Here is a 57,671-nt window from a genome sequence, read left to right as displayed (position 1 = left end):
GGTGGTAATTTATCACTTTCTAAAACCGACCCTTCATTAACCAAAATGCTTATTGGATTAGGTTGGGATGAACGCGTTACTTCAGGTCAAGCATTTGACTTAGATGCAAGTGCTTTTTTATTAACTCAAAATGGCAAAGTGCGTGGCGACCATGATTTTATCTTTTACAATCAATTAAAATCCACTGATGGTTCGGTTGAACACGCTGGCGACAACCGCACAGGACAAGGTGATGGTGATGACGAAGTGATTAAAGTAGATTTATCACGAGTTTCTCCTGATATTGACAAAATCGCCATCACAGTTACGATTCATGATGCAACAGCCCGTGGACAAAATTTTGGTCAAATTTCCAATGCGTTTATTCGCGTTGTCAATGAGGTAACAGGTGTGGAAGTTGTCCGTTTTGATTTAGCTGAAGATTACTCCGTGGAGACCGCGATGGTTTTTGGTGAAGTGTATCGTCATAATGGCGAATGGAAATTTCGTGCAGTTGGTCAAGGTTATAGTGGAGGTTTGGCAGCAATGTGTCACCAATACGGTATTCAAATCAGCTAACTTGCCGAATTTACATTGTATTATTTTTAAAAAAGTGGTAATTTCATTATCACTTTTTTAATTTCTGTTTTTAGGAATTGTTAATGAAAAATCTAAAACATTTTTATTTTGATATTGTCTTTACAACAGTTGCCTTGATGGCAGCAGCGTATTGGGGATATACGCATGGTGGTGTTACAGCGATATTTTCTGCTCTATTTGTTACGCTAGTTTTAGCATTGATGGAAATATCCTTGTCCTTTGATAACGCAGTGGTTAACGCATCTGTCTTAAAAAACTGGGATAAATTTTGGAAAACTATTTTTTTAACGGTTGGTATGCTTATTGCCGTGTTTGGTATGCGACTGGTATTTCCTATTGTTATAGTATCAGTAACTGCTGATATGGGTATGTATGAAGTGGTACAATTAGCACTCAATAACCCCAAAGAATATTCTGAAAAACTCATCTCTCATCACGCTGAAATTGCTGCTTTTGGGGGTATGTTTTTATTGCTGGTTTTTTTAAATTTTTTATTTGATGATAAAGACATTCATTGGTTTGAATGGCTTGAAAAACGCTTAGTTCGTCTTGGCAAAGTAGATGCTATGAGCGTATTTGTTGCACTCATTACATTGATGATTTCATTAACTTGGGTTGATGATGCCTTAAAATCTGTTGTATTTATGGCAGGGGTTTGGGGTGTTTTGGTTTATATGGGTGTAAACATTTTGTCTAATTTGTTAGAAAGCGATGATGACGAAAAGGAGGTTGATGGCAATGAAGTCGCTGGCGCTGTTGCTAAAGGCGGAATTGCCGGGTTTTTATACCTAGAAGTATTGGATGCATCTTTTAGTTTTGATGGTGTTATTGGGGCATTTGCCATCACCAATGATGTGGTTATCATCATGTTAGGCTTGGCAATTGGGGCAATGTTTGTGCGGTCTATGACCATTTTTTTGGTGGAAAAAGGCACATTGGATGAATTTGTATATCTAGAACATGGTGCTCACTACGCCATTGGTGCATTGGCAATTATCATGTTGCTTTCTATGAAATTTCACATACCTGAAATTGTTACTGGATTGATTGGCATTGCCTTTATTGTTGCATCTGTCATTGCTTCTATTCAATATCGCAAAAATGAGAGCAACAACAATGCTGATACATAACTTAACAAACTATGCATGAATTGGAGAGTTAAATTTGCTATAGTGAACGTGAGTATTTTTTTTATCCATGTTCATTTTTTTGGACATTTTTATTTAAGGATTTTGTTATGGCAATTAGTTTAACCAAAGGCGGTAACGTCAACCTAAGCAAAGAAGCGCCTAGCCTTGCTCAAATGACTGTTGGTTTAGGCTGGAATCCACGTACAACCGATGGTCAAGCATTTGACTTGGATGCGGTAGCATTTTTGGTCAATGAATCAGGTCGAGTTCGTGCTGACAGCGATTTTATCTTTTTTAACAACTTAAAATCTGCTGATGGTTCTGTTGAACATGCTGGCGATAACCGCACTGGCGAAGGCAGTGGCGATGATGAAGTAATTAAAGTAGACTTAACTAGAGTACCTGCTGATGTTGCCAAAGTAGTATTTTGTGCTGTGATTTATGATGGTCAAGCTCGCAACCAAAATTTTGGACAAGTTGGCAATGCTTATATCCGCATCGTAAATGCCCAAGGTGGCACTGAAGTAGCTCGTTATGATTTGTCTGAAGACAGCAGTACCGAAACAGCGATGATTTTTGGGGAACTGTACAGACATAATGGTGAATGGAAATTCCGCGCTGTTGGTCAAGGCTTTGCTGGCGGACTTGGTCCCTTGGCAGGCTCATACGGTGTTGCTGTTTAGTTTTAATGATAAATTTAAATTAAATCACCAAATAGGCAAACATTTTGGGTTTGCCTATTTTTCTAAAAGAATAAGTGTATGCAACTGGTTAAAGGTCAAAAACTTTCATTAAATAGCTTTGGATTTGACAGTCATCTGACGCTCACAGTTTCTCACACGTCAAATAAAATATGCGATGTGTCAGTTTTTGGGCTGAATTCCCAACAACAACTTATCAGTGATGATTATATGACTTTTTATAATCAGCCTGTTACACCATGTAGCTCGGTTCAATTAATCAATCATCATAACGCCCAAACAACATTTGTATTAAATTTATCCACACTACCCAATTGCATTCATACATTGATGTTAACAGCAGTAATTGATGGTGAAGGTGATATTAAAGACTTAACCAACCTTCATGCAACCATAACGACAAATGGAAAAACGCTCACTTTTTATCCCAAAGAACTTGTTGATGAGAAAGCTTTGATGCTACTACAAATCTACCAAAAAGATGGTTGGCGAATTGGGGCTATTGGTCAAGGTTTTTCTGGTGGATTGCAGCGATTGGTAGAACATTTTGGAGCAACTGTTGCTGATGATATCTCTATAAATCCTACACCACTAAAAACCACAACGCCTTTAAAAACTTCCCTTAGTTCTCTTGATTTGAAGAAAAAACTATCTCTAGAAAAAGCCAGAAAAACCAACAATCAAAGTATTATTGATTTGACTAAAAAATCACTCATTACCTTAGAAAAGAAGAATTTGCTGAATGTACAAGCCAAGGTCGCGCTAGTGCTAGACGCATCGGGTTCTATGGCTTGGCAGTACAATAATGGAGATATACAAAAAGTCGTCAATCGTTTGATGCCATTAGCCATTAATTTTGATGATGATGGTAGCTTTGAATGCTGGGCATTTGCTCAACACACAACACGCTTAGATGAGGTAACCCTGCAAAATGTTAATGATTTTGTAAAAACCACCAAAGGCGGTCATCATCTTTGGCAAGTTGGTTCCAGAATCAATGAAGAAATCCCTGCCATACAAGCCGTGATAGATTACTATAAAAAAGAAGTTTTGCCCGTTTATGTATTGTTTATTTCTGATGGTGGCGTAGGCAGCTCACGACAAATGCAAAATATTTTAACTAAAGCATCCAATTTACCAATATTTTGGCAATTTGTTGGCATTGGTGGTTACAATTATGGTGTGTTGGAAAAATTAGATACCATGCAAGGCAGGATTGTAGATAATTGCAACTTTTTTGCTTTAGATAGAATAGACAGCATGCCTGATGAACAATTATATGAAATGCTTTTGACAGAATTTCCAATATGGCTAACACAAATTAAAAATATATTCAATAATCAATCATCTCAATCGCCTTTAAACCAAAATACAAGACAAGGTTTGGGTGGTTTGTTAAGCCGGTTATTTAATCGTTAATTTATTCAATCATTTTATTAACAAAAGGAGAAAATAGTCATGCCAAATTTTTCACTTGTTGGAGGGATTGAGCCTTTCTTGCATTGTCATTTAAGACAGGGTGAATCGATATTTTGTGAAGCCAACGCCATGGTAATGATGGAAGATAACTTGGATTTACAAGGAACACTTCAAGGCGGTATCATGCAAGCCTTAATGCGACGTTTTGCCAATGATGAATCTTTGTTTCAACAACGTATTGAAGCAGTACGTGGCAGTGGTGACTGTTTGCTTGCACCAACACTTGATGGTGATATGATGATTTTAGACGTTGGAGCAGTACAATACACGTTATCCGATGGTGCTTTTGTGGCTGGAACCTCGGGTATGGATTTAAAAGCTAAAATTCAAACCAATCTTGGTGGAGCCATGTTTGGTGATACAGGCGGATTTATGGTGATGCAGACCCAAGGTTCGGGTCAGGTTGTTGTCTCTGGTTTTGGTTCATTGTTTGAACTGCAAGTAGAACGCGGTAAACCCGTTACAATTGACAATGGTCATGTGGTTTGTTGGGATAGTAATCTTGAATACTCATTATCGGCATCCGTCAATCAAAATCGTGGTTTTCTTGGCAATATCATCAATTCTGTCACCAGCGGCGAAGGCATGGTATTAAAATTTTCAGGTCAAGGCAAAGTAGTGCTTTGTTCACGCAATCGCGATAATTACAAAGGTTGGCTAAACAGTATTTTAGGCACCAATTCAGGTGGTCGTAGCAGTAACAGTGGCGGTCTACTTGGTGGGATTTTGTAATTTTTTATTTTTTTATTAATTAAGAGGTTAAAATTATGTCAGTTAATCTGCAAAAAGGTCAAAAAATTTCTCTAGAAAAAGAGGCGGGTACCACACTTAATCAAATCAAAATGGGTTTGGGTTGGGACGTTGCTGGTGCAAAATCTGGCGGTTTTTTAAGTGGTCTATTTGGTGGTGCAGCCAATTCAGCCAGCATTGATTTGGATGCGTCTTGTATCTTATTTGACACCAATAAACAACCTGTTGATGTGGTTTACTTTGGTCAATTAAATTCCAAAGATGGCTCCATCATGCACTCAGGAGATAATCGCACCGGTCAAGGTGATGGTGATGATGAAGTGGTTAGCGTTGATTTATCACGCATTCCTACCAACGTGCAAACATTGGTGTTTACTGTAAATAGTTTTACTGGGCAATCCTTTGCATCGGTTGCCAATGCCTATTGCCGTATTTTAAATGCTCAAGGTGGCAGTGAAATTGCTCGTTATAATTTATCGGCTCAAGGCACGCATACGGCAATGATTATGGCAAAATTATACCGTCATAATGGCGAATGGAAAATGCACGCCATTGGCGAAAATGCCAGCGGTCGCACATTTAATGACCTGATTCCTGCAATTTTACCTTATATTTAATTCCATCCTTTAAAAAAAGCCGTCATTTTTTGGCGGTTTTTTTGTGTTATGATAATTATCCACTTATAGGAGGATGTTATGATTTTACCACTTGGTGGAAATACTGCCTTAAATAATAATCAGCTTGTTGTAAAAATTACCAATGCAAATTTAACATTTGGGCAAACCATCGGTATGGTTTGGTTGGCTACCGACAATCAATATCATGCCAAAATTCAACCCGCTTATTTAGAAACAACGCAAAATTGGGCAAGTTTTCATCAATCAACCTGGAAATTGGATTTAAATAAAGTTTTAAATTACGAAATAACTCGTTTAGAATTAATTGTTTATACATATCACAATCCTAACTTGGCAGTGCCAGCAGCGGAACTTTCATCATTTGATTTAATCATTAATGACACCATCACTCATCAAATTATTATCAACCAAAGACACATCAAAACTGCCATCGTTCTAGAAATTTATCAAAAAAATGGACAATATAAGTGTCGGGCTCGTGGTGAATATTCCAACTTATCTTTGTCTTCTTTAAATAAGTATGTTCAAACAGAATTGAATGAAAATTTTCCAAAAAATCCACAAAACAATGATAACTATGAACAAGAAACTAACAATCTATGGACTGGAACAGCTTTTGCAATAGACAATCATCATTTGTTAACCTGTCATCATGTGATTGCAGGTGCAAATCAAATTTTACTACATCAGCAAGGAAAACCATCACTTCAGGCTTTTGTAGTGATGAGCGACCAAGGCAGTGATACGGCGGTATTAAAAGTTGATATGCCATTAACTGTCAGTTTATCTTTACAAACAGGTCAGAGACCATTGCTTGGTGAATCAATCATTGCGATGGGTTTTCCGCTAGCATCCATTTCCAGCCAACTGCAGGTCAATACAGGCAACATCGCTGGACTTATGGGCATGTATAATGACATTCGTTTTTTGCAGTTTACTGCACCAACACAACCCGGCTCTAGTGGTAGTCCGTTATTATTGGCAAATGGTCAAGTGATTGGTATGGTTACAGCAACGTTGGTGGGCGGGCAAAATATGAATTATGCAGTCAAATATCAACTTTTATCAGCAATATTAAGCAGTTGTGACATAGACAACCAACCAACATTTCATGACAATATCCACACACCCGAGCTGGTCAAACGTCACAAAGATGGTTTATGGCTGGTGGAGTGTTCATAAGCTAACTGGCTTTAAATAAATTAGGAAGAAATTTGTGATGCTAAACAATATAGCAGTCTTGATTGATGGCGATAACGCTTCTAGTAAAAATATTGGTGCAATTTTAAATAAAATCAGCGAATTTGGTACCATCACCTTAAAAAAGATTTATGGTGACTGGAGCCAAACCAATCTATCTGGCTGGCAAGAAGCAATTTTGCAATACGCCATTGACCCCATGCAGCAGTTTGCTTACGTTAAAGGCAAAAACGCCACCGACATTGCACTTGTCATTGAAGCAATGGATTTATTGCATAGCAACAAATACGATGCTTTTTGTTTGGTTTCATCTGATAGTGACTTTACCAGTCTTGCTTTACGAATTCGCAAAAATGACATCAAAGTGTTTGGTTTTGGCAAACAAACGACAGTCAAATCACTGCAAACAGCTTGTGATGAATTTTTTGAGGTAGAAACATTATCCGCCCCAGTCAAAAAGGACACCTCTTCTCAAATAAAATCGGTAGAACCTTATAGTGGTGAAAAATTAAAATCCGATACCAAACTATTAAATGCGTTAAGAAATACTATTAATGATGAAAAATTTACTGAAGATGGCTGGGTTGAATATAGAAATATTGTAGGAAGATTTAGAAGTAAATATCCAGATATTAATATTGAAAGCTATGGTTATTCAAGACTTATTGATTTGATTAGAAAAATTGACATCATTAGTATCAATTATGAAATAGATGGTACTTTTATTAAGCTAAAAAATAAAGAACATCCACATGCCATTCTAAGTACTATTGATAAAAAATCCTCCACAGAAGCATTACAAAATGATAAAGCACTAGTTAATGTCGTTAATACAATTCTTCAAGAAAATACTGAAGCTCAAGATGGCTGGTCTTCTTTGCATTACATTACGGGTAAATTGAGCTGGTATAAACGTTATCATTTAATTAATTTTCAAAAACATGGCTATAAAAAATTTTCCGATCTCATTATCGCTATGGATTTATTTGACATCAAAAAAGAAAACAAACAAATTTATGTCAAAATCAAAAACTTACAACCAAAAAATCCATCACCAGCATCACCAAAAAATCCAGTCAATCACACCACTGTAACATCTAACACGCAAGAACAAAAACATCAGCCCCAAAATTCACAGCTGATTTTGACAGGTAAAATTGACATTCAAATCCATAGCAGCCAAAATATAGACAATGTGCTTTGGCGACTCACCCCCAACAAAAAAGTACGTCATGATGGTGATATTATTTTTTATGGACAAACCCACACTTCAAATGACACAATTGTATTAAATAACACAGATGCTGTTGATGGTTTTTACTGTGATTTGGACAAACAAGATGATGATGTTTCATATCTTTTATTAACAGCCAGTCATGAAAATGCTGCAATTGATACGCCAATCAAAATTATCATCAAACAAAATGGTGAAACGTTTTATGATGATACATACACACCCACACAATCGGCAAATAGCGTCTTATTATTTGTGCTAGCCAAAACCAAAGATGGTTGGAAAATTGGTTTTGAATATCGACCAGTTCCACGTACATTATTACAATTGTGTCAATTTTTTGGCGTAGAAGTAGAATAAATTCAAGAACTCCATTCAATTTTTATCAAAAATAAAATGAAAGTCTGTATAATGTGAAAATTTAACACAGTGAATTAATATGTTTACAGGCATCATTGAAAATACAGGTAAAATCGCTGCCATCACACCCACAGGTGGCGATATTCGTTTGACCATTTACGCACCTGATATGGATTTTAGTGACGTAAAACTTGGCGATTCTATTGCGTCTAATGGGATTTGCTTGACAGTTGTAGCGGTTGATGGAAAAAATTATGCTGTTGATGTTTCACGTGAAACACTAAATAAAACTGCTCTAAAACATTGGCAAATTGGCGATACAGTTAATTTGGAAAAAGCCATGTTGCCAACAACACGTTTTGGCGGACATATTGTTGCAGGTCATGTAGATGGTGTGGGAAAAATCATAAAACTTAGCAAAGATGCACGTTCTATTTATATAGAAATTCAAATCCCTGACAAACTAATGCGCTATACGGCAGACAAAGGCTCCATTACCCTAGATGGCATCAGTTTAACCACAAATGCCATCAAACCCAGCCAAAACCTAGTTTGCTTAAACATCATTCCACACACCGCAAATCTTACCAACATCGCCAGACACTGGCAAATTGGGCATTTAGTCAATGTAGAAGTAGATTTAGTAGCTCGTTATCTAGAGCGCTTAATCTCAAACCAGCATAATTGTTCTAACGTAGATGCTGATTTTTTAGCCCAAAATGGTTTCCATTTATAATGGGTTTATTTGATAGAGAATTTTTTTATGAATGACAAATTAAGAGTAATTTTTGCAGGCACACCCAGTTTCGCCAAAACCGCATTGCAAGCCTTACTAGACAACCAAGAAATGCTCAATATTGAAGTTGTTGCCGTTTATACTCAACCAGACCGTAAGGCAGGACGTGGACAAAAATTAACCTCCTCTGCGGTAAAAGAACTGGCTCTAGCTTATCAAATCCCAGTAGAACAACCAATCAGTTTTAGTTTAAAGCACGAAACAGGTCAGGTTTCACGTGAAACATTAGCAGCTTATCGTCCTGATGTGATGATTGTAGCAGCTTATGGAATTATTTTACCTAAAGGTGTATTAAACATTCCCAGATTAGGCTGCCTAAATATTCATGCTTCGCTACTGCCGCGTTGGCGTGGTGCTGCTCCAATTCAACGTGCAATTTTGGCAGGTGATGACCAAACAGGCATTACTATCATGCAGATGGCGTTGGGACTAGATACAGGCGATATGCTCTATAAAGTTAGCTGCAACATCGATGAAACAGACACCACCGAAAGCCTGCATGATAAGTTAGCAGTTTTGGGCGGCAAGGCAATTGTTGATGTTTTATCTGACTTGCCAACCTATCAAAAAAATGCCACACCCCAAGATGACACACAAGCAAATTACGCTCAAAAAATCACTAGCAACGAAGGGCTAATTGATTGGAATCAGCCAGCGCAAACGATTTTTCGCACAATTCAAGCGTTGAATGCTTATACGTTTTTAAAAGGTGAGCGCGTTAAAATTTTATCTGCCAAACCCATCAAACCAAACCAAACCACCAAAGAGCAGGCGGGAACCATCGCTAGTGTTGGCAAAAATGCATTGCTGGTAGCGTGTGGTAAAAGTACAGATGGCACACAACATCTAATCAATATTACCACCATGCAGTGGGCGGGGGCAAAAGCAGTAACCGCATTAGAAATCGCCAATGGAAATAAGGTCAATGACGGCGATGTGTTCAATGGCAATTGTGGTGATGGTCATGACTGATTTTACAAAAAATTCAAACTCAAAAAAACTTTCTACACGAGCTCAAGTCATTATCGGGTTGGACAATATTCAAAATGGACAGTCTTTATCGGCATTTTTTGATGATTTGTTAAAACAGGTCAGTCCCACAGACAAAGGTTTTGCTCACGAATTAATTCTTGGTACGCTTCGCCAATGGTGGGCTTTGTGCCGTATCAGTGAAAGCTTAGTAGAAAATCCGATTACTGATAACTCGTTATTATCTGGTCTAAATATTGGTTTGTATCAAATTTTATATCTTAATACGCCTGATTATGCCGCTATCAATCAAACTGTTGAAGCTATTAAAGAGTTAAAAAAACCATACGGGGCAAGCCTATTAAATGCGATACTGCGTAAGGTTGCCAAAAATCGCGATAAATATTTTAAAAAAATTAATAAGAATCACAGCCTACCCAATTGGCTTGCCAAACAACTAAAGCAAGATTGGACGCATCAATACCTTGAACTCGGGCAAAGTTTACGCCAAATTGCGCCAATTTTTATTCGCGCTAACACAACCAAAATTGGTCATCATGATTATCAAAAGCTTTTAGACGCACAGAATATTTATCATCAATCCATTCAGACCAACACAGAAGTTTTAAATAAAAAAACCAGCACCAAAACCTTTAAAATTGATGGCAAAAATATTGGTAATTTACCTAATTTTTCTGCTGGATTTACTACCATTCAGGACATCCACGCCCAAATTTCTGGAGATATTTTAGCGCTACTGCAAGATGAATTATCTAATCAACCATTAAACTTACTGGATGCTTGCTGCGCCCCTGCTGGAAAATTAACGCATTGGCTAGAAAAACTTGAAGGCTATCATTATCATTTAACTGCGATTGATAACGATGAAAAACGCCTAAAAAGAGTTTTTGAAAATGTACAGCGTCTGGGTTTTGATAACTTAATCAACAACGAATTAACCATCCAAAGTGCTGATGCAACCACTTATAAAAGCGATCAACCTTTTGATATCATCTTACTGGATGCGCCTTGTAGCACCACAGGTGTGATTCGCCGACATCCAGACATTACACTATTACGCCAAGAAAACGACATCAAAAAAATTGTTCAACTACAAAAAGCAATTTTAGAAAACTTATGGCAAAACGTGGCAAAGGGTGGTTTTTTGTTGTATATTACTTGCTCCATCTTAAAAGCAGAAAATCAAACACAGATTGGTAATTTTTTAAATACACATTCAAATGCCAAAGAAGTAAAAATCAACGCTGATTGGGGTTTTGCTCAAGATATTGGCAGGCAATGTTTACCAACTATTGATGGTGGCGATGGTTTTTATTACGCGCTACTACAAAAAATTTAACCATTATTTCAAAGAAGGTTTTGTATGTATTATGTCAGTACTCGTGGCAACACGCCAAAAATGCAATTTAGTGATGTGTTATTAATGGGACTTGCCCCTGATGGTGGATTAATGTTGCCTGAATATTATCCAAATATTGATGATAAAACACTAACAAAATGGCGCTCTCTTAATTATCAAGAATTGGCTTTTGAGATTATGCAGCTATTTGCTACAGATATTGATAAAGAAAATTTAAAAAAGCTAATTGATAAAACTTACACCAAAGATGTATTTGGCTCGGATGACATTACGCCCGTGGACAAATTATATCATGATATTTATTTATTAAAATTATCCAATGGCCCAACGCTTGCTTTTAAAGACATTGCCATGCAGTTTTTAGGTAATGCTTTTGAATACGTTTTAAATCAAAAAAATCAGCGTCTTACTATTATTGGCGCCACATCAGGCGATACAGGTTCTGCCGCTGAATACGCATTAAAAGGCAAGAAGAATATTGAAGTTTTTATGATGTCGCCTTATGGAAAAATGAGCGAATTTCAGCGCGCTCAAATGTACAGCCTAGATGATAAAAACATTCACAATATCGCTATTAAAGGCATGTTTGATGACTGCCAAGATATTGTTAAAGCCTTGCAAGAAGACCATGAGTTTAAAGCTAAATACAGTTTAGGCACCGTCAATTCCATCAACTGGGGAAGAATTTTAGCGCAAATCGTTTATTATTTTAAAGGCTATTTTGCCAGTACTAAAGATAACAGCCAAAAGGTAAGTTTTTGCGTGCCATCAGGGAATTTTGGTAACGTCTGTGCTGGGCATATTGCCAAAATGATGGGGCTGCCCATTGACAGATTGATTGTTGCAACCAATGAAAATGATGTTTTACATGAATTCTTTGATAAAGCCAGCTATCAGCCACGCCCAAGCAATAAAACTTATGTAACTTCCAGCCCATCAATGGACATCTCCAAAGCGTCTAATTTTGAGCGGTTTATTTATACATTATTAAATAAAGATGGGGAAAAAGTTGCTGAATTATTCACCAAAGTTAAGCAAGGTGAAGGATTTAGATTAGATGAAAAATTGGATGAAATTCGTCAAGACTATGGATTTATTTCTGGCAAGTCCACCCATCAAGACCGCTTAGACACCATCAAAAAAGTCTATCAAGAGACTGGGCGATTGATTGACCCACATACTGCAGATGGTGTAAAAGTCGCTAAAGATGTGCAAAATCAAGATGAGGTTATTGTGGTTGCTGAAACTGCTCTGCCAATTAAATTTGCCAAAACAATTAAAGAAGCAGTTGGCGATGTTGAGCTGCCACGACCAAAACACACCCAAGACTTAGAAACAAAACCACAGTTTGTGATTGTTCTAGATAATGATGCAAAATTGGTTGCCGATGAAATCTGTCGGAAAGTTTACGCCAAATAGCGACAAATGCTTACCTAATATTTATCTTTTTGTTATGCTAAACTAAGTGATAAGTATAAAAGCGATTTTGCTTTTGTTATTGAGCTTATGTCATAACAATGGATATTTACCAATGAATCTAAAACCCATGATAAAGGGACTGATGACTGCGTGTGTACTTGGTACGGCATTGTTGTCAGTTCCTGCTGCTGCTAAAAACAATCCAGCCCCTACCATCAAGGCAGATGCTCCAAATCGTTACACCGTCAAAAAGGGTGATACATTATGGGCAATTTCAGGTCGTTACCTAAAAAACCCGGCACGCTGGCGTGAAATCTGGGCAACCAACAAACAACTAAAAAACCCACATTTGATTTATCCAGGTGATGTGCTTATTATGTGTGTCATTAAAGGAAAAACTTTGGTTGGTGTAGATACTGGTGAAGGCTGCGCTGGTATTGAACGAAACATGCAAGGTGGTACAGGAAAAGTTACCATCAACTCTACTGCCAACAGCATCACCCCCATTCCTTTATCAAACATTCGCCACTGGCTTGACCGTGCGGTTATTGTGAGCCCCTTAGACTTTGAAACCACACCTTATGTTTTGTCTGCCAAACAGGATCATCTTCTTATGGGTGTGGGTGACAAAATTTATGCTCGTGGCCCTGCATTAGCTCTTGGACAGACCTATGGCATTTATCGTCAATCCAGTCCTTATGTTGATATCAGAACAGGTCAAGTAGTTGGATTAGAAGCCATTGAAGTTGCTCGTGGCATTGTAACAGACATCTCAGCCAATGGCATTAACAGCTTAAAGATTACTGAAAATTTTGGTGATGGCATTAAAGAAGGGGATCGGGTATTTTCAGAGGTTGATGCACACATTCCTTCAGTCTTTTATCCAGCACCTGCTGAAGTAACCCGAGGTGGTAGTATTTCACGTATCTTAGGCGATATGGGTAAAATGGCGGGCAAAGACGATGTAGTTGCCATTAATTTAGGTGCAGTACAAGGTGCAAAACCTGGTCAAGTTCTGGATGTATTTCGCAAAGGCAAATTAGTTGCAGACCCAAAAGACAAAAATGCACCTGTGCGCTTACCTAGTGAGAAAGCTGGTTCACTCATGATTTTTAAAGTATTTGACCAAATCAGTTATGCTTATGTTCTAGATACTGAAATACCTTTGGGTGTTGGCGATCAGCTTTTACCACCAACAGACTGGTAATGCATTAAAATAATTGTATAAATAAAATTGCTGGTGTATGCCAGCAATTTTCTTGGTTAATTAAGTTAATTAATAGGTAGGTTTGATAAACTCACCTTGGATGACTTGAGCAAATCTTGGCAACATTTTGCCATCGACTTCAATCATTTGGTTAAACATTACCAAAGGCCTTACCCAAACTCCAAAATCGCCATACAAAGCCCGATAAACCACCAGCCATTCCTCAGTTTCACTATGACGAGCAAGATGAAGCACCTCATATAACCGACCTTTATAATGACGATACAGACCTAATTGTAAAATTGGATTTTCCATCATTTTTTAATTTATCAAATCACAAAACAAATCTAATTCACACTAACTTTAGCGTATGCTTTTTTGCCCGCCTGAATCACCACCGTTTGACCGGCTGATAATACAAAACTGGCATCTACAACGCTTCCATCCACCTTAACCGCTCCACGCGCTAGCATGTCTTTGGCTTGGGCAGAGTTTTTAGCAAGTCCCGCTTGATTTAAAACCTGAGTGATGAACAATTTATCACCCTCTTGAAGCATCAAGGTTACTTCGGGTAAATCCACCGGAAGTTCACCGTCTGCCAAACGATTTCCTGCCGATTTATGAGCGTTTTCAGCCGCTTCTTTACTATGGAAACGTTCAATCAATTCAAGGGCTAAAATACGTTTTAATTCTTGAGGGTTACGCCCTTGCTGCATCTCTTGTAACAACTGTTCAATTTCATCCATTGGCTTAAAACTTAAAAGCTCAAAATAACGCGCAATCAGTGTATCAGGCATGGAGAGAATTTTTTGATACATTACACCAGCAGGTTCATTAATACCAATGTAATTTCCTAAAGATTTACTCATTTTTTGCACGCCATCAAGCCCTTCTAAAATTGGCATAGTAATGCAAATTTGTGGCTCAACATCATAACGTCCCTGCAAAGTACGCCCCATCAGTACGTTAAACGTCTGGTCTGTGCCGCCAAGCTCAACATCGGCTTTCATTGCTACTGAATCATAGCCTTGAACTAAAGGGTATAAAAATTCATGAATAGAGATTGGTGTTTGATTAGCATAACGTTTGGCAAAGTCATCGCGTTCTAACATTCTTGATACAGTGACCTGACTGGCAAGCGCAATCATATCACCTGCATTCATATTACCAAACCAGTCAGAATTAAACATCACGGTAGTTTTGTCTTTATCCAAAATTTTAAATACTTGTTCTGCATAGGTTTGTGCATTTTGCAACACTTGTTCACGAGATAAAGGAGGTCGTGTGTTATTTTTGCCAGATGGGTCGCCAATGGTTGCGGTATAATCGCCAATCAAAAACAGTACATCATGACCCAAATCCTGAAAATGGCGTAATTTATTCAATACCACAGTATGCCCTAAATGTAAATCGGGCGCGGTTGGGTCCATACCAAGTTTAATGCGCAAGGGACGATTTTGTTGCAGCTTTTTAATCAAGTCTTCTTTAGAATAGATGGCTTCAGTACCACGCTCAATCAAAGCAAGCTGTTCATCTATGGATAAAAAATCACTCATAGTCTACCCTTTCAATTATTTATTACTCAATTAGTTACTTACATTATATCATGGCTTTTGAATGCTTTATAACACACACTTGCTCAACCCAACAATTAAGCCTTCTTAACCACAGATGATTTTAATTTCATTGCACCAAATCCATCAATCTTGCAATCAATATCATGGTCGTCTGGTGCATCAAAAATAAGACGAATTGACTTAACTTTTGTACCAACTTTGATGGAACTGCTCGAACCTTTCACTTTTAAATCTTTAATCACAGTAACACTATCACCATCATGAAGTATATTACCCACTGCGTCTTTAATAACCTGAATTTCTTCTTCGGTTTGTGTTGCCCATTCATGAGCGCACATTGGACAAATATACAATTCGCCATCTTGATACGTTAAATTTTCAGCACATTTTGGGCAAGCGGGCAATGACATCATAATCTCCTTTAAAAATTGAGTATTATAGCTGATTGGGATAAAATTTTTCTTGAAAATCCATAAAATTTACCCATAATGGTATAAAAATACAAAAAAGGCAAATTATGACAACGTTTTATGCTATCAATTTAACAGGCAAAGATGCCGCAAAATTTTTACAAGGTCAGCTAACCGTTAATGTCAATAAATTAAATACTACCGCTCAAGCCACAGCAATTTGTAACCTAAAGGGTAGAGTGCAGTTTGGTTTGTGGGTCAAACAACAAACCGATGATAATTTTTTGATAATCACATCGGCTGACTGTTTAACAGATTTAATAGCACATATTAAAAAATATGGTGCTTTTTCCAAAATAACCATCAGTGAACCAAGCGAAATTTATCCTAGCATCATTAATGGATTACCTGATTTTGATGAAAAACCCAGTCAGGGATTTGATGACTGGGCAAAATTAAGCATTCGTTTGGGTAACTACTGGATTACCGCCAAAACCAGTCAATTATTTCAACCCCAAGAGCTGCGACTACACCAAAGAGGTGGGGTAGATTATGATAAAGGTTGTTATTTAGGTCAAGAAATTATTGCACGTTTATATTTTAAAGCCAGTCCAAAAACTTTTTTACATCGTGTATTGTTAAATCAAGCGGCTGATGATGGTGAAAAAATAAACAAAGTACACATTGTTAATCAAGTTAAAATTGATGATGGTTTTGACAGCTTGGTTATCGGCTCGCCTGAAGACGTTGCAAAAATCGGTCAAATTTTACCTTTACCTGATAAGCTGATGGAAGATGTTGCACGTCACTAATACCAATAATTATCACTATAAAAACAAACTCTTACCAAAAAAAATTACTGTGCTTGGAGCAGGCGTTACTGGGGTAACAACTGCTTGGTATCTGACCTGTGCAGGTTTTGATGTAACTGTAATTGACAGAAAATCCGCCGCTGCACTTGAAACTTCATTTGCTAACGGCGGTCAAATTTCAGTTTGTCATGCCACACCGTGGGCAAATCCAGCAACGCCATTAAAAGCATTTAAGTGGTTAGGGCAAAAAGAAGCGCCTCTGCTGTTTCATTTAAGTACCAATTTTGAGCAATGGCAATTTATTTGGCGGTTTTTAGGGCAATGCCGCTCAACTTTAGCAGACAAAAATTTGGTACAAATGGTCAATTTAGGGCTTTATTCGCGTGCTGCCTTAAAAACACTAATCACAGAACTGTCACTAAATTTCTCTCAACGATTGCAAGGTATTTTGCATTTTTACACCAATCAACAAGAATATCAAGCTGCCTTTGGACCCACCAAACGTATGAGTCAATTAGGCTGTTATCGCCAAATCATCACCCCCAAAGAAGCAATCAACTTAGAACCTTCACTAGCAATATTACAAGACAAATTAGTTGGAGCGACCTTTACAAATGATGATTTATCTGGTAACGCACATATTTTTACTCAAGAACTCGCTAAACATTGTCAAAAGGCTGGGGTAACGTTTTTGTTTGATACACACATCAAACAAATCCATCACAAAAACAATCTCATTGACTATTTGTGTCTAGAGCGCGATTGTCACGAATTTATCCATCAAAGCGATGCTTATGTAGTGTGTTTGGCAAGTTTTGGAAAACAGCTGTTAGACCCTATTGGGATATATTTGCCTATTTTTCCAGCAAAAGGATATTCGGCAACTTTTGCAGTCAAAGACACCAGTGGCGTGCCGCAGATTAGTTTGATTGATGATGAATATAAATTGGTCATGAGCCGCTTTACTAATCCAGAAAGTGATGTTTTAAGAGTCGCAGGTACAGCGGAGTTTCATGGTTATGATACCCAACTGACCTTGAGTCGCTGTCAGGCTTTAACCAAACGAACTCAATCCTTATTTGGTGAAGCATTGGATTATCAAACACCCAATTATTGGACGGGACTTCGTCCGATGACACCATCTAATGTGCCTTTGATTGGTCGAGCACACTTTGGTAAAATCCGACATGGCCCAACTGGCAGACTTGTGGATAATTTGTGGTTAAATACAGGGCATGGCACGCTTGGTTTTACACACGCGTGTGGTTCGGCGAAGGCATTAAGTTTATTAATACAAAATCAAAAACCAGATTTTAATTTTCAATTTATTGGCTATTAGTTAAAACTACGCCAAAGGGTGAAATACCATTTTTAAATCGCCACCAAGCTGATGGACCTCAATTAAATCAAAACGTTTTTGCCAAGCCAAACCTTTCAATCCAAACTCAAACATTGGGTAGCTTTTTGTACCCAATAGGCAAGGAGCTTGATACACAATCAACTCATCTACCAAATTTTGAGCAATAAAAGCGCCAGAAAGTTTACTGCCCGCCTCAACTAAAACATCATAACACTGATATTGGGTTGCTAAAATATGTAGCAAGTTGGGTAATTCATCACGCCACAATAGTGTGTTTTTATCAGTAAACACTTGATAATCATCTTGATAATTTAATCGGCCTTGTCTGTCAACCACTACAATTTTTGGTTTAGGAATTTGACAAAGGGGGGTGCCCAGCCCGTTAAAACGCACTGTTAGCGCAGGATTATCGGCAATGATTGTACCTGAACCTGTGATAATTGCACCACTTTTAGCACGCAAATACTGAACATCTTGACGGGATTGAATGCTGGTAATCCATTTAGATTCACCATCTTTCATAGCAGTACGCCCATCAAGGCTAGCGGCTACCTTTAGACGCACATAAGGCATTTTTGTCGCCATTGCCTTTAAAAATCCAGCATTTAAGGCACGAGCTTTATCCTCACACACACCAACAGTAACCTTGATTCCCGATTTTAATAATTTTTGAATGCCTAGTCCTGAAACCTGTGGATTGCTATCTGTGCAAGCTACAACCACCCGAGAAACCTTAGCATCAATCAATGCCTGAGTACAAGGGGGTGTTTTTCCTGTGTGATTACACGGCTCAAGCGTTACATAGACTGTAGCTTCTTGAACATCTTGCTGATTGGATTGAGCGTTATGCAAAGCGGCTGCTTCAGCATGTGCTGTACCCGCTTTTTGATGAAACCCAGACGCTATAATTTGATGATTTTTTACTAACACACAACCAACCGCAGGATTGGGGCGCGTCGTCAGTTCACCTTGCTGCGCTTGTTGCAAGGCTAGGTTCATAAAATAAGCATCTTCGGGCTGGATAGGGCTTAAATCAGCGACGTCAAACTTACTCAGATTCATCAGATTTATCCTTAGAAGCAAAACTGGCTAATTCCGCCTGAAATGCAGCAATGTCTTGAAAATCGCGATAAACACTGGCAAAACGTACATATGCCACATCATCAATTGCCTTTAACTCCGACATTACAATCTCACCTAAACATTTACTAGAAACTTCCCTTTCACCAGTATGACGTAGTTTTTGTTCGATGCGACTAATCATCGCCTCAATATCATCCAAACTAATAGGTCGTTTTTGTAGGGGTAATGCAATGGAACGGCGCAATTTATTTTGATCATAGGGCTCATTACGCCCATTCACTTTGATAATTCTAGGAACAACTGCTTCAACCACTTCAAATGTCGTAAATCGTTCTTGACAAGACACACATAAACGACGACGACGAACTTGGGCGCCATCAGCGGCTAAACGCGAATCTATTACTTTGGTATCTGTAGCATTACAATAAGGGCAATACATGATTTTTTATTAACCATAAAAATATTAACAAATAATAATTAATTATATAATTATTAAATAGAAATTTAAATAAAAAAATATATTAATTTAGTTTAAATTAAATAACAATTAAATATTAATCTGTAAATTTTTTTTAATTAATCATGAATATATTTTTTATTAAAAAAAATTATTTATTTCTTGATTAAATTGGGTCTGCCATGTTATTTAAATTTAATATTATTTACCAATACAAAAACTTGAAAAAATACGCCCTAATAATTCATTACTACTCATTTTTCCTGTAATCTCACCCAACGCTTCTGCAGACAACCGCAAACTTTCTGCCACCAATTCACCTGCATGATAAACGGTCAATTGTTGATGAGCCTCTTGTGCATAAATTTTAGCTCGTTTTAAGGCATCCAAATGACGAGTTCTCGCCAAAAGCGTACCTTCTTGGGGGTAAAAACCAGCCTTTTGGTGCAAAACTTGAATTAAATCTGCAATACCCGAACCCGTTTGACAAGAAATCAAAATTTCGTTCACTAAGGTTTCACGTGGAACATTCATTTTAACTAGCAAATCGGTTTTATTGGCAACAAAGATAAGTTTTTGCTTGAGTTTATCAAAATCACCATAATCACCCTCGCTAAATAGCTCTTTAGCAAGCAGCATCGGGTCTATTTCACCACTTACATCATACACAAGCAGCAAAATATTCGCTTGATTGATGGCGTTTTTTGCTCTATCAATGCCAATTTTTTCTACTTTATCAGCAGTCTGTCTAAGCCCTGCCGTATCAGTCAGATGAATGGTCAGTCCATTTAAAACCAATGTTTCTTGCAATGTGTCACGAGTTGTGCCTGCTACGTCAGTTACAATTGCGCGCTCTGTCCCTGATAAGCAGTTTAAAAGGCTTGATTTACCAGCGTTTGGCTTACCTGCTAACACAACATGGATGCCATCACGCAATAATTGCCCTTGTTTAGCATTGGACAAAATATCATCAATTTCTATCAAAATTGCATTTAGCTTATTCTCAATCACGCCATCAGCTAAAAAATCTACATCTTCTTCATCAGGAAAATCAATTGCTGCTTCAACATAGATGCGCAAATGGGTAACTTTTTCTATCAAATCATTGATTTTATTAGAAAATTTACCAGATAATGAACGAATTGCTCCCAAAGCCTGAGCATCGCTCGTAGCGCTAATGGCATCACTAATAGCTTCAGCTTGCACCAAATCTAATTTATTATTCTCAAAGGCTCTTAATGAAAACTCTCCTGCTTGAGCTTGCTTTGCACCCATTTCAAATGTACGCGCCAGTAAAATGTTTTGCAACACCACACCGCCATGACCCTGAAGTTCCACCACATCCTCACCTGTAAATGAATGTGGCGCTTTAAAGTAAATCACCACCCCTTCATCAATCACGCCATTTTCGCCATAAAAACGGGCAAAATGAGCGTGCCTTGGTTTTAAAGAGGATTTTTGGGTTAATTGACAAGCAATCGAATAAGCGGTTTTTCCTGATAGACGAATAACACCAACGCCACCTTGACCAATAGGGGTGGCGATTGCCGAAATAGTATGTTTTTGATTTGTCATAATTTACCAAACAAAGCTTATATCAACACTTTTTCAGATAAGCAAATTAAAATTAAGCGGTTTTTTGCGCCATTTGCTTTTCTACATGTTTATTAACAATATGCTGATGTGCCATACTAAATAGGTTGTTTACTGTCCAGTATAATACCAAACCTGCTGGGAAAAACAGCATAAACACCGCAAAAATTAATGGCATAATTTTCATCATTTTTGCTTGCATTGGGTCAGCAGGTTGTGGATTGAGCATCTGCTGAATAAACATTGTTGCTCCCATAAAAATTGGTAGGATAAACCAAGGGTCCATTGCAGATAAATCACGAATCCATAAAATCCAAGGGGCATGACGCAGCTCAACACTCTCAACTAACGTCCAATATAATGCCAAAAAAATCGGCATTTGCAGTAAAATTGGTAAACAACCTGCCATTGGATTGACTTTTTCATCACGATAAAGCTGCATCATTGCTTGGCTCATACCCATACGGTCATCGCCAAATTTATCTTTTAATGCTTGAAGTTTTGGAGCAATGGCACGCATTTTTGCCATAGAAACGTAGCTTTTATTGGAAAACCATAATAATGCTAATTTAGTTAGCAAGGTTAATACAATAATAGACCAGCCCCAGTTGCCCAATAGTTTGTGTACACCCTCTAAAACCGCAAATAAAACTTTTGAGATTGGCCATAAAATACCATAATCAACCGTTTGATTAAGCCCAACAGCAACTTTTTCTAATTCTTTTTGTACTTTTGGCCCAGCATAAAGAGTTGCTTCCAAGGTTGCTTGTTTACCAGCTGGCACATCAATTTGTGGGCTATTAAAGCCAATAAAGTAGTCTTGACCGCTGCTGCGGCTGTAGAAGGTTGCTTCAAAATTAGTTGGTGTCCACGCCGAAACAAAATAATGCTGAACAATAGCTACCCAACCATCCTTGCTTACCGCTTTTAATTCACCGCTATCAAAATTTTTAAATTTTAGTTTATTGTATGGACTGTCTGGCGTTCCCCATGCACCACCTAAGTAAGTCGCCATACTCATCATGCCCTTATTTTCATTGCCAGGGTCGCTACTATTATCACGCTTAAGCTGAGTGTATACCTGACCTTGCCAAGCTGTCTGGCTGTTATTATTAATGTTGTAACTTAACAATATCGGGTATTCACCAGATTTAAATGTATAAGTTTTAGTAATAGTAACGCCGTCTTTTTGATAAATCAAAGGTACCTGCAAAACACCATTGGCATTCATTTGGTAGTGATTTTTTGGACTGGTAAAACTTGCTCGCCCTGAAGTAGTATCAATACCGTCGCGCCCAATCAAACCAGATTGTGCCACATAAGTGCGCCCGTTATTATTTTCCAACAAAACCAAAGGCTCTTTACTGCCTAATTTTTCATCATATTGTTTTAGACTGGCATAAACAATATCGCCCCCAATGGGGTTGATTTTGATTTCATAACGATCTGTGTCAACCAAAATCAGTTCATTATTGTTTTCATTAACTACAACTGTACTGTCTTGATTGGCAGTGATCGGTACGTCGCCATGAGATGCTGTTGGCACATCGTTTTTTTCAGATGCAGTAACTACTGATTGAGTTTTAGGAGCATTCACAATGTAATCATTACGCCAAGCCAATATCAATAAATAGGCTGTAATTAATATGGCAATAATGATTAATATCCGAAGTATTTTTTGCATAAATTTTCCTGGGGCTATTTGGCAAATTTAAGTTAAACTGCTTATTCTACTAAAATTTTTATAAAAAACCTAGTATTTCATTAAATGATTGCGATAAGCCCGATAACTGATATGGTCTAAGTAAATTGCATAAATTTTAATATTTGTTTGATAAAAATCATATTTTTTTAAAGGTAATGGTACAAAATCCACTCCATGCCCCCCAAAAGGTTGGCAGCGGCACAATCGCCAAATCAGCAGTTTAATCCCACCCACTCCATGCCAAAGCAGCGCTTGTTTAGCGTACTCAGAGCAAGTTGGATAATAACGACAACGAGCAGGAAGAAGTGGACTGATGATTTTTTGGTAAAACAAAATGCAAGCCAGCCCCAAACGAATGATAACAACTTTCACAAGATTAATTATCTTTATTGGGATAATGTTGAATAATTTTTGAAAATAACTGCGATAATTGATCATGGATATTAATTTTTTTATCGTATTTTTGTTTTACAATAACCACAATATCAATTCCACAAATGCAATATTGGTTCAAACGAAAGTATTCTCTAATTAATCTTTTTAAACGATTTCTATCAGTAGCATTTTTTAATTTTTTTTTGGTAATTGCCATGCCTAACCTGCAATTATCCATTGAATTTTCTTTAATAAAAACCAATAAATTTTCACTATGAATTTTTTTATCGCACGCATCAAAAACTTGTTTGAATTGGTAAGAATTTAGTAAACGTTGATTTTTGGTTAATTTAAAACTCAAGTTATGATTTTGGTGTCTCATGAATTTACCTTTAGACAAAAAAAGCACCCAAAAGGTGCTTTATTTTTATAATCGCTATTATACAGTCAAACGATGACGACCTTTAGCGCGGCGGCGAGCTAAAACTTGACGACCATTTTTAGTAGCCATGCGAGCACGAAAACCGTGAGTACGTTTACGTTTTAAAACACTAGGTTGGAAAGTACGTTTCATAATTCACCTTAAGGATATAATCACATCACCAAACCCTGCAGAAGTTTTTTGTGGTGATAAATTGGATAAATTGTTTGTTAATTTAACTAAAAAATTAGCTAAAGTAATTTAAAGGACAAAATTCTACCTAAAAAATTTGCTTAGGTCAAGGTAAAAATTAAATTATCTTAGCAATTAACTGTAAAAACAAATAAATTAGGTTATCCTAAATTAAAAAATTTGATTTAAAAAATTAATTAATCTAGTAAACAATTATATATTTAGAATGATTTTTTAAAGTTATCCACAAGTTTTTCTTGCCATTATTATTAATTTAATATATTATAATAATAATAAGGGCATCGATTTTCTGTTGATAAGTAGTGTTTTAGTATAAAAATCAATAATTTAAAATGTGGATAACCCTGTGTAAAACTTTGTATAACTTGTGGGTAAGTTAGCTAATATGATTTTCCCCACAGTTTATCCACAAAGTTATCCACATAAATTTGGGTGTATGATGGCAAGCAATATTTCGTTTTTTGATGATGGGCTTTTTGATGAGGGATTGATTGGAACAGATTCATCTTTTGTTGTGGTTCAAAGTCAACCCTTACAATCTTTTGATGCGCTACAGTTGTGGCAGTTTTGTTTGGATGAGCTAAAAAAGGGCATCTCAGACTCGGAGTTTCATCAGTGGTTAAAGCCTCTAAAACCTTCAATTGAAGGACATGTTTTAGTGCTAACAGCAATAAATATGTCATTTATTCGCAAAATCAAAGAACGATTTTTAGATGACATCCAGCAAATTTTGGAAGTTTATACCAAAGGTCAAATTCTTGCAGAATTAAAAACTGAGAAGGTAGCAGAAAAAACCACTAAAAAACGCCCAAGTTTTAAATTAGGTGTTAAAATTGAAGAAAGCAACCCAATTGAAGAACGCTTTACTTTTGAGAATTTTGTTAAGGGCAAGTCCAATGCCTTGGCATATAATGCTTGCCTTGAGCTTTCTAAAAAAATTGGACAAGAAAAGAACAGTAGCATCGATAATCATTTGGTGTTTATTTACGGTTCATCAGGCCTTGGAAAAACACATTTGATGCATGCGGTTGCACATCGTTATCAAAAGGCTGGGCTGCGTTATTGCTATTTTACCAAAGACCAATTTTTTAAGGTAACTATTGATGCCATGCGCGGAGGTGATGGTCGAATTGATGGGTTGATTAAACGAATTTGTCGAGCTGATTTATTGATTGTGGATGATGTTCATTTAATTAATAATAAAAATGGACCTAAGGTTTCGCAGCTTCTGATGACGTTATTTGGCGAGTTTACCAAAGGCGACAAGTGTTTGATTTTGGCTTCAGATAAACCACCAGCTCAAATGGCAAATTTTGATGGTAGATTTTTGTCACGGTTTTCAAGTGGACTAACGGCTGCCATTGAACCGCCTGATATTGAAACACGCATGCAAATTTTACAAAAGAAAGCTTCCATTATGAATATGGATTTGCCCAAAGAGTGCGCGTTGTTTATCGCTCAAAATATCCCGCCAGATGTTCGCCGTTTAGAAGGAGCGTTAAACCAAGTTCAAGCCAATGCTGCCATTATTGGCGATAAAATCGATTTGCGATTAGTGCGCCATGCTCTAAAAGATCGTATTGAAGCCAAAGCCCGTGCAGTGAATGCTGAAAATATCAAAGATGTAGTCGCTGAATACTATGGTATTGCTCAAAAAGATTTGATTGGTAAAAAGCGTACTCGTACGATCGCTCGTCCAAGGCAAATGGCAATGGCATTGATACGTGAATTGACCCAAGATAGTTTTCCTGAAATTGGACAAGCTTTTGGTGGTCGCGACCATACAACAGTGATGCATGCATGTGAAAAAATTTCACAACTGTGCCAAACAGACCCTAATATTCAAAAAGATTATCAATCCTTAATGGCAACATTAGAGTTTGCCTAAATCCAAGCAAACTTATGATACAATAGGCATCTATCACAATTGTTGTGGGTTTGGTTAAGATTAATTAAGGAATATGTGATGAAGTTAGTAATTGACCGCCGTTTACTTATTAAAGCAATGGCTTTGGTAGTCGAGGCAGCTGACAGTCGTCATCGTTTAGCAATTTTGGCAAATTTAAAACTGGTGCTTTTACCTGAGGCATTAACGTTGACTGCTTCAGATTTAGAAGTGCAGCTATCATGCCGTATTGCTTTGCCTGAAGGGGCTTGTGTGCAAACGGGAGAAATTACTTTACCAGCTGAGAAATTTTTTAGTATTTGTCGACTTTTATCCGATGATTTAGTTGATATTGATGTGGATGAAAAACAAAACCGCTGTTATATCAGCAGCGGCAAGGGTAGATATACCTTAAGCGCTTTGCCTGCAAGCGGTTATCCTAGTATTGGCGAGCCAACAGGTGAGAAGTGTGTTAAGGTGGCACTGGATGCGTTTTCTGATGTGTTAAAACACACCCGTTTTGCAATGGCAACCCAAGATGTACGCCATTATTTAACTGGACTTTTGCTTGAAATAGAAGAGCAAAAACTGACCGCTGTTGCAACCGATGGGCATCGTTTGGCAGTGGCGTATCGTACACTAAATGAATCTTATACACCCACCAAAATCATCATTCCTAATAAAGCAGTGAGTGGGCTTGAAAGACTTTTACTTGAATTGACCAAAACTCCTGAAAAAGACGATGTGGTTAATTTGGGTTTGGATGGTGAATTTTTGCAGGTAACCCTAAATTTTGGCGCTCAGATGTCTGTTGATTTGACCGCTAGACTCATTGAAGGTAAATTCCCTGATTATCGCCGTGTTCTTCCTGCCAACAACGATAAAATTGCCGTATTTAGTAAAGATGAGATGGTGAGTGTTTTGCGACGTATCTCAGTATTAAATACCAAGGAATCTCCTGGCGTATCTTTAAGTTTTTCAAACAATGATTTTGCTACCATCAGTTCCAATAATCGTGAACAAGACGAAGCAACTGAAACATTGACAGTTCAATACACAGGCGAGCCTATTGAAATTGCATTTAATGAAAGTTATTTGCGAGCGGTACTTAATGTATTAGAAGGGGATGTTTATTTGCAAATGATTCACCCAAATAGCCCAACTTTAATTTATCAAGCAAGGGATGATAAGAATCATCAATATGTGGTAATGCCAATGCGTGTGTAATCAACCGTAGCTAACTACTTACTTGAGCGCCTCTGGCTAAACCGTGATTTTAATGCCAAAAAATGCTATAATGACGGGCTATTTTTATCAAATTGGATGACGTATGACCGATATTACAACCAATAATAATAACAATAAAGATTTAACCAAAGGCGATTATACCGCTAAAAATGTTCGGGTATTGCGCGGGCTTGAAGCGGTGCGCGTCAGACCAGGTATGTACATTGGTGACACGGATGATGGCACAGGACTTCATCATATGGTATTTGAGGTTGTTGATAATGCTATTGATGAGGCGTTAGCAGGATATTGTGATGAAATTAACATCACCATTCACCAAGATGAATCCGTGTCAGTGATGGATAATGGGCGTGGTATTCCTGTGGACATCCATCCTGAAGAGGGCGTATCGGCTGCCCAAGTTATTATGACGGTGCTGCATGCTGGCGGTAAATTTGATGATAACACGTATAAAGTTTCTGGCGGTTTGCATGGTGTGGGCGTATCAGTTGTCAATGCTTTGTCTTGTAAGTTGATTTTAAATATTTGGCGTGATGGTTATTATTACACTCAGCAGTACGCTGATGGTGAACCTGTCAATTTACTGACTAAAATTGAACCTTCGGATAAAACAGGTACACAAGTGCGTTTTTATCCTAGCAGTGAGATTTTTTCAGGGGTAATTTTTGATTTTGATGTGCTTGCTAAACGTCTGCAAGAGCTGTCCTTTTTAAACTCAGGTGTGCGCATTGTTTTAACTGATGAGCGTACTGATACTACAAAAGTTTATGAACACAAGGGTGGTTTATCTGAATTTGTGCGTTACATCAATCAGGGCAAACAAACTTTGAATGATATTTTTCATTTTAATAGTCAAAGTCAAGACATTGGTGTTGAGGTCGCTTTACAGTGGTCAGATAATTATAATGAAAAAGTATTGTGTTTTACCAACAATATCCCTCAAAAAGATGGCGGTACACATTTATCAGGATTTCGCTCAGCTTTGACACGCTGTTTAAATGCTTATATGGACAGCGAAAACCTCACTAAAAAAGAGAAAGTACAGGTTACTGGCGACGATGCGCGTGAAGGTTTGACTGCAATTATTTCGGTGAAAGTGCCCGACCCTAAATTTTCTAGCCAAACTAAAGAAAAATTGGTTTCTAGTGAAGTAAAATCAGCGGTAGAAACGGCGATGAATCAAAAATTAAGCGATTATTTGCTGGAAAATCCAGCCGCTGCCAAGACCATTGCAGGAAAAATCATTGATGCGGCAAGAGCTCGTGAAGCTGCACGCAAAGCACGAGAAATGACTCGTCGTAAAACCACATTAGATATTGCAGGACTTCCAGGAAAACTTGCTGATTGTCAAGAAAAAGACCCAGCATTATCTGAACTTTATTTGGTTGAAGGCGATTCTGCTGGCGGTAGCGCCAAACAAGGTCGCAATCGTAAAATGCAAGCGATTTTGCCATTAAAAGGTAAAATTCTAAATGTTGAGCGCGCTCGATTTGATAAAATGTTATCATCGGCGGAAGTTGGCACTTTGATTACCGCACTAGGTACAGGTATTGGTAAAGATGAATACAATCCTGATAAACTGCGCTACCATAAAATTATTATTATGACGGATGCGGACGTGGATGGTTCACATATTCGTACACTGCTTTTGACATTTTTCTTTCGTCAAACGCCAGAACTGATTGAGCGTGGTCATATTTATATTGCTCAGCCGCCTTTATATAAAATCAAAAAAGGCAAACAAGAGTTGTATCTAAAAGATGATGAAGCTTTACGTAGTTATCTGTTGTCTTCAACGATTGATGAAAATCAGCTCTTTATCACTAAAGACACTCCAGCAGTTAACGGTCAAGCTTTGGGAAAACTGCTGATTGCCTATAATCAAACACAAAATACAAAATCTCGACTTCGTCAAAAATATCCGGATGCGCTGCTTGACGCTTTAACCTTTGTGCCAAAATTATCATTACAAGACATCAGCTCAAAACAGACAATGATTGATTGGTCAAAAGCACTGCAAGATAAGCTGCATGAGCTTGCCCCAAGTTTGTCAGCAGGTGTAGCTTTGCAAGAGTTTTCTGAAGGACGAGAGTTTTTGCCACAAATTACATTATTTGTGCATCGTTTACCTCAATATTATACATTGGATACTGTATTTATTAATTCTAGTGAATATGCAAACTTATTGCAATTGTCAGCTCAATGGAATACTTTATTGACGGATGAATCATTTTTGCGCCGTGGCGATAAGGATTTTTTGGTAAAAGATTTTCATCACTTATGGGAACAGATGATGAGTGATGCCAGACGCGGGTTATCCATTCAGCGTTACAAAGGGCTTGGCGAGATGAATGCTGACCAACTTTGGGAAACCACTATGGACCCTGAAAATCGTCGTATGCTTAAAATCACTATTGAAGATGCGATTAAAGCTGACCATTTATTTACTTGTTTGATGGGTGATGAAGTGGAGCCAAGACGAGCATTTATTGAAGAAAACGCCTTAAATGCTGACATTGATACCTAAAAATATCTTTAAAAAAAATCAGCATGGATTCTGTTATGCTGATTTTTTTGGCTAATATAGAATTATTCAGGAAAATTAATATAGTTTGGTAGTACAGTCAATGTGAGCCAAACACCATTTTCTGCTTGAAAAAATTCATAACCATCTTGATTCATTTGCTTACTATCAATGCTTAAAACAACAGGTTTGCCACGTCTACCCCCAACTTTTTTGGCAGTACTGATGTCGTGTGATAAATGTACATGATGCCTACTTTGAGCGGTGAGACCTTCTTGGTGAATTGCAGGCAGAAAATCGGCAATCGTACCATGATACAATGTATCTGGCGGTATTTTTTGCACATAATGACGATTAACAGTCTTGTTGGAATGTCCTTGTACTGCTCGAATTTTTTTTCCATCATCGGAAATTTCAAAGCGTTTTTTATCGTTATTTTCTACAACCAATAATAACTGTTCTTTGTCAAATTGATTGTCAGTTTCAGCAGCCTTTTGTAATAATACATCAATGTCAGTCCAGCCTTCAGTGTCTAAGGTAATGCCAATCGTTTCAGGCTTATGACGCAGTAATAAGCTTAAAAATTTGCTTAATTGTCTATTATGCATATGACTCCTTATTGTTTTATGCTTTGTTGCTAATGTCTATTGTGTTTGAACCTAGCATTTACTTTTTTTGGTATTTACTCTGTTTTATAAATCTGTTTACATTCTACGCTTGCGTCTTGGCAAAATTTCAATGGTTTATCTTTAAATGACATCATCATGAATCAATAAAGATAAACCTTAGCTTTTTCATGGGTTTATTTTTTCTATTTCTTAAAAAATAACAACTAATAATGAATGTTATTGATAAGATATTTTAACCAAAAATGGTTTTATACATTTTTTAGCTGTCCAATTTTTTCACCCATGACTACTTTTTTATCGGCAACCATGGACGGATGCCATTGATTGTGAGCGGACTTAGGCAGTAGCACAATTGCAGTTGAGCCTAAATAAAAACGCCCTAATTCATCGCCTTTTTTAAGAAGTAATTCGTGCTTTTGTTCTTGAATGTAGGGTGTGCGATGTAGTCTTCCTGTTGCAACGCACTCAATACCTGCAACAATCATTGCTCCAACTAGAACCACGCTTGCTAAACCAAAATCAGTTTCAAAAATACATACCAAACGCTCATTACGAGCAAATAAATCTGGAATATTTTCGGCAGTATTTTTATTAACTGAAAACAAGCTACCTGGTATATAACGACTTTGAATTAGTTTACCGTCAAATGGCATATGCACCCGATGATAATTACTTGGTGCAAGATAAATTGTGGCAAACTGCCCATCAATAAAGGTTTTGCCAAGCTCAAAATCAGCTAATAATTGACCAGCTGAATAGTTAAATCCTTTGGCCTGCAAAATAGCATCATGATGAATTGTACCAATTTGTGAAATTGTGCCATCAGCGGGGCAGATAATGCTGTTGGGCGTTGAATCAATCGGTCTTTGCCCTGGTTTGAGTTCGCGAGTAAAAAAATCGTTAAAACTGTCATAATCAGTTAAATTTTCTCGCTGATATTCATCTAGTGAAATATCATAGACTTTGGCAAAGGCAGAAATGAGAGATTTTTTGATGTAAGGATTTTGGCTTCTAGCAAGATTGCCTGCTAATTCACTTAATTGTTGTTGAGGTAATAAATTTTGGGCAAGAGAAAATAAATTCATAATTAAATCAATTGGTAAGATAAAATAAAAATGTTATCATACCATTATAACAGATATTATTTCAATATATGGAGCGATGCATAAAAAGCTCTGTACTGCTTTGATTTAAAAGATTGAATAAATATTGATTGTTTGCCTGATGTTTTTTGAAATGATTGAATTTAAGAATGTGAGTAATTTATGAGTATTTTTCAAGAAAAAATTGCTTTTGAAAATAGATTTTCTCAAGAAACCAAACAGCTGATTGTTTTGACTTCAAAAACAACAGGTGGTGCTAGCAAAGCAGGTAAAGAAAAACTTTGGATAGCAAGTCAAAGGGTTATTGCTTACGTTGATGAAAAAACTGGAGAATTTTATCAAAGCCCCGCACGTTTAGAGTGGCAAATCAAAGAGACAAAAAACAAAATATTTGATTTTGGGGGTCATAAAATTTATAAGGTTTTGGTAAGACCAGAATTATCAGATAATAAAACCAGTAATGCGCTGCATTATTTTATGTTGATTGATTTAATAGAGGAAAATAACCATCAATTGTTAAATGATTTTTTAGAACAATACTTAAAACCAGTTAATTTAAATTATCAAGATATTATATTTACTTTAAATAAAGAATATAATGAATTTGAAGCAAATTATCAGTTTTTAGATAAGAAAATATCTATTTATTTGAATTGTGATAATTTTGATAACAATCAAGAAATTAATTTAAATTCATATTTAAAGATATTAGATAATATTTTAAATAATAAGAAAGATTTTGATGATTTATGTAAAAAATTTGCCTGTCAAGAGTTATTAAAAGATGCTCAAAATTGGCAAGAAGATGGTGAAGAAAATGACTTAATCAATGATAATCAATTTATAAAACGAATTTCAATAAACTCCATCTCATTAAGACATAATAGCTTTGAGGTTTTTTATGACGATGATGATATATTTTGGGGTCATGCGATTGTTGTTTATGGTGAAATTTTAGATAATTTTTGTGATATCAATTTTATCAATGCCACGATTCAGGGTTGAAAATGAATATTATTGATGTGTATAAAGGAAATTACCCAAGTTTAGCTGAAGATAAGCTTTTAAAATTAATTGCTATTGATGCTTTTTTACGTAGAATCTCTGATTTTTATGAACCTTTTATGGTAAAAGGTAGCACGATAACCAGATTGTATTTTGATGATTATAAAGCAAGAATCCCTGAAGATATTGATTTTGTGTATTTTGGTCATATAAAAAATACTCAAGATGCGCAAGAAATATTTACATCATGGACAGATAAAGCCACTCAAAAAAAATTAAAAGATGGCATTATATTTAAAAAATTTTCTAAATACAGTAATTGGCAAAATATCGATTATGCAATGAATGAAGATTTTCCAACAGTATTTGGTGTATTGCGGGCAGAAATCAATAATAAAAAAATATTTATTGACATTGAAATATCTTTTAATCTAGAAATTCTTGCCAATCCTATAGAAAATATCTATCCAACACCAAAAGATACAATTTATCTTCCATATACTGCACCATTATCTATTCAAATAGCTTGGAAAATTCACCAGTGCATTATTAATCCACGTTTTAAAGATTTTTATGATTTGGCGTTTTTAGTCAATAAATTAAATCGTTATCCAGATATTGATATTTTATTTAAAACTTTAATCAATGAATGCAGACGCGATAAAATTTCTAAAATGCTAATTAAGAAATTCTTTGATTATCAAATACCAAAGAATTTAGGCGATTTTTATTCAATAGATAAAAAACTTCAAATTGACAAAAACTACCAATGGCACTATGACGAATTATCTGAAAGGTTTGAGCGAGTTTTTGATAATTTTAATGATTTTTGGTTATTTTATCAAAACGCAATGAAAACTTGTCAATTCAATAATTATGTGGAACAATACCTGTTAGATTATTAAATGCAAACGAATCTTATTAATTTGTGTCAAATTGGCAGAAAAATTGCAGTTATTTTATAGGTTAAATAAGGCGTAGATGGAGAATGTATGAGTAGCTTAACCCCTGAACAAGTTGCTTTGCAATTAGAGAGCTTAGAAGGCTGGACGCTTGATGGTTGCAGCTTAAACAAAACCTTTGAGTTTAGTGATTTTGCACAAGCCCTAGCGTTTATGGTGCGTGCGGGCTTTTACTGTGCAGAATTTGAGCATTATCCATATTGGCAAAATAATTATAATATCGTTAGTGTTCGTATTGGCAATCCAGACGATACTGCCATTGAAGGGCGTGATATTCAGCTTGCTAAACGCATTGAGTCTTGTTTGGCTTAAGCAAGTAATGTTTTATATTCACTGTGTTTGTCTATAAAACTTGCAACAAATGAGCAGCTAGCAATTATTTTTTTCTGGTGAATTTGAGCATAATCTAAGGCGTGTTTAACAAGTTTTGAGCCAATTCCTTGTCCGCTTAGTTCACCAGGTACAATTGTGTGCTGAAAATCCAAAACATCATCAGTAACAATCTGATAACTCAGATAAGCCGTACATAAAGCGATGGTAAGTGTAAAACGTTGATTTTGTAAATCGTGTTCAATGATGTTGTTTGAGTCAGCGATGTTCATGGTTTGATTGTATAGTATTTGCAATTGTAGAGATTTTAGCAAAAAAATGCAAATTTTACACTGATAAAAAAATTTTTAAAAAAATACTTGACAGTTTTAAAAAAATCTTTATAATACGCACCATAAACAACGCGGGAATAGCTCAGTTGGTAGAGCACAACCTTGCCAAGGTTGGGGTCGCGAGTTCGAATCTCGTTTCCCGCTCCAAATTATAAAAAGCCACTTTTGATTAAGTGGCTTTTTTGTTATTTTTGTGCCAAAATAAACCAAACTGTTGAATTGGTAATAGGGTTTGGTTATGAAATATACTTATGATACAAAAGGTAATTATCAGCGTGCAGCAAATATTACGCGTAATACCGCAGAAACGCAAATTTCGGTCTATTTAAATATTGATGGCACAGGGGTCGGAGAAATTGATACGGGCGTACCTTTTTTAGATCATATGCTAGAACAAATTACGCGGCATGGGCTGTTTGATTTAACTGTAAAATGCCAGGGCGATACTCATATAGATGATCATCATAGTGTTGAAGATACAGGGATTGCGATTGGTCAAGCGTTAAAGCAAGCGCTGGGTGATAAAAAAGGTATTCGTCGTTATGGGCATTTTTATGCACCACTTGATGAGAGTTTAAGCCGTGTGGTTGTTGATATTTCAGGTCGCCCAAGCCTACATATGAATGTGCCTTTTACTCGAAGTCATGTGGGAAAAATGGACGTGGATTTATTTTCAGAATTTTTTTATGGATTGGTCAATAATGCAGCAATCACTTTACACATTGATAATCTAAAAGGTCAAAACAGTCATCATCAAATAGAAAGTGTTTTTAAGGCATTAGCAAGGGCGCTACGTATGGCGTGCGAATTAGATGTGCGTGCTGGTGATAAATTGCCTTCAACTAAGGAAATGTTGTAATAAAATAACTAAAGGAAAATCAATGAAAACAGTAAAAATTGCTCTGTTAGATTATGGGGTTGGCAATCTTTTCTCAGTAGCAAATGCTTTAAGGGCGGTTGGTGCTGATGTGGTGATTACTCAAAATTTAACAGACATTCAAGCGGCTGATAAAATATTACTTCCTGGTGTGGGTGCAATCAAAGATGCCATGCATCACATGCAAAAAGCTAAAATAGATATCGCCGTTAAAGAAGCTTTGCAAAATAAACCTGTTATGGCAATCTGTGTAGGCATGCAGGCGATGTTCGATTATTCAACTGAAGGCGGTCATGTGGATTGTTTGGGGATAATTTCAGGTAGTGTGCAAAAATTTGATGAAACATGGCTAGAAAACGGTCAACCGATAAAAATCCCCCATGTTGGTTGGAACAAAGTAACTATGGATAGCAATCACCATTTATGGCAAAACTGTAAAAATGAGTATTTTTATTTTACTCACAGCTATTATTGCAAACCAGATATGACCAATCAAGACAATCGTAATTTGATTGTTGCTGATTGTGATTATGGACAGAAATTTTGTGCAAGTGTGATTAAAGAAAACCTTTTTGCTACTCAATTTCATCCTGAAAAAAGCCATAAAGCGGGACTTTGTCTATTAAATAATTTTATTACCTGGAATCCTTAAACATCTAAAAGTTAGCAATAACTGATTTTCATCTTAAAATCAGTTATTGTATAAAATACCAATGTTGTATTTATCTAAATTAAAATAGATAGCGAAGTGGCATGATTGAATTTAAAAAAATTATAATCCTAAAAACTTAAAAAACTCATCATCGCGAAAATCGCCTTCAAAAAGCACACCATCTTCTCTAAAAATTGCAGGCGTTGCCATAATAGCAAGTGCTTGAGCGGTTTTTTGACTTTGTGCCAGGGGGTTGTGAGTGGTTTTACAGTGGGTGTTTTTAATGGTATTAGAATTTTTCATAGCAGAATCTAATAACATTTGACGTTTTTTGTTGTCAGTCTCACACCAAATCTGTCTCATAATTTCAGGCGATTCGTCATAGACAGGATAACCAATCACAAAAACACTAATGCCTTTTTGGTTGTATTTTTTAATGTCTTTATGAAATAACCTACAATAAGGACAATGAACATCTGTTGCAATATAAACAACCGCTTTTTGGTTGTCAGCTGGATAAGCAATCAGTGATTCTTTATCTAAACTTGCCAAAACATGATTATTTTTTGACCATTCAAATTCTGAGTCAATTTCTGAAAATTCACCATTTTTAATGCTGGAAATATCACCATTAATAAAATAACGTCCATCTGCACTGATTAAAAATGGAGTTCCACCTTGTCCTGATACACCCCATAAGATGCCGTGTATATTGGTATGAAAAAACATACTGTCTGCAGTCATGTTTTTTAAGTTTTTGGTGTTGGCAAGCAGTAAATTTTTGTATTCCCCAGTGATAGGTGTACCTGCTGGTTGTTTGGTTTGTAAAGATTTTTGAATCAAAACGGCAGGACTTGGATTGTTTTCAGGATGACCTTGAATCAAATAATCCCCTTTTGGCGTGATTAATAATGGCATTGGACCGTCTTTGATTTCAACCAATAACAAATCACCAATGCCACTTGGACGAATATTTTGAATGGTTGCTTGTAAACCTGCTTGATACAATGTGTTTTGTATGTGATTTTTGGTGTCGTTACTGGTGTTTGCAAAACTTGTTATAGATAACGCAGCACTTAAAACAATGCTAAAAATAAGTTTATTCATAGTGTGTTTGATTAAAATTGTTTGATTTCATCAGTGGTTAAAAAACGGCATTCACCGATTTCAAGCCCATCCAAAGTAATATTGCCAATGCTAGCACGATGTAGTTTCGTTACTTTATTGCCAAAATAAGCCATCATGCGTTTAACCTGATGATATTTGCCCTCGGTTAAAATCAATGTGGCGTGTGTCTGGTCATGAAAACTAAGTTCGGCAGGGCGAGTTTTTTCGCGTTCGCCTTCTAATAAAATGCCTTTGCTAATTTCTTTAATTGCATAAGACTGTGCGTCAATATCCATAGGTTCAGCTAAGGTGATTTCATAATGTTTTGGCTGGTGACGTTTTGGGCTGGTTACTTTGTGTAGCCATTGCCCATCATCTGACAACAATAAAGCCCCAGTAGTATCCACATCCAATCGCCCCGCAATTCGCAGTGTATTAATTTCAGGTAGGGCAATCAGTTCAGTAACTATGGGATATTCTTTAGGTTTTAGTGTGCATTCAAAACCATCAGGCTTATATAATAGTAAATAGCGATTGCCTTCAGCAACGGATAGTTCTTCACCCGCCCATAAAACCTCATCATCAGGATGAATGTGTATGCTACCATCTTTGACGATTTGGTCGTTTACACTAATTTCGCCGCTGTGCAATACTTTTTTGGCATCTTTACGAGATAACTCAGTGGCTTTGCTTAAAAATTTATCTAATCGCATATATTATCAAATGATTCATTAAAAAGTTTGGAAAATAGGCGGTTTAGTTTATCATAGATAATTTATTTTAGCAGTTTTTATCCATTGTATGACTTACCAAACATTATCGCAGCCGTGTACCGCTGTTTATGAAATTAAAAAATCTAAATTTCTAGCATTTGCTTATCCAATCTCAGATAAAGAAGAGATTATGTTCCACGTGAAACAATTAAGACAGCTTTATCCTGATGCTCGTCATCGTTGTTTGGCTTATATCCTAGGCGACCCAAACAATACCACTCATGCAGGTTTTGATGATGATGGTGAACCAAATGGCACAGCAGGTCGCCCAATGCTGAACGTATTACAACATAAAGCCATTGGTAATGTGCTTGTTGTGGTAGTGCGTTATTTTGGAGGGATTAAATTGGGAGCAGGTGGTCTAACCCGGGCTTACGGGACGGCGGTTGGGCTTTTGGTTGATAAGATGGATTTGGTGTATTTTGTTGCTCAAACCAGCTTGTCATTATTGGCTGATTTTGCTGATGAAGCTCAGGTGCGTTATTTAGTTGCTCAAGCTCAAGGCGAGATTGTTTTGGTGGAGTATCAGCAGCAAGTGAAGTTAAAAATCAAACTTGCACAGGAAAAACGAACTAATTTCATCAATCAATTACCAATAGATACACAAATTTTAAGTGATGATGAATGAAACTGTTTTATAAAACAGGATTGCTAGATATTTAAATTAAGAGCTAGCAAAATGAAAAGCCACAAACCCAAAGGAGGAAAGGTTTGCGGCTATTCACAGGAGATTGTTTGCTACATGCCATATCCATATAGGTCAATCCATCGTAACAGCGCGCTATCCATAGTGGTTTAATCCGTAAACCGTTTTCCGTTGCTGTTGGGTATATTATGCCAAAGTTGTTCAAATCAGAAAAGTGGCAAAAAACGTCTGTGTGTGTACGATATTTCTTACAAAGAGTCGGGCGCTTTCTGATTGTTATCATTTTTTAATCGTTCAATAGCAACAACCTTAGTATAGCCTTTATCCAATTGAACTCCGCGACTGGCGCGTTTACCCTGATAATGAGTAAAAAATTCCTGAGTAATTTTGAGTGTGCGGTTTTTGGTATGAATTGCTAACATGTCGCCTGTTTTAAAACCAACAACCGCCAAGACACGATCACCATCTTGCAGGTGTATAAGTTTATTGCCCTTACCTTTGGCTAAAATAGGTAAATCATCTTTATCAAAAATCAATAAAAACCCGCCTACACTGAGTACTGCAATGAAACTATCATCAGCCATCAGCGTAGCAAATGGTAAAACTTGACTGCCATCAGCTAAGTTTACCACAACTTTTCCTGATTTTTGGGCGGTGTCTAGGTTGTGAAGATGATTGATAAAACCATAACCATTTGAGCTAGCGCAAATGATGGGTTGGGGATTTAGTTCTTTATTTAAAAAAAACAGCTGCTCAATTTTTGCCCCTGGCTGCAAGTTTAGTAAACTGGTGATAGGGTCGCCTTGACCGCGTGCTGAAGGTAAATTCAAAGTGTCTAAACCATAACTGCGTCCTGTGTTATCCACTAAAATCAGCCTATCTGTACTTTTGCCTTTGACGCTTGTCAAATAACCATCTCCTGCTTTATAACTTAATGATTCTGCCAAAACCTCATGACCTTTTGCCATGCGAATCCAGCCCGATTGTGACAAAATCACCGTAACCGCTTCAGATGGGTTAAAATCACTTACCTTTAAAGCAACCGCTTCTTCGCGCTCTACGACCGGTGATTGACGTTTGTCGCCATATGTTTTCATATCAGCGGTCAGCTCATCTATTAAAAGATTGGTTAAGCTGTCAGGATTATTTAACTGCTCAGTAATAATATCATGTTCATCTTGTAGACTGTTTTGTTCGGCAGTAAGTTCAATCTCTTGCAATTTAGCAAGTTGGCGCAGTTTAATGTCTAAAATCGCATCAGCTTGAATGTCGCTCATGCCAAAACGGGTCATTAAAATATGTTTAGGGTCGTCCTCAGTACGGATAATTTGAATCACCTCATCAATGTGTAAATACGCCATCAAAAGCCCTGCCAAAATATGCAGGCGTTTTTCAATGCGTTCTAGGCGATATTTTAGTCTTCGAGTAACAACGTTTCTTCGGCAGATTAGCCATTCTTCTAAAAGTTGTTTGAGATTTTTTACTTGCGGTTTGCCATTTAAACCAATGACATTCATATTGACCCGATAAGAGGATTCTAAATCAGTACAAGCAAACAAATGGGACATGATTTTTTGAGTGTCGTGTCGTCCTTTTTTTAATTCAATAACAATGCGACAAGCATTTTGATGGTCAGATTCGTCATTGATGTCAGTAACCCAAGGCAGTTTTTTGTCAGTCATCAACTTAGCAATCTGTTCAATGATTTTATTGCCAGAGATTTGATAGGGCAGGGCATCAATAACAATGGTATTTTTGCCTATATCTTCGGTGTGATAAACCGCGCGCATTTTATAATTACCCTTACCTGTTTGGTATATTTTTAATAAATCATCTTTACTACTGATGATTTCGGCACAAGTCGGTAGGTCGGGCGCTTGGATGATTTTGCATAGCTCGCTAATGCTGGTTTGGGGATTTTTTAAAAGTTTAATACAAGCTTTAACCACTTCATTAAGATTGTGTGGGGCGATGTCGGTTGCCATGCCCACGGCAATGCCTGTTGTACCGTTTAACAAAATGTTGGGCAGGCGCGCAGGCAGCGTAGTTGGCTCAACGAGCGAACCATCAAAATTGGGCGCAAAATCCACCGTGCCTTGATCTAGCTCGCTTAATAAAGCGTTAGCATAAGCACTCATTTTAGCTTCAGTGTAGCGCATGGCAGCAAAAGATTTTGGGTCATCGCTGCTTCCCCAGTTACCTTGTCCGCTAATCAATGGATAGCGATAACTAAAGGGCTGCGCCATTAGCACCATAGCCTCATAACAAGCACTATCGCCATGTGGGTGGTATTTACCTAAGACATCACCCACGGTGCGAGCGGATTTTTTTGGTTTGGCGGTGTGACGAAGTCCCAGTTCGCTCATGGCATAAATAATGCGTCTTTGAACGGGCTTGAGTCCATCAGCAAGGTGTGGTAGCGCTCTATCCATGATGACGTACATGGCATAATTTAAATAAGCAGCTTCGGTAAATTGAGCAATAGAACGAGTATCAATAGAAGTTGTTATGGTGTTTGTCATGGTCGTTATTATCAAAATTTAAGTGAAAAATGCACTCATTATAGCAAAAAACATGATTTTTTGATGTCTTTGCCAGTCAAATCTACTACAATAACTGATAATTTTATAAAGAAGTTTTTTTTAAGATGATTGAATGTAAAAACCTTTTGGTATTTAGAAATGGCAATGAGTTGTTTGGTGGGGTAAATCTGCAGCTGCATAAGGGGCAAAAAATTGCCTTAACTGGTTCAAATGGTGCAGGCAAATCGACCTTTTTTTCAGTAATTTTGGGCGAACATCATAGTGAGAGTGGCTCAATTCATGTGCCAGATGATTGGCAGATTGCTCATATGGCGCAAGAAGTTTTAGCGACCACACAAAGCGCTGTGGATTATGTACTGATGGGTGATAGTGAATGGTATGAATTGAATCAACAAATTCAAAATGCCAATGAGTTACCCGAAGAGATGATTGCTAAAATTTATCAACGATTTGATGAAATACACGGGTTTGCCACACCTGCTAAAGCTGCACAAATTTTGTCTGGTTTGGGTTTTTGTGAGGCGGACCATCAAAAAAGCGTTGCTAGCTTTTCAGGGGGCTGGCGGATGCGTTTAAATCTTGCTAAAACCTTGATGTGTCGTGCTGACATTTTGCTCCTTGATGAACCAACCAACCATTTGGATTTAGATGCTATTTTGTGGCTAGAAGAATGGCTTTTAAAATTTGATGGGGTAATTTTGGTTATCAGTCATGACAAAGCATTTATGGATAATTTATGTACACATATTTTGCATATTGAACAAAAAACCATGCAAATTTATACAGGTAACTACAGTCAATTTATCCAAATACGCAGTCAAAGACTCAGTCAGCAGCAGCAAGCTTTTGAAAAACAGCAAGCCACCAAAGCCCATTTAGAAGATTACATTCGCCGTTTTCGTGCAAAAGCTACCAAAGCCAAACAGGCCCAAAGTCGTATCAAGCAATTAGCTCGTATGAGTGAGCTGGCTCCTGTCATGACAGACAGTGAATTTAGTTTTGCGTTTTACCCACCAGCTTATATGGCAAGCCCTTTGATAAGCCTTGATAACGCATCCATTGGCTACAATGAACCAATTTTAACCAAAGTTAATTTGCAAATCACCCCTGATATTAGGCTTGGTATCTTGGGGGCAAATGGAGCTGGAAAATCGACCCTGATAAAATCTTTGGTGGGTGATTTGCCACTGCTGTCAGGCGTGCATAAAGTTTCTGAAACGTTAAAACTTGGTTATTTTAACCAGCATCAAATGGATGGTTTGGACAATACAGCAACGCCATTAATCTTACTTCGTAGATTGGCAGGGCAAACATCGGATGCTGATTTACGGGCATTTTTGGGTGGTTTTGACTTTAAGGGTGATAAAATCGACACACCATGTCAATTATTTTCAGGTGGTGAACGAGCAAGATTGACACTGGCATTAATTGTGTGGCAACGACCGAATGTGTTGATATTGGATGAACCAACCAACCATTTGGATTTATCCATGCAAAATGCTTTAATGTTGGCTTTGCAAGATTTTTCAGGCGCCTTGGTGCTTGTATCGCATGATAGACAGCTTATCATGTCAGTTTGTGATACACTGATTTTGGTAGCAGATGGTAAAGTATCAGAGTTTATAGGGGATATGGACGATTATGCCAATTATCTAAAACAGGCGCGTCTAAATAAAGCTAAAGAAAATGAAATTAACCTTCCAAAACTTGAGCCAACCAAAGAAGAAAAACGCAAAATCGCAGCGCAAAATCGCCAAAAAACGGCTCCTTTACGTAAACAAATTGAAAAATTAGAACAAGAACTTGGTAAAAAAGAACAGATTTTATCTAATATTGAACATACGCTCAATGACAATGCAATGTATGATGTTGCAAATAAAGATAAACTTTTGACATTACTTGATGAACAAACTTTGGTTAAAAAAAACCTTGCTGAAATTGAAGAATCGCTACTTTTGTTGATGGATGAACTAGAAGAATTAGAGCGAAGTTTTGAGTAAATTTGCATCGTTGGAGAGGATATGGCAACTAATGTACCTGATTATTATCAAATTTTAGGTGTGCCGTTTTCGGCAGATTTTGATGTGATAAAAAAAGCATATCGCTATTTGGCAAACCAACATCACCCAGATAAAAACGGTGGTCAAGAAGCTGATTTTGCTTTGATTAATGAAGCTTATCATGTGCTAAAAGACCCCATTAAACGTAAAAAATACGACAATCTTTATCAGCGACATTTTGGCGTAAAAAATTCTTATCATGCTTTTGATGCTCATGGCGTGTTAAAACATCTTGGTCGGCAATTTGGACAGTTTGTTAAAACCGCTGAGACTTTTTTTTCATCAAATATAGATAATTTGAGTAAAAAACCTCGCTTAACCATTGATTTTAATACAGCGATGATGGGCGGTGAATTGACATTTAAATTTTTAAACAAGTTCACCAAAGTTATGTTGCCTAAAGGTTTATATCCTGATGCCAAAATTAAACTGATGATACAAAATACTCCAGTCTGGTTTAGAATAGACGTAATCACGCCAAAAAACATCACATTAAATAAAAAAGACGTGCATCTAACGCATTTTTTAGATATTTGGCAAGTAGCTCTTGGCGAAAAAATTACAGTAACGTATGGTAGTCAAACATTGCAAGTTGATTTATCCGCCGTTGATACCAATCAGCCAATTTTATTTGCCAATCAAGGCATTCCAGCACTAAACGAGCAAAAAGCTGGTAATTTATACATTTATCTGGTTATCAATGCACCCAATTATCATAGATTGACGGGTGAACAAAAACAAGCATTTTTAGCCTTAAAACACAGTTTTGATTGATACGTAAAGGTTATCATGACAGTATTTTGATGATAAAAGTATTAAAAAAATGCTAAAATACAACAAACTTTTTTGGAACAATCCCATGACCAACATTACTACTGACCGCATTTTGATTTTGGATTTTGGTTCGCAATACAGTCAGCTGATTGCTCGGCGTGTGCGTGAGGCAGGTGTGTACTCTGAAATGCGCGCCTTTGATATAACTGACGAGGACATTCGTGCGTTTGCTCCCAAGGGAATTATTTTATCAGGTGGACCTGAAAGCGTTTATCAAAAAGATGCTCCATCTGCGCCTAAAGCGGTATTTGAACTTGGCGTGCCAGTCCTTGGTATTTGTTATGGATTTCAAACAATGGCTGTACAACTGGGTGGGCAAGTCAAAGCAGGTGATGTGCATGAATTTGGTTATGCCATGATTGATGTGCTGCATGAAGATAAGTTATTACACAATATCAAAGACAACCAAAATCAATCTCAAGTATGGATGAGCCATGGTGATAAGGTGGTAAGTCTGCCAGAGGGCTTTATTGCAACGTCTAGCACTGGTAATTGTCCTTACGCATCAGCCAGTGATGAGACTCGAAATTTTTACGGCGTGCAGTTTCATCCAGAAGTTACCCATTCTGCCAAAGGCGTGGAACTGATTGCTAATTTTGTTCACAAGATTTGTGGTTGTGGTCGTGCGTGGAACTCAGACAATATCATTGAGCTGCGTATTAAACAATTACAAGAACAAATTGGCGATAATCAAGTGTTGCTTGGTCTATCTGGTGGTGTGGATTCTTCGGTTGTAGCGGCTTTATTGCACAAAGCAATCGGCGATAAACTCACTTGTGTATTTGTAGATAACGGGCTGTTACGCTTAAATGAAGGCAATCAAGTGATGCAAATGTTTGCTGAAAATATGGGCATTCGGGTGATTCGTGCGGATGCTGAAAACCGCTTTTTAACTGCATTAGCGGGCGTAACCGACCCAGAAGCTAAGCGTAAAATCATTGGTCGAGAGTTTATTGAGGTTTTTAGTGAAGAAGCCCGTAAACTCAATGGTGTAAAGTTTTTAGCACAAGGCACAATTTACCCTGATGTGATTGAATCTGCTGCTAGCAAACATGGCAAAGCTCATGTCATTAAATCCCATCATAACGTTGGCGGCTTGCCAGATGATTTGGCATTTGAACTGGTTGAGCCTTTACGTGATTTGTTTAAAGATGAAGTGCGTAAATTAGGCGTGGCCCTTGGCATTCCTCATCATATGATTTACCGTCATCCATTTCCAGGACCTGGATTGGGCGTGCGTATTTTGGGTGAAGTTAAAAAAGAATACGCTGATATTTTGCGTCTTGCGGATGATATTTTTATGCAAGAACTTAGAGCTAGTGGCTGGTATGATAAAACCGCGCAAGCCTTTGCAGTATTTCAACCGATAAAATCCGTCGGGGTTGTTGGTGATGGTCGCCGTTATGCGTGGGTGATTGCTTTGCGAGCCGTGGAAACTGTGGACTTTATGACGGCGCGTTTTGCCCATTTGCCATATGAGCTGATTGATAAAATTTCAACACGCATTATGAATGAAATCAAAGAAGTATCACGTGTGGTATATGATGTATCAAGTAAACCACCAGCAACCATTGAATGGGAATAAAGAACAACGATTAACTGGTTGGGATTTGGTTTTGATAGCTTAACCAAATCCCTGCTCGTTGCCCTTTAAAATCGTAATAAGCGCCTATCTTTCCCCATGCAAAAATACGTTCGGTTTGAAATAATTGATTTAGCCACAGGTTGTACTGGCGTTGTTTGTTTAATTCCTGTTCTTTCTGCCAAGTTTCCCAGCAAAATTCTTTTTCATATTTGTGGAAAAATTTAATATCAACACCCCAAATTTTCTTTTGATAAAAACATAAATTAATTTGAAAGTTAAAATCACCAATATTTATTTTATCCAAATAGACCCATAAATAACCATTTTTAACATCATAAATATTATAATCTAATAAGCTATTGTTAATATCATCAAGTGATAGGTTCTTATGAATAATAAAATGATGATTAAGATGAATATTTCCTAAACTATCAATGATAAAATCAGGGAGATTTTGCATAATAAACTTGGTTTATATTTCTAATAAAAAATTAATTGGACCATCATTGATGGAAAAAACCTGCATATCTGCGCCAAATTCACCAGTTGCAATGTTGGGATAAATTTGTTTGGCGTAATCAATCATATCATTAAATAATAATTTAGCTTGCTTAGGATGCATGGCTGGAGCAAAATCAGGTCGGCGACCGTTTTTGGTATTTGCCATCAAAGTAAACTGTGATACCAATAATAATCCACCATGAATATCAGATAAACTTTTATCCATTTTCCCAAGTTTATCAAAATCTGTGGTATTTTCAAAGATACGATAAGTCAAGATTTTATCAATTAATTTTTTAGCTTTATCTAAGTTGTCATCATGTCCGATACCAATATAAACCAAAATACCTTTTTCAATACTGCCAATTGTTTGATTATCTACACAAACTTCAGCTTGTCTTACTCTTTGAATCAGTGCTTTCATTGTTTTCCTTGTTTTTTAAAATGAAATAACGCATAAAATCATAAATCCAATTATAAATAAACGCATAAATACTAATGGCAATTGATAAACCAATATCCATAATAAATGCGTTTGATAAAAAATATTTAACGCATAGGCAATAACAGGAGCAGTAAATAGTAGTAAACCACCTTCAAATAATAAAACATGCAATAGTCTTATTAAAACACCACGATTTAAACGTTCACCTATAAAAATTTTATCAAAAAAATAATTAAAAATTACATTCCAAACCATTGCCATTATAGACATAATAACTGATAAACCAAACGTGGTGCTGATGTGATAAGAGTCTGACAATTTAATAATAAGAACAGAAATAACAATCGCACCCAATTCAAATAATATAGCGTGAAAAATACGCTCGTTACTGGTCATTGGATGATTGGTGTTATTTAAGCTATTATTCATAATAGTTTATTTATTTTAATAAACTCATAATTGTAACATAATTTATTATTTTTATTAGCAAGAAATTTATTAAAATCATCTTGTCTTTTGAGTAAATTTCATGAATAATAGAGTTTAAAGATTTTATTTATTTTGGAGGTTTTTTATGAATATTGAAAAATATAAAACAACATTATTAAATTTAAAAAATGAATATCAATCTCGTATTGATAAAATTAGCGATCATATTTATCATCCCCAAGACGACCTAAACCATCATTGGACCGACCAAGCGGTTGCAAGCCAAGAAAATGACATGCGTAAAAATTTACTGTTTGAAGCAGAACAAAGTATGACTATGGTAAACAATGCCCTTTTACGCATCGAAAATGGCAGTTATGGCATCTGTGCTAAATGTGGTGAAGAGATTGAATCGGGGCGTTTGGATGCCATACCATATGCTTGGCTTTGTGTAAAACACGCTCAGTAATCGTGCTTAATTGGTAAGTGTAACTACCCAAACTTCCGATTGCGAACCTAAACGAAATGGCACTCCCCAAAAACCATAACCTGAGGATACAATGACGTGCATATTGCCAACTTTACCATAGCCATAAGCGATGGTATTTAGGGCTTTGACAATGAAGTTGGCAGGAAAAATTTGCCCATTGTGAGTATGTCCTGAGACTTGTAAATCAATTGGTAGTTTAGCGTTCTGGTCAATTTGGCTTGGACGATGGTCTAATAAAATAACTAAATTATCAGTATCTACCCCTAAAAGTAGCTCCTGAGTGTTTTTTCGGTTTGTGGCGTGGTCATCAAATCGACCAATAATAGTGATGGGCGTGCCATTAATTGTTGTGCTGGCAGTTTTATCATCCAATAACACTGTACCAGTTTCTTTGATAGCAGAAGCAATGGCAAATCTTTGTTGATTATTATATAAATCATGATTGCCTAGACTGGCATAAACCTGATGATTGGCAGATTTAACCACGGCTTCAAATGCGGGTTTCATGTGTTTTTCATCATAAATATAAGTGTCATCATCCATAATATCGCCAGGCATAAGCAGCATATCAACACGTTCTTGATTTAAGATATGAGCAAGTTGATATAGTTGTTTACTACCACCAAATAATTGCCCCAAATGCAAATCAGACACCATGGCAAGTTTAATTGGTTTATTGATGGGTTTATCTATTTTTAGGTTTAAGTATCGTACGGTTGGGGTATAGGCATTGTATATGCTCATTGCAATTAAACTAATAAAAATCAATACAGATACGGTTCGAATTGCATGGGGATAATTTGGGGATAACTGCAAACGCTGACTGGCAAGGCTTGTTAAAAACGTCAAACCAAATGTCATCATCACAAACCATAAAATGGCAAGCCAGCTCATTGTTAGGCGAAATTTACCAAAAAATAAACCTGCCAAAAAAAGATTGCTGATGATAAATATTGTGATAAAAAGTGTGGTTTTTGAAATGGAAAAATAAGGTTTGCTAAACCAAAAAATCCCCTTAGCCAATCCAAAAGTAAATAGCTGATAAAATAATACAATACATGTCAAAAAAAACCATTCGCATCAAACAGTTACCCCCAAAAATACCAAAGCCTGTTTGCCAATAAAATCTAAATTGAAACTTTTAGTTTTATAATCATAATTGACAAAACCAATATGCCCGCCATGTTTGGTATCTAAAAGTTCCACATCTGCTGATACGTCGCCAGATACCGCCGTTACTCCTAAAAAGGGGTCATCTTTGGCGGTGATAATGAGTGTGGGTTTTTGAATTTGGTTTAAAAAAGGTAGGGCAGATGATTTTTGATAATAGTCATTTTTTGAGCGAAAACCATGACGTGGTGCGGTAAAGGCATTATCAAAATCACTAAGGCGTTTGGCATTTTTTAAAACGCAAACTTCATCACCTGTAAGCTGATTGGCAAGGGCTTTTTTGATAATTGGGTTTAGTAGATATGGGGTGTAAATATGCCGTCCAAAAAATCGTTCCATCGCCACTGCTGCGCTGGCTAAGTCTACAGGTGCTGATACTACAACCGCTTTTTGGCAGATTGCATCAGAGTCATATTCCCCCATATATTTGGCTAGGGCATTGCCACCAAGCGAAACTCCAATAGCATAAATGCAGGAGAATTTTTCTGCTAAATGGTTTAGATAATGATGAATCTCTTTGGTATCACCTGCGTTATAAAATACCTTACCAGACACTGCAACGCCGCCACATGAGCGAAAATGAGCCACAACAAAATTCAGCCTGGCTTCATGTACAATTTTTGCCAATGTTTTAGCATAATGACTTTGACTTGAACCTTCCATGCCGTGAAATAGTACCACAACAGGCGTGATGTATTTGCCGTTTTCATCTTTTTGTTTGTTGGCAAACAAATAATCAAATGCTACATCGCTTTCTGATAACGAATCTTTAATCAATTCGCGTTCATATTTTGGATTGAATTTAACCAAGTAACGAGGAAGAATGGTTTGTAAATGGGGGTTTTTGAGCCAAATGGGCGGATTAAAATACATCATAATTGTAAATTTACTGACTTGTTAAAAAGATTAAAAAATTTGATGGATTTGCTGCAATTAAATTTTTATTAACCAAAACATACCTGACCAAGCACAACACTTGACGCTGCTCCTGTGACTTCAGGTAAATTACCCGCCTGCATTAGTATGCTTTGACGAGCTAGCCAAGAAAAAGCGCACGCTTCCACCCAGCTTGGCGAAAGCCCTTTAGCATCCGTGGTGGTTACTTGCCAATCAGGTAGCAAATTTGCTAATCTTTGTAAAAGATAAACATTATAAGCGCCACCACCACACACAAAAAGTTGATTATGTTTTTGGGTGAATTTATCAATTTCACGGCTGGCTGATAATGCTGTAAATTCACATAAAGTAGCCTGCACATCTTGGGGTGAAATATCAAAATCAATCAAAATATCATCAAGCCAAGCCAAATGAAAATCTTCTCGCCCTGTGGATTTGGGTGCGGATTTGGATAAAAACTCATGCTGCATCAATCGGTCTAATAGAGCAAAACTTACCGCACCTGATTTTGCCCAGTCACCATTTTTATCATAGGGTGTGCCAAGATGGCGGTTTGCCCAGCCATCCAGTAGCAGATTTGCAACCCCCGTATCATAACCTAAAACAGCGTCGCCCAAAACTGTGATATTAGCGATGCCGCCTAAATTTAATAAAACCTGCACGGTGTTTTGTGCGTAATCATCAGATGATTGGTTTTGCCCAAAAATGGCTTGATGAAATGCAGGTACAAGAGGAGCGCCTTGTCCGCCAACCGCCATATCGCGACGACGAAAATCGCTAACTACACTGATGCCTGTTTTTTCAGCAAGTATATTAGGATCAAGCAGCTGTAAGCTAAAACCAAACTGCGGACGATGGCGGACGGTTTGACCATGGCAACCAATGGCAATGACGTCGTTGGCAGTGATGGGCGATTTTTCCAAAAGCTCAAAAACCACTTGTGCGGCAAATTGAGCGTACAATACGCCACCATAACCCCAAAAATCCAGTTCGCTAAATCCTTGATAGTCATCATCTTGTAATTCATCAATGCCGTTAGGCATGCAAAGCATCAACAAAATTTGTCTTAACTTTGGTGGAAACGGACAGCTGTGTGTCGCGATTACAGAAATTTTATTATCTGATTTTTCATCAAATTGACAGATGACTGCATCTAAAGCATCTAGACTAGTACCGCTCATCATGCCAATATAATAGCCTTCATTATCGTGATTTAAATCAAAAAGTTCATGCAAGTCTTCTAGGTGTTGATTTTCTAACATAAAAGCTCAAATTCAATTTTAAAATTATTATTAGCATAACAAATTTAATTAAATTTTACCTAAAATTTGCCAAAAATAGGATAAAAAATATCTATATTCTTGCGGGTGTAACAAAATATTTCTTATTGGTGAGCGATTGATGAGCATATTTTCTCAAAAATTACACTTGTTCAGCATTTTGTCAAAATGCTAATTTGATGATTGCAAAGCAAAAAAGTCTTTGTTATATTATGCTTACTTTTTTAGTTGTCTCAATTTAGGAGCATTTATGAAAAAATCTCTATTAATCGCTAGCGTTATTGCTGTAGCTTCTATGCCTTTAGCTCATGCAGATTATGCGTCCGATTCAAGAGCGGCTCATGGTTCTACCAAAACTACAAAGACAGTGAATTATCATTGTCAAAATGGCAAAAACGTACGTGTAACTTACGGTTTTAATGCTCAAAAATTACCTACTTATGCTCAAGCTAACATTGATGGTAAAAACCGCTTTTTACCAATCAATCTAAATCGCAGTGATAATGTAGATACCGTGTTTGGTGATTCTAATAACTATAGCATCATGACAGACGCGATGACTTTGGCTAACCACAGAAGCAAAAGCATCAACATTCAAAGCGCATCTGGCGAGTTTGCTTTCAAAGGCTGCAGCCCAAGAAGATAATCTAATATCAAATAGTTGATATTAACATCACACCCTAAAAGCAAAAGTTTTTAGGGTGTTTTTTTGTGATGAATAAAATCAATCCTGTTTATAATGTAGATTTGTTTAAATTTTAAATAAAAATAAAAATCCCTTAATTTTATTTAAGAGATTTTTTATATTTAATTATTTGTTTGCTTTTTTGGTAGGTTTTTTAGTAAGCTGATTTTTAGCAAATCGCTCAACGAGTATAAAATCAATTTGTACTGTATCCATATTGACCGCAGCAACCTTAACTTTGACTGCATCACCAAGTGCAAAAACATCACCAACCTCACCAATTAATGTGTGTGATACTTCATCGAAACGGTAAAATTGTGGTGGTAAATTTGAAATATGAATCAGTCCATCAATAAACAATTCATCAAGTGTAACAAACACCCCAAAGCTGGTTACGCTGCTGATGGTTGCAGTGTATTCCTCACCGATATGTTTGCTCATATAATGGCATTTTAACCAAGTTTCTACCTTACGACTGGCTTCTTCAGCGCGACGCTCTGTGTTTGAGGTATGTTCGCCCGCCTCATCAAGTGTTTTATATAAAGGGGTTTTGGCTTTTATGCCTGTAACCGCGCTTTTGATTGCACGATGTAAAATCAAATCAGGATAACGGCGAATAGGCGATGTAAAATGACTGTATTCATCATAAGCCAAACCAAAGTGCCCAATGCTGGTTGGACTATAATTTGCCTGCATCATAGAACGTAGTAACATACTGTGAATGATGGCAACGTCTGGGCGATTGATGGTTTTGGCAATGGCATTTTGAAAATCTTGATGAGTGGGATTTTCTCTTGGAAAAGCAATACCAAAGTTTTTTAGATAATCAGATAATTTTGCAGTTTTTTCATCACTAGGTTTGTCGTGATTGCGATACAAAACAGGCAGTTTGTTTTTTAAAGCAAACTTAGCAGCGCAAGTATTGGCAAGCAACATACATTCTTCAATCAATTTATGAGCATCCCCTCGCGTGCGTTTTTTGATGTCTAAAATATCGCCGTCATCGCCAAAAATAATATAACTTTCGGTCGTTTCAAACGCCATTGCTCCTCGTTCTTCACGCTTTTTATCCAAGATTTGATACAATTGATACAGCGTATCTAAAGATTTGCAAACCTCAGAGTTTTTGATAAGCTCATTAGGCAGGGTTTGGTTGCTAGGGTCGTCAAAATAAGCATTAACTTGATTGTAGGTTAATCTTGCTTTTGAATGCATTACTGCAGGATAAAATTTAAATGCCGTTACATTACCAAAGCGAGACACACAAATATCAGCCACCATACATAAGCGGTCTATGTCCGGATTAAGTGAGCAAAGTCCATTGGATAACACTTCAGGCAGCATTGGGATGACTCGATGCGGAAAGTAAACGCTGGTACCACGGTCATAAGCGTCTATATCCAAATCAGAACCAGCTGTTACATAGTGGCTTACATCAGCGATTGCCACTACTACGCGGTAATTACCCCCCGCTCGTTTTTGGGCAAAAACAGCATCATCAAAATCGCGCGCATCTTCACCATCAATAGTAATTAATGGTAAGTCTCGTAAATCTGTGCGACCCACAAAATCTTTTTCATTGGGCTCTTGGTATTGGCTTGCTTGCTCCAGTGTCTTTTGACTAAATGCTGCTGGAATGGCAAAGTGGTGCAATGTGGTTTCTATAATCAGCTCTCGATCATTTAAGCTGGTAAGTAATTCAGTAATTTTTCCTGTGGCGTATTCTTGATAAGTGGGAAAATCAATTAAGGATACTTTGACGCTATCGCCAATGGCGGCGTTGATTGTCGCTACATTATCATCAGTTACAGTAATTGGTTGATGACTATTTGAGCCCGATAATTGCACAAAATAGCCCTCATCATCTTGGTCAAGTGTGCCAATAAATTCAGTATTGGCACGTTTTAATACTTGGGTTATTTTGGCTTCAGGTTTGCCTTTAAATTCTGTCGCAATTGCTTCAACAATATCGCCATCAAAAACCAATCGCAGCTGTTTTTCATGTAAAAATAAGTCAGGCATATCTGGTAAAACCACAAAACCAAAACCCTTAGCAGTACTGGCAACTGTGCCTTTATAAGTGCTAGGTAGCGGAGCAACGTTAAAATGAATGCCATCACTGCGTTCTAATTGCCCATCTCTTAACATTGCTTTTAGACGATTATTTAGGGCAAAAAAACGTTCATCGTCGTACAAAATATCAAAATGCATTGCCAAACTTTCAACCGTTGCCGCTTTAGCTTGATTGGTCATTTGGGCAACTGTTTGTAACAATAGCAGGCGTGATGGAATGGGGTTTTGGTACTTGTCTGCTTCAGTTTTGGCGTTGGGGTCATTCCAGTTTGTTGTGGTATTTTTTTTCATTCACTCATTCCTTAAAATATAGCTTTGAGGTGATGGTATCAATTTATAAATTTTAAATTAAATGATAAAGGGGTGTGATATCTGGTTTAATTTTAGGTGTTTATATGGATAAATGCATGATAATATCAGCTATCATAACATAAAAGACAGGTGCTTCATGCAAAAAATTAGCTTACTATTTTTTGACCAACAAAACCAGTTGGCTATTAATGATAATATTTGGTTTTCCATTACTCAGATTGAGCAGCAACTTTTTGAGGATACTTGGAATAAACAATCACTATTAGACAGTTTAAACCAATTTGGCACAAAAATGCTGATTGCCTTTGATGATAACTGCGTGATTGGCTATTGTATTTTTAACAGTGTTTTTGAAATCGCTGAAATTTTACGCATTGCTGTGAGCCAAAAACATCAAAAAATGGGGGTTGGTGAACAATTATTAATCAAATCTTGTCAAATTGCTAAGGATAATCAAGCTGAAAAAATGCTTTTAGAAGTGCGAATGGATAATTTACCTGCAATCAATTTATATAAAAAACTTAAATTCTATCAAATAGATATTAGAAAAAATTATTATCAATTTAGTCATCAAAAGCTAGATGCATTGATTTTTGAAAAAAATTTATTGGCGTGAATTTTGCTAGTTTGACAAAATTTGTTGGTATTATTTTTATGAATAAAAATTAACCATATTTGTTGATATAATTTTAATCATAAAAAATTATATTGTTACAATAAAAAACAATTAAAAAATAATTAGTTGATTTTCATAATAAAAATTTTAATTTTTGATTAAAATTTATCCTATTTATAATATTCTTTATTTATTGGCATACTCTTTGCAAAAAATTATTCATGTTTAATTAAATTTCACTATTTTTTCTTAACTATTAGGAAAACAAATCATGAATAAAGTTTATCGCTTAGTCTGGAACAAGGCAACCCAAACCTGGAATGCCGTGTCAGAATATGCCAAATCTCAAGGTAAATCTTCTAATGCTGTTATTATGCCGAGTTTGAAAGGTGCCTATAGAGTAATGCGTACATTCATGCGATTTGCTTATACAGCATTGATGTCAGCTTTACTTTTATTAAGTGGGCGAGCGGCAATTGCAGTAACTGGCACCACTACAAGTAGTGGTACATCTGTGACAAATGCAGGAAGTCATAACACCTGCTACTATGATACCACAACTCAAAGTGTTGTTTGTGGTGATGTGTCAACAAAAGTTCCTGGTGTTTATGGAGCTGGAACCTCTAGTGCGCCTTCAAGAATTTCTCAATCTGTAGTATTGGGTCAAGGTGCAGAAGTAGCAGATAGTTTTTCACGAGAAAGCTCTACCGATACAATCATGTACTCTCACGCTGTTGCAATTGGACAGACAGCAAAAGCTAATGGTTATCAAAGTGTTGCGGTCGGAGCTAATTCTGAAACCAGCCGCCGTTCAACAGCACTAGGTTTTGGAGCTAAAGCAGGCGGTCATAACAAAACCACAGCAGCCCCTGATGGCGAGCTTTATGGTGTAGCAATTGGTTATAAGGCAGACGCTCCACGCCATCATAGTGTTGCCATTGGTGCTGAAGCAAAAGTTAATGCAATTGCTACAACTGATACTGCACGTTCTGATGCAATTTTGCAATCTGATTCTGGAAATGGTTTGATTGATGGCGCGACATCCGCTAGTGATTCTGCTGGAGCAATGGCGTTGGGTCGAGGTACTAAAGCTAATGGGTATGCTGCTATAGCTCATGGTTTAAATGCCGAAGCTACAGCTGCTTTTTCTACAGCAATTGGTGCAAACTCTAAAGCAGATAAGATGGAAACAATTGCATTGGGTTCTCGTGCTGAAGCAACAGGACATCATGCAATTTCAATTGGTAGTAGTTTTAAACAAGATGGAGCAACCAAAGCCAGTGGAGAAAACTCCATTGCGATTGGTACAAAAGCATATACTACTAATAGAGATACCATTGCAATGGGTAGTGAAGCAATGGCAGTTGAACAAAGTGCGATTGCCATCGGTGCGAACTCTGCTGCTAAAGGCAAAAGCACTGTTGCAATAGGTTTAAATGCAAGTGCTTCTGAGGATGCTGCAACTGCGGTTGGTCATAATACTCAGGCAACGAATGCTTCTACTGCGTTGGGCGATGGTTCACAAGCCACAGGGTTGAATTCAACTGCTTTAGGTTGGAATGCCAACGCAGCAGGTCGTGCAGACGTTTATATAGGCAAACGAGCTGGCTCAGGCACAAATAACGTTGACAATTTTGATAATGTCGGTATTGGTGAGAGTGCGGTAAAAGATGCTGGCAGTGCCACCAAAGCAGTAACTAATGTTGTTGGTATTGGTACTGGTGCGGCCGAAGGCATTCAAGCCAGTCACAATATTGCTATTGGTGCTTATGCTAATGGTACTGAATCTGGCAATCCTGCCGTAACAACAGACAATAACATAGCTCTTGGACAAAGGGCTTACGCTACTGGTGGTACTGCAGGTAATGCCATCGCCATCGGTAATCGTTCAAAATCCGAGGGTAGTGCGGCTGTAGCTGTTGGTGCATTAGCTAATGCACAAGGAGCTCAAGCGGTAGCTATTGGACAAAATACAGTTGCCCAGGGTGCTGGTTCAATTGTTCTTGGTGGATCTCAAAGTGCTTCTAGTGCTGCTAAGGCTACTGGTTCACAAGGAATTGCTATTGGTCAACAAAGTGCTTCTACTGCGACTAAAGGTATTGCCATAGGGGTTGGTGCTCAGGCAAACCATGTCAATGGTGTTGCTTTAGGCTCTGATTCTGAAACCGCTGCTGCTGTTGCAACCACAGATGCCACAATCAATGGCGTAACTTACAGTGGTTTTGCAGGAACTGCTCCTACTTCAACAGTGAGTATTGGTAAGTCTGGTGGTGAGCGTACATTAACCAATGTAGCTGCCGGCCGTATTGCTGACACCAGTACAGATGCCATCAACGGCAGTCAGTTGTACTCTGTTGTAAATGGTTTGGGTTTTGATGTGAATGCCGATAATGACGCTGCTAAAATTCACAAGTTAGGTAAAGAATTGGCTATTGTTGCAGGCAATACCGCAGAAGCTACGTCCACCAGCAATCTGAAAACCGAAGTTACCCAAGATGCTGCAACAGGCAAAACGACTGTTACGGTTAGCATGAAAGAGGCTCCGAACTTTACCAGTGTAACCACTACTGATGCGGCGGGTAACAAAACTGTTACGAGCGGCAGCGGCGTGACCATCACTCCGGCAGCAGGTAATCCTGTCAGCCTGACCACAGGCGGATTGAACAACGGCGGCAACAAGATTACCAATGTTGCTGCGGGTACGGACGGTACAGATGCGGTTAATGTAGACCAGCTCAAAGCAGCTAAAGCTGCAGCCACCACTAAAGTAAAAGCAGGTAACGGTATCAGTGTTAACGGTACGCAGAATGCGGACGGCAGCACTACCTACACAGTGGCAGCAGATACTACTCCATTGACAGTAGCTAACGGTAAAGTAACCCCGCTGGCTGCTGCTGACGCCAACAAACTGGCGACAGCAGGTGACATTGCTAATGCCATCAACAACAGCGGCTTCCAAGCCACAGCGGGCGGTAATTTGGCCAGCGGCAGCAACGCTACACCTACTACCGTTAAACCTGGTCAGAAAGTAACCTTTGCAGCCGGTAACGGATTGACTGTAAAACAAGATATAGACAATGCCAGCGGCAACCAAACGTACACCTATGCATTAGATGCCCAATCTGTGGTGCAAGATGCCCAGCTTCCTGTTGTGTACACCAAAGCAGACGGCAGCAAAGTGTACAAACAGCCGGACGGCAAATTCTATGACGCACCGACAGGCGGTAACGAAGTTGCAGCCGGTGACGTAATTGCCAGCATGCAGGATGCGGCAGGTTCCACTACTGCGCCGACCACTTTGGCTAACGTGAAGAGCAATCTGGCAGATGCAGGCAATGCCGTAACCAACCCGGCCGGCAACAGCCGCGCTGATTTGGCAGGCAAAGGCAACAATGCCGCTACCGTGAATGACGTATTGAATTCCGGCTTTACCGTACAAGGTAACGGTCAGAACAAAGACTTCGTTACCCACGGCGACACCATTAACTTTGCCAACGGTCAAGGTACTGTAGCCAACGTAACGAGCACCAATGGTGTGACTACCGTTAAGTTTGATACCCCGATGACCTATGCCGATGCATCAGGCAACCCCACCAGCACCCCGAGCAACAAGGTGAACCTAGTAGGCAGTACGGCGGGTAGCCCGGTTACTTTGGGTAACGTGGCTGACGGTACTGTTGCTACAGGCAGCAAAGAAGCGGTGAATGGCGGTCAGTTGCATGCTACGAACCAGAACGTTGCCAATAATGCGGCCAACATCGCCAAAGGCATCAATTTTGGCGGTACTACCGGTAGCAACAACTACCAGCTGGGCGATACCATCAACGTA

The 57,671-nt window shown here is 37.5% G+C and carries 53 protein-coding genes, 1 tRNA gene and 1 pseudogene (1 of these 55 running past the window's edge); 32 read left to right on the top strand and 23 right to left on the bottom strand.

Annotation, left to right across the window (positions count from 1 at the left end):
• From ACZBKJ_RS08265 to ACZBKJ_RS08205, 13 genes are all read left to right on the top strand, one after another.
• Positions 1 to 558 carry the 3' portion of a TerD family protein gene (locus tag ACZBKJ_RS08265; RefSeq protein ID WP_463200547.1) on the top strand. 21 nt of this gene lie to the left of the window's left edge, so only the last 558 of its 579 coding nucleotides appear in the window; the start codon falls outside the window, past its left edge; its stop codon occupies positions 556 to 558.
• 83 nt (positions 559 to 641) lie between these two features.
• Positions 642 to 1,709, top strand: a complete 1,068-nt coding sequence (locus tag ACZBKJ_RS08260; RefSeq protein ID WP_463200546.1) for a DUF475 domain-containing protein — start codon at positions 642 to 644, stop codon at positions 1,707 to 1,709.
• A gap of 107 nt (positions 1,710 to 1,816) precedes the next feature.
• A complete protein-coding gene (locus ACZBKJ_RS08255) occupies positions 1,817 to 2,392 on the top strand; it encodes a TerD family protein (RefSeq protein WP_463200545.1) in 576 nt (191 codons plus the stop codon).
• Between the two features lie 78 nt (positions 2,393 to 2,470).
• Positions 2,471 to 3,829: a VWA domain-containing protein gene (locus ACZBKJ_RS08250; RefSeq protein ID WP_463200544.1), complete on the top strand. Its 1,359-nt coding sequence runs from the start codon at positions 2,471 to 2,473 to the stop codon at positions 3,827 to 3,829.
• Positions 3,830 to 3,868: 39 nt separating this feature from the next.
• Positions 3,869 to 4,621, top strand: coding sequence for a TIGR00266 family protein (locus ACZBKJ_RS08245; protein ID WP_463200543.1), 753 nt, complete (start codon positions 3,869 to 3,871; stop codon positions 4,619 to 4,621).
• 35 nt (positions 4,622 to 4,656) lie between these two features.
• Positions 4,657 to 5,256, top strand: coding sequence for a TerD family protein (locus ACZBKJ_RS08240; protein ID WP_463200542.1), 600 nt, complete (start codon positions 4,657 to 4,659; stop codon positions 5,254 to 5,256).
• A gap of 78 nt (positions 5,257 to 5,334) precedes the next feature.
• The gene (locus ACZBKJ_RS08235) at positions 5,335 to 6,459 is read left to right on the top strand and encodes a S1 family peptidase (protein ID WP_463200541.1); all 1,125 of its coding nucleotides are present in this window, start codon (positions 5,335 to 5,337) and stop codon (positions 6,457 to 6,459) included.
• A gap of 37 nt (positions 6,460 to 6,496) precedes the next feature.
• Positions 6,497 to 8,071, top strand: coding sequence for an NYN domain-containing protein (locus ACZBKJ_RS08230; RefSeq protein WP_463200540.1), 1,575 nt, complete (start codon positions 6,497 to 6,499; stop codon positions 8,069 to 8,071).
• A 79-nt stretch (positions 8,072 to 8,150) separates the two neighbouring features.
• The gene (locus tag ACZBKJ_RS08225; RefSeq protein ID WP_463200539.1) at positions 8,151 to 8,807 is read left to right on the top strand and encodes a riboflavin synthase; all 657 of its coding nucleotides are present in this window, start codon (positions 8,151 to 8,153) and stop codon (positions 8,805 to 8,807) included.
• Between the two features lie 27 nt (positions 8,808 to 8,834).
• Complete coding sequence (gene fmt / locus ACZBKJ_RS08220; RefSeq protein WP_463200538.1) at positions 8,835 to 9,839, top strand: methionyl-tRNA formyltransferase; 1,005 nt, start codon at positions 8,835 to 8,837, stop codon at positions 9,837 to 9,839.
• A complete protein-coding gene (gene rsmB, locus ACZBKJ_RS08215; RefSeq protein WP_463200537.1) occupies positions 9,832 to 11,196 on the top strand; it encodes a 16S rRNA (cytosine(967)-C(5))-methyltransferase RsmB in 1,365 nt (454 codons plus the stop codon). Before fmt ends, rsmB begins: the two co-directional genes overlap by 8 nt.
• Before the next feature lie 24 nt (positions 11,197 to 11,220).
• The gene (gene thrC / locus ACZBKJ_RS08210) at positions 11,221 to 12,636 is read left to right on the top strand and encodes a threonine synthase (protein ID WP_463200536.1); all 1,416 of its coding nucleotides are present in this window, start codon (positions 11,221 to 11,223) and stop codon (positions 12,634 to 12,636) included.
• 112 nt (positions 12,637 to 12,748) lie between these two features.
• Complete coding sequence (locus tag ACZBKJ_RS08205; protein ID WP_463200535.1) at positions 12,749 to 13,843, top strand: LysM peptidoglycan-binding domain-containing protein; 1,095 nt, start codon at positions 12,749 to 12,751, stop codon at positions 13,841 to 13,843.
• 69 nt (positions 13,844 to 13,912) lie between these two features.
• Here ACZBKJ_RS08205 and ACZBKJ_RS08200 read toward each other — a convergent pair whose 3' ends face one another.
• The 3 genes from ACZBKJ_RS08200 to ACZBKJ_RS08190 form a co-directional block, all read right to left on the bottom strand.
• Positions 13,913 to 14,158 carry a DUF1653 domain-containing protein gene (locus tag ACZBKJ_RS08200; protein ID WP_463200552.1) on the bottom strand — a complete coding sequence of 82 codons (246 nt, stop codon included), beginning with the start codon at positions 14,156 to 14,158 and terminating at the stop codon, positions 13,913 to 13,915.
• 32 nt (positions 14,159 to 14,190) lie between these two features.
• Positions 14,191 to 15,399, bottom strand: coding sequence for a tyrosine--tRNA ligase (tyrS, locus tag ACZBKJ_RS08195; RefSeq protein WP_463200534.1), 1,209 nt, complete (start codon positions 15,397 to 15,399; stop codon positions 14,191 to 14,193).
• Positions 15,400 to 15,494: 95 nt separating this feature from the next.
• Positions 15,495 to 15,830, bottom strand: coding sequence for a zinc ribbon domain-containing protein YjdM (locus ACZBKJ_RS08190; protein WP_463200551.1), 336 nt, complete (start codon positions 15,828 to 15,830; stop codon positions 15,495 to 15,497).
• A 107-nt stretch (positions 15,831 to 15,937) separates the two neighbouring features.
• On the opposite strand from ACZBKJ_RS08190, the gene ygfZ reads away from it, so the two are divergent.
• Together ygfZ and ACZBKJ_RS08180 are read left to right on the top strand one after the other, a co-directional pair.
• Positions 15,938 to 16,642: a CAF17-like 4Fe-4S cluster assembly/insertion protein YgfZ gene (ygfZ, locus tag ACZBKJ_RS08185; protein WP_463200533.1), complete on the top strand. Its 705-nt coding sequence runs from the start codon at positions 15,938 to 15,940 to the stop codon at positions 16,640 to 16,642.
• A complete protein-coding gene (locus ACZBKJ_RS08180; protein ID WP_463200532.1) occupies positions 16,626 to 17,981 on the top strand; it encodes a D-amino acid dehydrogenase in 1,356 nt (451 codons plus the stop codon). Before ygfZ ends, ACZBKJ_RS08180 begins: the two co-directional genes overlap by 17 nt.
• Positions 17,982 to 17,987: 6 nt before the next feature.
• On the opposite strand, the gene ribD is transcribed toward ACZBKJ_RS08180, so the two are convergent.
• The 7 genes from ribD to rpmH all read right to left on the bottom strand — a co-directional run bounded on the left by ribD (position 17,988) and on the right by rpmH (position 23,789).
• The gene (ribD, locus tag ACZBKJ_RS08175) at positions 17,988 to 19,064 is read right to left on the bottom strand and encodes a bifunctional diaminohydroxyphosphoribosylaminopyrimidine deaminase/5-amino-6-(5-phosphoribosylamino)uracil reductase RibD (RefSeq protein WP_463200531.1); all 1,077 of its coding nucleotides are present in this window, start codon (positions 19,062 to 19,064) and stop codon (positions 17,988 to 17,990) included.
• Entirely contained in the window at positions 19,051 to 19,524 is a 474-nt protein-coding gene (gene nrdR / locus ACZBKJ_RS08170) for a transcriptional regulator NrdR (protein ID WP_463200530.1), read from the bottom strand. Before nrdR ends, ribD begins: the two co-directional genes overlap by 14 nt.
• Before the next feature lie 219 nt (positions 19,525 to 19,743).
• Entirely contained in the window at positions 19,744 to 21,117 is a 1,374-nt protein-coding gene (gene mnmE / locus ACZBKJ_RS08165) for a tRNA uridine-5-carboxymethylaminomethyl(34) synthesis GTPase MnmE (protein WP_463200529.1), read from the bottom strand.
• A 52-nt stretch (positions 21,118 to 21,169) separates the two neighbouring features.
• Complete coding sequence (yidC, locus tag ACZBKJ_RS08160; protein WP_463200528.1) at positions 21,170 to 22,819, bottom strand: membrane protein insertase YidC; 1,650 nt, start codon at positions 22,817 to 22,819, stop codon at positions 21,170 to 21,172.
• Positions 22,820 to 22,888: 69 nt separating this feature from the next.
• Complete coding sequence (yidD, locus tag ACZBKJ_RS08155) at positions 22,889 to 23,221, bottom strand: membrane protein insertion efficiency factor YidD (RefSeq protein WP_463200550.1); 333 nt, start codon at positions 23,219 to 23,221, stop codon at positions 22,889 to 22,891.
• Complete coding sequence (rnpA, locus tag ACZBKJ_RS08150; RefSeq protein ID WP_463200527.1) at positions 23,217 to 23,597, bottom strand: ribonuclease P protein component; 381 nt, start codon at positions 23,595 to 23,597, stop codon at positions 23,217 to 23,219. Before rnpA ends, yidD begins: the two co-directional genes overlap by 5 nt.
• Positions 23,598 to 23,654: 57 nt before the next feature.
• Positions 23,655 to 23,789, bottom strand: a complete 135-nt coding sequence (gene rpmH / locus ACZBKJ_RS08145) for a 50S ribosomal protein L34 (RefSeq protein WP_029103370.1) — start codon at positions 23,787 to 23,789, stop codon at positions 23,655 to 23,657.
• A 445-nt stretch (positions 23,790 to 24,234) separates the two neighbouring features.
• On the opposite strand from rpmH, the gene dnaA reads away from it, so the two are divergent.
• From dnaA to gyrB, 3 genes are all read left to right on the top strand, one after another.
• The gene (gene dnaA / locus ACZBKJ_RS08140; protein WP_463200526.1) at positions 24,235 to 25,737 is read left to right on the top strand and encodes a chromosomal replication initiator protein DnaA; all 1,503 of its coding nucleotides are present in this window, start codon (positions 24,235 to 24,237) and stop codon (positions 25,735 to 25,737) included.
• A 78-nt stretch (positions 25,738 to 25,815) separates the two neighbouring features.
• Positions 25,816 to 26,961, top strand: a complete 1,146-nt coding sequence (dnaN, locus tag ACZBKJ_RS08135; RefSeq protein ID WP_463200524.1) for a DNA polymerase III subunit beta — start codon at positions 25,816 to 25,818, stop codon at positions 26,959 to 26,961.
• A 103-nt stretch (positions 26,962 to 27,064) separates the two neighbouring features.
• A complete protein-coding gene (gene gyrB / locus ACZBKJ_RS08130) occupies positions 27,065 to 29,509 on the top strand; it encodes a DNA topoisomerase (ATP-hydrolyzing) subunit B (RefSeq protein WP_463200523.1) in 2,445 nt (814 codons plus the stop codon).
• 62 nt (positions 29,510 to 29,571) lie between these two features.
• Here gyrB and ACZBKJ_RS08125 read toward each other — a convergent pair whose 3' ends face one another.
• Together ACZBKJ_RS08125 and asd are read right to left on the bottom strand one after the other, a co-directional pair.
• Positions 29,572 to 30,114: an RNA 2'-phosphotransferase gene (locus ACZBKJ_RS08125; RefSeq protein ID WP_463200522.1), complete on the bottom strand. Its 543-nt coding sequence runs from the start codon at positions 30,112 to 30,114 to the stop codon at positions 29,572 to 29,574.
• A 269-nt stretch (positions 30,115 to 30,383) separates the two neighbouring features.
• Positions 30,384 to 31,220, bottom strand: coding sequence for an archaetidylserine decarboxylase (gene asd / locus ACZBKJ_RS08120; RefSeq protein WP_463200521.1), 837 nt, complete (start codon positions 31,218 to 31,220; stop codon positions 30,384 to 30,386).
• A 180-nt stretch (positions 31,221 to 31,400) separates the two neighbouring features.
• Between asd and ACZBKJ_RS08115 the strand changes: the two genes are divergently transcribed.
• The 3 genes from ACZBKJ_RS08115 to ACZBKJ_RS08105 all read left to right on the top strand — a co-directional run bounded on the left by ACZBKJ_RS08115 (position 31,401) and on the right by ACZBKJ_RS08105 (position 33,517).
• Complete coding sequence (locus tag ACZBKJ_RS08115; protein WP_463200520.1) at positions 31,401 to 32,243, top strand: DUF2262 domain-containing protein; 843 nt, start codon at positions 31,401 to 31,403, stop codon at positions 32,241 to 32,243.
• Positions 32,244 to 32,245: 2 nt separating this feature from the next.
• Positions 32,246 to 33,148, top strand: coding sequence for a nucleotidyl transferase AbiEii/AbiGii toxin family protein (locus ACZBKJ_RS08110; RefSeq protein WP_463200519.1), 903 nt, complete (start codon positions 32,246 to 32,248; stop codon positions 33,146 to 33,148).
• Between the two features lie 87 nt (positions 33,149 to 33,235).
• Positions 33,236 to 33,517 (top strand): 4a-hydroxytetrahydrobiopterin dehydratase, encoded by a 282-nt coding sequence (locus ACZBKJ_RS08105; RefSeq protein WP_463200518.1) that lies wholly within the window; start codon positions 33,236 to 33,238, stop codon positions 33,515 to 33,517.
• Here the strand turns inward: ACZBKJ_RS08105 and ACZBKJ_RS08100 are convergent.
• On the bottom strand, positions 33,514 to 33,807 hold the full coding sequence (locus ACZBKJ_RS08100; RefSeq protein ID WP_463200517.1) for a GNAT family N-acetyltransferase: 294 nt from the start codon (positions 33,805 to 33,807) through the stop codon (positions 33,514 to 33,516). The genes ACZBKJ_RS08105 and ACZBKJ_RS08100 overlap by 4 nt on opposite strands.
• Positions 33,808 to 33,938: 131 nt before the next feature.
• Here ACZBKJ_RS08100 and ACZBKJ_RS08095 point away from each other — a divergent pair.
• The 3 genes from ACZBKJ_RS08095 (at position 33,939) to hisH (ending at position 35,396) form a co-directional block, all read left to right on the top strand.
• Positions 33,939 to 34,014 (top strand) — tRNA-Gly (locus ACZBKJ_RS08095).
• Between the two features lie 91 nt (positions 34,015 to 34,105).
• The gene (gene hisB, locus ACZBKJ_RS08090; protein WP_463200516.1) at positions 34,106 to 34,726 is read left to right on the top strand and encodes an imidazoleglycerol-phosphate dehydratase HisB; all 621 of its coding nucleotides are present in this window, start codon (positions 34,106 to 34,108) and stop codon (positions 34,724 to 34,726) included.
• A gap of 22 nt (positions 34,727 to 34,748) precedes the next feature.
• Positions 34,749 to 35,396 (top strand): imidazole glycerol phosphate synthase subunit HisH, encoded by a 648-nt coding sequence (gene hisH / locus ACZBKJ_RS08085; protein ID WP_463200515.1) that lies wholly within the window; start codon positions 34,749 to 34,751, stop codon positions 35,394 to 35,396.
• A 120-nt stretch (positions 35,397 to 35,516) separates the two neighbouring features.
• On the opposite strand, the gene ACZBKJ_RS08080 is transcribed toward hisH, so the two are convergent.
• Positions 35,517 to 36,503, bottom strand: coding sequence for a thioredoxin fold domain-containing protein (locus tag ACZBKJ_RS08080; protein ID WP_463200514.1), 987 nt, complete (start codon positions 36,501 to 36,503; stop codon positions 35,517 to 35,519).
• An 11-nt stretch (positions 36,504 to 36,514) separates the two neighbouring features.
• Positions 36,515 to 37,216, bottom strand: a complete 702-nt coding sequence (locus ACZBKJ_RS08075; protein WP_463200513.1) for a pseudouridine synthase — start codon at positions 37,214 to 37,216, stop codon at positions 36,515 to 36,517.
• An 88-nt stretch (positions 37,217 to 37,304) separates the two neighbouring features.
• Here ACZBKJ_RS08075 and ACZBKJ_RS08070 point away from each other — a divergent pair, with 88 nt between their 5' ends.
• A complete protein-coding gene (locus ACZBKJ_RS08070; protein WP_463200512.1) occupies positions 37,305 to 37,904 on the top strand; it encodes a YigZ family protein in 600 nt (199 codons plus the stop codon).
• 266 nt (positions 37,905 to 38,170) lie between these two features.
• Here ACZBKJ_RS08070 and parC read toward each other — a convergent pair whose 3' ends face one another.
• Positions 38,171 to 40,444, bottom strand: a complete 2,274-nt coding sequence (gene parC, locus ACZBKJ_RS08065) for a DNA topoisomerase IV subunit A (protein ID WP_463200511.1) — start codon at positions 40,442 to 40,444, stop codon at positions 38,171 to 38,173.
• Between the two features lie 125 nt (positions 40,445 to 40,569).
• Here parC and ACZBKJ_RS08060 point away from each other — a divergent pair, with 125 nt between their 5' ends.
• The 3 genes from ACZBKJ_RS08060 to guaA all read left to right on the top strand — a co-directional run bounded on the left by ACZBKJ_RS08060 (position 40,570) and on the right by guaA (position 44,944).
• Positions 40,570 to 42,465 carry an ABC-F family ATP-binding cassette domain-containing protein gene (locus ACZBKJ_RS08060; RefSeq protein ID WP_463200510.1) on the top strand — a complete coding sequence of 632 codons (1,896 nt, stop codon included), beginning with the start codon at positions 40,570 to 40,572 and terminating at the stop codon, positions 42,463 to 42,465.
• Positions 42,466 to 42,486: 21 nt separating this feature from the next.
• Positions 42,487 to 43,299 carry a J domain-containing protein gene (locus ACZBKJ_RS08055; RefSeq protein ID WP_463200508.1) on the top strand — a complete coding sequence of 271 codons (813 nt, stop codon included), beginning with the start codon at positions 42,487 to 42,489 and terminating at the stop codon, positions 43,297 to 43,299.
• Positions 43,300 to 43,384: 85 nt separating this feature from the next.
• Positions 43,385 to 44,944, top strand: a complete 1,560-nt coding sequence (guaA, locus tag ACZBKJ_RS08050; RefSeq protein ID WP_463200506.1) for a glutamine-hydrolyzing GMP synthase — start codon at positions 43,385 to 43,387, stop codon at positions 44,942 to 44,944.
• A gap of 10 nt (positions 44,945 to 44,954) precedes the next feature.
• On the opposite strand, the gene ACZBKJ_RS08045 is transcribed toward guaA, so the two are convergent.
• The 3 genes and pseudogenes from ACZBKJ_RS08045 to ACZBKJ_RS08035 all read right to left on the bottom strand — a co-directional run bounded on the left by ACZBKJ_RS08045 (position 44,955) and on the right by ACZBKJ_RS08035 (position 46,286).
• Positions 44,955 to 45,404, bottom strand: coding sequence for a hypothetical protein (locus ACZBKJ_RS08045; RefSeq protein ID WP_463200505.1), 450 nt, complete (start codon positions 45,402 to 45,404; stop codon positions 44,955 to 44,957).
• A 12-nt stretch (positions 45,405 to 45,416) separates the two neighbouring features.
• Entirely contained in the window at positions 45,417 to 45,869 is a 453-nt protein-coding gene (gene dtd / locus ACZBKJ_RS08040; RefSeq protein WP_463200504.1) for a D-aminoacyl-tRNA deacylase, read from the bottom strand.
• A pseudogene (locus ACZBKJ_RS08035) lies at positions 45,835 to 46,286 on the bottom strand (PACE efflux transporter). Before ACZBKJ_RS08035 ends, dtd begins: the two are co-directional and overlap by 35 nt.
• A 178-nt stretch (positions 46,287 to 46,464) precedes the next feature.
• On the opposite strand from ACZBKJ_RS08035, the gene ACZBKJ_RS08030 reads away from it, so the two are divergent.
• Complete coding sequence (locus ACZBKJ_RS08030) at positions 46,465 to 46,788, top strand: TraR/DksA family transcriptional regulator (RefSeq protein WP_463200503.1); 324 nt, start codon at positions 46,465 to 46,467, stop codon at positions 46,786 to 46,788.
• Positions 46,789 to 46,794: 6 nt separating this feature from the next.
• On the opposite strand, the gene ACZBKJ_RS08025 is transcribed toward ACZBKJ_RS08030, so the two are convergent.
• From ACZBKJ_RS08025 to ACZBKJ_RS08015, 3 genes are all read right to left on the bottom strand, one after another.
• Entirely contained in the window at positions 46,795 to 47,703 is a 909-nt protein-coding gene (locus ACZBKJ_RS08025) for a metallophosphoesterase (protein WP_463200502.1), read from the bottom strand.
• 186 nt (positions 47,704 to 47,889) lie between these two features.
• Entirely contained in the window at positions 47,890 to 48,855 is a 966-nt protein-coding gene (locus tag ACZBKJ_RS08020) for a YheT family hydrolase (protein WP_463200501.1), read from the bottom strand.
• A 68-nt stretch (positions 48,856 to 48,923) separates the two neighbouring features.
• Complete coding sequence (locus ACZBKJ_RS08015) at positions 48,924 to 50,138, bottom strand: anhydro-N-acetylmuramic acid kinase (RefSeq protein WP_463200499.1); 1,215 nt, start codon at positions 50,136 to 50,138, stop codon at positions 48,924 to 48,926.
• Between the two features lie 268 nt (positions 50,139 to 50,406).
• On the opposite strand from ACZBKJ_RS08015, the gene ACZBKJ_RS08010 reads away from it, so the two are divergent.
• Positions 50,407 to 50,802 carry an ACP-like domain-containing protein gene (locus tag ACZBKJ_RS08010; RefSeq protein ID WP_463200498.1) on the top strand — a complete coding sequence of 132 codons (396 nt, stop codon included), beginning with the start codon at positions 50,407 to 50,409 and terminating at the stop codon, positions 50,800 to 50,802.
• Positions 50,803 to 50,967: 165 nt separating this feature from the next.
• On the opposite strand, the gene rnr is transcribed toward ACZBKJ_RS08010, so the two are convergent.
• Complete coding sequence (gene rnr / locus ACZBKJ_RS08005; RefSeq protein WP_463200497.1) at positions 50,968 to 53,205, bottom strand: ribonuclease R; 2,238 nt, start codon at positions 53,203 to 53,205, stop codon at positions 50,968 to 50,970.
• Positions 53,206 to 53,362: 157 nt separating this feature from the next.
• Here rnr and rimI point away from each other — a divergent pair, with 157 nt between their 5' ends.
• A complete protein-coding gene (gene rimI / locus ACZBKJ_RS08000; RefSeq protein ID WP_463200495.1) occupies positions 53,363 to 53,842 on the top strand; it encodes a ribosomal protein S18-alanine N-acetyltransferase in 480 nt (159 codons plus the stop codon).
• Positions 53,843 to 54,113: 271 nt separating this feature from the next.
• Positions 54,114 to 57,671, top strand: a 3,558-nt coding sequence (locus ACZBKJ_RS07995) for an ESPR-type extended signal peptide-containing protein (protein WP_463200494.1), incomplete at its 3' end; no start/stop codon positions are given.

Source organism: Moraxella sp. I5G (assembly GCF_055193055.1).
Note: the sequence above shows the minus strand (reverse complement) of the source record. Positions and strands in the feature narration are given on the sequence as shown.

Coding starts and splice junctions, on each gene's coding strand:
- ACZBKJ_RS08260 (WP_463200546.1), top strand. CDS start 642: ATGAAAAATCTAAAACATTTTTATTTTGATATTGTCTTTACAACAGTT.
- ACZBKJ_RS08255 (WP_463200545.1), top strand. CDS start 1,817: ATGGCAATTAGTTTAACCAAAGGCGGTAACGTCAACCTAAGCAAAGAA.
- ACZBKJ_RS08250 (WP_463200544.1), top strand. CDS start 2,471: ATGCAACTGGTTAAAGGTCAAAAACTTTCATTAAATAGCTTTGGATTT.
- ACZBKJ_RS08245 (WP_463200543.1), top strand. CDS start 3,869: ATGCCAAATTTTTCACTTGTTGGAGGGATTGAGCCTTTCTTGCATTGT.
- ACZBKJ_RS08240 (WP_463200542.1), top strand. CDS start 4,657: ATGTCAGTTAATCTGCAAAAAGGTCAAAAAATTTCTCTAGAAAAAGAG.
- ACZBKJ_RS08235 (WP_463200541.1), top strand. CDS start 5,335: ATGATTTTACCACTTGGTGGAAATACTGCCTTAAATAATAATCAGCTT.
- ACZBKJ_RS08230 (WP_463200540.1), top strand. CDS start 6,497: ATGCTAAACAATATAGCAGTCTTGATTGATGGCGATAACGCTTCTAGT.
- ACZBKJ_RS08225 (WP_463200539.1), top strand. CDS start 8,151: ATGTTTACAGGCATCATTGAAAATACAGGTAAAATCGCTGCCATCACA.
- fmt (WP_463200538.1), top strand. CDS start 8,835: ATGAATGACAAATTAAGAGTAATTTTTGCAGGCACACCCAGTTTCGCC.
- rsmB (WP_463200537.1), top strand. CDS start 9,832: ATGACTGATTTTACAAAAAATTCAAACTCAAAAAAACTTTCTACACGA.
- thrC (WP_463200536.1), top strand. CDS start 11,221: ATGTATTATGTCAGTACTCGTGGCAACACGCCAAAAATGCAATTTAGT.
- ACZBKJ_RS08205 (WP_463200535.1), top strand. CDS start 12,749: ATGAATCTAAAACCCATGATAAAGGGACTGATGACTGCGTGTGTACTT.
- ACZBKJ_RS08200 (WP_463200552.1), bottom strand. CDS start 14,158: ATGGAAAATCCAATTTTACAATTAGGTCTGTATCGTCATTATAAAGGT.
- tyrS (WP_463200534.1), bottom strand. CDS start 15,399: ATGAGTGATTTTTTATCCATAGATGAACAGCTTGCTTTGATTGAGCGT.
- ACZBKJ_RS08190 (WP_463200551.1), bottom strand. CDS start 15,830: ATGTCATTGCCCGCTTGCCCAAAATGTGCTGAAAATTTAACGTATCAA.
- ygfZ (WP_463200533.1), top strand. CDS start 15,938: ATGACAACGTTTTATGCTATCAATTTAACAGGCAAAGATGCCGCAAAA.
- ACZBKJ_RS08180 (WP_463200532.1), top strand. CDS start 16,626: ATGTTGCACGTCACTAATACCAATAATTATCACTATAAAAACAAACTC.
- ribD (WP_463200531.1), bottom strand. CDS start 19,064: ATGAATCTGAGTAAGTTTGACGTCGCTGATTTAAGCCCTATCCAGCCC.
- nrdR (WP_463200530.1), bottom strand. CDS start 19,524: ATGTATTGCCCTTATTGTAATGCTACAGATACCAAAGTAATAGATTCG.
- mnmE (WP_463200529.1), bottom strand. CDS start 21,117: ATGACAAATCAAAAACATACTATTTCGGCAATCGCCACCCCTATTGGT.
- yidC (WP_463200528.1), bottom strand. CDS start 22,819: ATGCAAAAAATACTTCGGATATTAATCATTATTGCCATATTAATTACA.
- rnpA (WP_463200527.1), bottom strand. CDS start 23,597: ATGAGACACCAAAATCATAACTTGAGTTTTAAATTAACCAAAAATCAA.
- rpmH (WP_029103370.1), bottom strand. CDS start 23,789: ATGAAACGTACTTTCCAACCTAGTGTTTTAAAACGTAAACGTACTCAC.
- dnaA (WP_463200526.1), top strand. CDS start 24,235: ATGATTTTCCCCACAGTTTATCCACAAAGTTATCCACATAAATTTGGG.
- dnaN (WP_463200524.1), top strand. CDS start 25,816: ATGAAGTTAGTAATTGACCGCCGTTTACTTATTAAAGCAATGGCTTTG.
- gyrB (WP_463200523.1), top strand. CDS start 27,065: ATGACCGATATTACAACCAATAATAATAACAATAAAGATTTAACCAAA.
- ACZBKJ_RS08125 (WP_463200522.1), bottom strand. CDS start 30,114: ATGCATAATAGACAATTAAGCAAATTTTTAAGCTTATTACTGCGTCAT.
- asd (WP_463200521.1), bottom strand. CDS start 31,220: ATGAATTTATTTTCTCTTGCCCAAAATTTATTACCTCAACAACAATTA.
- ACZBKJ_RS08115 (WP_463200520.1), top strand. CDS start 31,401: ATGAGTATTTTTCAAGAAAAAATTGCTTTTGAAAATAGATTTTCTCAA.
- ACZBKJ_RS08110 (WP_463200519.1), top strand. CDS start 32,246: ATGAATATTATTGATGTGTATAAAGGAAATTACCCAAGTTTAGCTGAA.
- ACZBKJ_RS08105 (WP_463200518.1), top strand. CDS start 33,236: ATGAGTAGCTTAACCCCTGAACAAGTTGCTTTGCAATTAGAGAGCTTA.
- ACZBKJ_RS08100 (WP_463200517.1), bottom strand. CDS start 33,807: ATGAACATCGCTGACTCAAACAACATCATTGAACACGATTTACAAAAT.
- hisB (WP_463200516.1), top strand. CDS start 34,106: ATGAAATATACTTATGATACAAAAGGTAATTATCAGCGTGCAGCAAAT.
- hisH (WP_463200515.1), top strand. CDS start 34,749: ATGAAAACAGTAAAAATTGCTCTGTTAGATTATGGGGTTGGCAATCTT.
- ACZBKJ_RS08080 (WP_463200514.1), bottom strand. CDS start 36,503: ATGAATAAACTTATTTTTAGCATTGTTTTAAGTGCTGCGTTATCTATA.
- ACZBKJ_RS08075 (WP_463200513.1), bottom strand. CDS start 37,216: ATGCGATTAGATAAATTTTTAAGCAAAGCCACTGAGTTATCTCGTAAA.
- ACZBKJ_RS08070 (WP_463200512.1), top strand. CDS start 37,305: ATGACTTACCAAACATTATCGCAGCCGTGTACCGCTGTTTATGAAATT.
- parC (WP_463200511.1), bottom strand. CDS start 40,444: ATGACAAACACCATAACAACTTCTATTGATACTCGTTCTATTGCTCAA.
- ACZBKJ_RS08060 (WP_463200510.1), top strand. CDS start 40,570: ATGATTGAATGTAAAAACCTTTTGGTATTTAGAAATGGCAATGAGTTG.
- ACZBKJ_RS08055 (WP_463200508.1), top strand. CDS start 42,487: ATGGCAACTAATGTACCTGATTATTATCAAATTTTAGGTGTGCCGTTT.
- guaA (WP_463200506.1), top strand. CDS start 43,385: ATGACCAACATTACTACTGACCGCATTTTGATTTTGGATTTTGGTTCG.
- ACZBKJ_RS08045 (WP_463200505.1), bottom strand. CDS start 45,404: ATGCAAAATCTCCCTGATTTTATCATTGATAGTTTAGGAAATATTCAT.
- dtd (WP_463200504.1), bottom strand. CDS start 45,869: ATGAAAGCACTGATTCAAAGAGTAAGACAAGCTGAAGTTTGTGTAGAT.
- ACZBKJ_RS08030 (WP_463200503.1), top strand. CDS start 46,465: ATGAATATTGAAAAATATAAAACAACATTATTAAATTTAAAAAATGAA.
- ACZBKJ_RS08025 (WP_463200502.1), bottom strand. CDS start 47,703: ATGAGCTGGCTTGCCATTTTATGGTTTGTGATGATGACATTTGGTTTG.
- ACZBKJ_RS08020 (WP_463200501.1), bottom strand. CDS start 48,855: ATGATGTATTTTAATCCGCCCATTTGGCTCAAAAACCCCCATTTACAA.
- ACZBKJ_RS08015 (WP_463200499.1), bottom strand. CDS start 50,138: ATGTTAGAAAATCAACACCTAGAAGACTTGCATGAACTTTTTGATTTA.
- ACZBKJ_RS08010 (WP_463200498.1), top strand. CDS start 50,407: ATGAAAAAATCTCTATTAATCGCTAGCGTTATTGCTGTAGCTTCTATG.
- rnr (WP_463200497.1), bottom strand. CDS start 53,205: ATGAAAAAAAATACCACAACAAACTGGAATGACCCCAACGCCAAAACT.
- rimI (WP_463200495.1), top strand. CDS start 53,363: ATGCAAAAAATTAGCTTACTATTTTTTGACCAACAAAACCAGTTGGCT.